This window comes from Streptomyces sp. NPDC042638 (genome assembly GCF_040647235.1).
Taxonomy (GTDB): domain Bacteria; phylum Actinomycetota; class Actinomycetes; order Streptomycetales; family Streptomycetaceae; genus Streptomyces; species Streptomyces rameus.
This window is the reverse complement of the sequence record NZ_JBEZBT010000002.1, coordinates 290438-331583: the sequence shown is the minus strand read 5'-3', so window position 1 is coordinate 331583 and position 41146 is coordinate 290438. Positions and strand designations below refer to the sequence as shown.

General features: G+C 72.8%; 40 protein-coding genes. 17 read left to right on the top strand and 23 right to left on the bottom strand.

The annotated features are described in order from the left end of the window. The first annotated feature begins 1113 nt into the window (after positions 1–1113). Complete coding sequence (serB, locus tag AB0B40_RS03140; RefSeq protein WP_345060180.1) at positions 1114–2337, top strand: phosphoserine phosphatase SerB; 1224 nt, start codon at positions 1114–1116, stop codon at positions 2335–2337. Between the two features lie 136 nt (positions 2338–2473). On the opposite strand, the gene AB0B40_RS03135 is transcribed toward serB, so the two are convergent. From AB0B40_RS03135 to AB0B40_RS03120, 4 genes are all read right to left on the bottom strand, one after another. Beyond that, complete coding sequence (locus AB0B40_RS03135) at positions 2474–2992, bottom strand: histidine phosphatase family protein (RefSeq protein WP_345060178.1); 519 nt, start codon at positions 2990–2992, stop codon at positions 2474–2476. Positions 2993–3070: 78 nt separating this feature from the next. Beyond that, the gene (locus AB0B40_RS03130) at positions 3071–3277 is read right to left on the bottom strand and encodes a hypothetical protein (RefSeq protein WP_345060176.1); all 207 of its coding nucleotides are present in this window, start codon (positions 3275–3277) and stop codon (positions 3071–3073) included. Between the two features lie 171 nt (positions 3278–3448). Continuing rightward, a complete protein-coding gene (locus AB0B40_RS03125) occupies positions 3449–3568 on the bottom strand; it encodes an SGM_5486 family transporter-associated protein (protein WP_345060175.1) in 120 nt (39 codons plus the stop codon). A gap of 57 nt (positions 3569–3625) precedes the next feature. Next, a complete protein-coding gene (locus AB0B40_RS03120; protein ID WP_345060173.1) occupies positions 3626–4951 on the bottom strand; it encodes a CynX/NimT family MFS transporter in 1326 nt (441 codons plus the stop codon). Between the two features lie 70 nt (positions 4952–5021). On the opposite strand from AB0B40_RS03120, the gene AB0B40_RS03115 reads away from it, so the two are divergent. Further along, positions 5022–5714, top strand: coding sequence for a FadR/GntR family transcriptional regulator (locus tag AB0B40_RS03115; protein ID WP_362262414.1), 693 nt, complete (start codon positions 5022–5024; stop codon positions 5712–5714). On the opposite strand, the gene AB0B40_RS03110 is transcribed toward AB0B40_RS03115, so the two are convergent. From AB0B40_RS03110 to fabG, 3 genes are all read right to left on the bottom strand, one after another. Continuing rightward, on the bottom strand, positions 5692–6045 hold the full coding sequence (locus AB0B40_RS03110; protein ID WP_362262411.1) for a hypothetical protein: 354 nt from the start codon (positions 6043–6045) through the stop codon (positions 5692–5694). The genes AB0B40_RS03115 and AB0B40_RS03110 overlap by 23 nt on opposite strands. Positions 6046–6204: 159 nt before the next feature. Further along, on the bottom strand, positions 6205–6972 hold the full coding sequence (gene fabI / locus AB0B40_RS03105; protein ID WP_345060168.1) for an enoyl-ACP reductase FabI: 768 nt from the start codon (positions 6970–6972) through the stop codon (positions 6205–6207). Between the two features lie 5 nt (positions 6973–6977). Next, positions 6978–7682, bottom strand: a complete 705-nt coding sequence (gene fabG / locus AB0B40_RS03100) for a 3-oxoacyl-[acyl-carrier-protein] reductase (protein ID WP_345060166.1) — start codon at positions 7680–7682, stop codon at positions 6978–6980. A 239-nt stretch (positions 7683–7921) separates the two neighbouring features. Between fabG and AB0B40_RS03095 the strand changes: the two genes are divergently transcribed. The 3 genes from AB0B40_RS03095 to tyrS all read left to right on the top strand — a co-directional run bounded on the left by AB0B40_RS03095 (position 7922) and on the right by tyrS (position 12170). Then, positions 7922–9445 carry a TldD/PmbA family protein gene (locus AB0B40_RS03095; protein WP_345060164.1) on the top strand — a complete coding sequence of 508 codons (1524 nt, stop codon included), beginning with the start codon at positions 7922–7924 and terminating at the stop codon, positions 9443–9445. Then, a complete protein-coding gene (locus AB0B40_RS03090; RefSeq protein ID WP_345060162.1) occupies positions 9442–10836 on the top strand; it encodes a TldD/PmbA family protein in 1395 nt (464 codons plus the stop codon). Before AB0B40_RS03095 ends, AB0B40_RS03090 begins: the two co-directional genes overlap by 4 nt. Positions 10837–10901: 65 nt before the next feature. Next, positions 10902–12170 carry a tyrosine--tRNA ligase gene (gene tyrS, locus AB0B40_RS03085; protein ID WP_345060161.1) on the top strand — a complete coding sequence of 423 codons (1269 nt, stop codon included), beginning with the start codon at positions 10902–10904 and terminating at the stop codon, positions 12168–12170. Between the two features lie 85 nt (positions 12171–12255). Here tyrS and AB0B40_RS03080 read toward each other — a convergent pair whose 3' ends face one another. Further along, on the bottom strand, positions 12256–12537 hold the full coding sequence (locus AB0B40_RS03080) for a GlsB/YeaQ/YmgE family stress response membrane protein (protein WP_103813064.1): 282 nt from the start codon (positions 12535–12537) through the stop codon (positions 12256–12258). A 242-nt stretch (positions 12538–12779) separates the two neighbouring features. Here AB0B40_RS03080 and AB0B40_RS03075 point away from each other — a divergent pair, with 242 nt between their 5' ends. Beyond that, positions 12780–13196: a DUF3099 domain-containing protein gene (locus AB0B40_RS03075; RefSeq protein ID WP_345060157.1), complete on the top strand. Its 417-nt coding sequence runs from the start codon at positions 12780–12782 to the stop codon at positions 13194–13196. Positions 13197–13421: 225 nt separating this feature from the next. Beyond that, positions 13422–13640 carry a hypothetical protein gene (locus AB0B40_RS03070; RefSeq protein ID WP_362262404.1) on the top strand — a complete coding sequence of 73 codons (219 nt, stop codon included), beginning with the start codon at positions 13422–13424 and terminating at the stop codon, positions 13638–13640. Between the two features lie 32 nt (positions 13641–13672). Here AB0B40_RS03070 and moaA read toward each other — a convergent pair whose 3' ends face one another. From moaA to AB0B40_RS03055, 3 genes are all read right to left on the bottom strand, one after another. After that, positions 13673–14662 (bottom strand): GTP 3',8-cyclase MoaA, encoded by a 990-nt coding sequence (gene moaA, locus AB0B40_RS03065; RefSeq protein WP_345055662.1) that lies wholly within the window; start codon positions 14660–14662, stop codon positions 13673–13675. 170 nt (positions 14663–14832) lie between these two features. Then, complete coding sequence (locus tag AB0B40_RS03060; protein WP_345055660.1) at positions 14833–16458, bottom strand: cation acetate symporter; 1626 nt, start codon at positions 16456–16458, stop codon at positions 14833–14835. Then, positions 16455–16811, bottom strand: coding sequence for a DUF485 domain-containing protein (locus AB0B40_RS03055; protein WP_345055658.1), 357 nt, complete (start codon positions 16809–16811; stop codon positions 16455–16457). The genes AB0B40_RS03060 and AB0B40_RS03055 overlap by 4 nt, the downstream gene beginning before the upstream one ends. Positions 16812–17093: 282 nt before the next feature. Here AB0B40_RS03055 and AB0B40_RS03050 point away from each other — a divergent pair, with 282 nt between their 5' ends. Continuing rightward, a complete protein-coding gene (locus tag AB0B40_RS03050) occupies positions 17094–18629 on the top strand; it encodes a S8 family serine peptidase (protein ID WP_362262400.1) in 1536 nt (511 codons plus the stop codon). Between the two features lie 67 nt (positions 18630–18696). Then, positions 18697–20073, top strand: coding sequence for a CoA transferase (locus AB0B40_RS03045; RefSeq protein WP_362262397.1), 1377 nt, complete (start codon positions 18697–18699; stop codon positions 20071–20073). A gap of 7 nt (positions 20074–20080) precedes the next feature. Here the strand turns inward: AB0B40_RS03045 and AB0B40_RS03040 are convergent, their stop codons facing one another. The 6 genes from AB0B40_RS03040 to AB0B40_RS03015 all read right to left on the bottom strand — a co-directional run bounded on the left by AB0B40_RS03040 (position 20081) and on the right by AB0B40_RS03015 (position 26323). Beyond that, positions 20081–21127, bottom strand: coding sequence for a zinc-dependent alcohol dehydrogenase family protein (locus tag AB0B40_RS03040; protein ID WP_362262394.1), 1047 nt, complete (start codon positions 21125–21127; stop codon positions 20081–20083). Positions 21128–21322: 195 nt separating this feature from the next. After that, positions 21323–22033 carry a VIT family protein gene (locus AB0B40_RS03035; RefSeq protein WP_345055650.1) on the bottom strand — a complete coding sequence of 237 codons (711 nt, stop codon included), beginning with the start codon at positions 22031–22033 and terminating at the stop codon, positions 21323–21325. A 49-nt stretch (positions 22034–22082) separates the two neighbouring features. After that, complete coding sequence (locus AB0B40_RS03030) at positions 22083–23309, bottom strand: amidohydrolase family protein (protein WP_345055648.1); 1227 nt, start codon at positions 23307–23309, stop codon at positions 22083–22085. Beyond that, entirely contained in the window at positions 23306–24616 is a 1311-nt protein-coding gene (locus AB0B40_RS03025; RefSeq protein WP_362262462.1) for an amidohydrolase family protein, read from the bottom strand. Before AB0B40_RS03025 ends, AB0B40_RS03030 begins: the two co-directional genes overlap by 4 nt. Before the next feature lie 25 nt (positions 24617–24641). Then, positions 24642–25526: an SDR family NAD(P)-dependent oxidoreductase gene (locus AB0B40_RS03020; RefSeq protein WP_345055646.1), complete on the bottom strand. Its 885-nt coding sequence runs from the start codon at positions 25524–25526 to the stop codon at positions 24642–24644. Beyond that, complete coding sequence (locus AB0B40_RS03015) at positions 25526–26323, bottom strand: acetoacetate decarboxylase family protein (protein ID WP_362262389.1); 798 nt, start codon at positions 26321–26323, stop codon at positions 25526–25528. The genes AB0B40_RS03020 and AB0B40_RS03015 overlap by 1 nt, the downstream gene beginning before the upstream one ends. Positions 26324–26425: 102 nt before the next feature. Between AB0B40_RS03015 and AB0B40_RS03010 the strand changes: the two genes are divergently transcribed. From AB0B40_RS03010 to AB0B40_RS02985, 6 genes are all read left to right on the top strand, one after another. Further along, the gene (locus tag AB0B40_RS03010; RefSeq protein ID WP_345055643.1) at positions 26426–27061 is read left to right on the top strand and encodes a TetR family transcriptional regulator; all 636 of its coding nucleotides are present in this window, start codon (positions 26426–26428) and stop codon (positions 27059–27061) included. A 129-nt stretch (positions 27062–27190) separates the two neighbouring features. Beyond that, on the top strand, positions 27191–28174 hold the full coding sequence (locus AB0B40_RS03005; protein WP_345055641.1) for a DEDDh family exonuclease: 984 nt from the start codon (positions 27191–27193) through the stop codon (positions 28172–28174). A gap of 79 nt (positions 28175–28253) precedes the next feature. After that, the gene (locus AB0B40_RS03000) at positions 28254–28487 is read left to right on the top strand and encodes a hypothetical protein (RefSeq protein WP_345055639.1); all 234 of its coding nucleotides are present in this window, start codon (positions 28254–28256) and stop codon (positions 28485–28487) included. A gap of 49 nt (positions 28488–28536) precedes the next feature. Continuing rightward, on the top strand, positions 28537–29334 hold the full coding sequence (locus tag AB0B40_RS02995) for an SURF1 family protein (RefSeq protein WP_345055638.1): 798 nt from the start codon (positions 28537–28539) through the stop codon (positions 29332–29334). A gap of 73 nt (positions 29335–29407) precedes the next feature. Next, positions 29408–31192, top strand: coding sequence for a glycoside hydrolase family 15 protein (locus AB0B40_RS02990; protein WP_345055636.1), 1785 nt, complete (start codon positions 29408–29410; stop codon positions 31190–31192). Between the two features lie 5 nt (positions 31193–31197). Next, positions 31198–31953, top strand: a complete 756-nt coding sequence (locus tag AB0B40_RS02985; protein ID WP_362262384.1) for an SDR family oxidoreductase — start codon at positions 31198–31200, stop codon at positions 31951–31953. Positions 31954–32294: 341 nt separating this feature from the next. Here AB0B40_RS02985 and AB0B40_RS02980 read toward each other — a convergent pair whose 3' ends face one another. From AB0B40_RS02980 to AB0B40_RS02965, 4 genes are all read right to left on the bottom strand, one after another. After that, positions 32295–33098 (bottom strand): enoyl-CoA hydratase/isomerase family protein, encoded by an 804-nt coding sequence (locus tag AB0B40_RS02980; RefSeq protein ID WP_345055633.1) that lies wholly within the window; start codon positions 33096–33098, stop codon positions 32295–32297. A 127-nt stretch (positions 33099–33225) separates the two neighbouring features. Continuing rightward, positions 33226–33447: a helix-turn-helix domain-containing protein gene (locus AB0B40_RS02975; protein ID WP_010355597.1), complete on the bottom strand. Its 222-nt coding sequence runs from the start codon at positions 33445–33447 to the stop codon at positions 33226–33228. 335 nt (positions 33448–33782) lie between these two features. Further along, positions 33783–35381 carry an ABC-F family ATP-binding cassette domain-containing protein gene (locus AB0B40_RS02970; RefSeq protein ID WP_345055631.1) on the bottom strand — a complete coding sequence of 533 codons (1599 nt, stop codon included), beginning with the start codon at positions 35379–35381 and terminating at the stop codon, positions 33783–33785. A gap of 92 nt (positions 35382–35473) precedes the next feature. Further along, positions 35474–36181 carry a hypothetical protein gene (locus tag AB0B40_RS02965; protein WP_345055629.1) on the bottom strand — a complete coding sequence of 236 codons (708 nt, stop codon included), beginning with the start codon at positions 36179–36181 and terminating at the stop codon, positions 35474–35476. Positions 36182–36731: 550 nt separating this feature from the next. Between AB0B40_RS02965 and AB0B40_RS02960 the strand changes: the two genes are divergently transcribed. Beyond that, positions 36732–37622, top strand: a complete 891-nt coding sequence (locus tag AB0B40_RS02960) for a neutral zinc metallopeptidase (protein WP_362262379.1) — start codon at positions 36732–36734, stop codon at positions 37620–37622. Between the two features lie 68 nt (positions 37623–37690). Next, the gene (locus AB0B40_RS02955; protein WP_345055625.1) at positions 37691–38104 is read left to right on the top strand and encodes a VOC family protein; all 414 of its coding nucleotides are present in this window, start codon (positions 37691–37693) and stop codon (positions 38102–38104) included. A 16-nt stretch (positions 38105–38120) separates the two neighbouring features. On the opposite strand, the gene AB0B40_RS02950 is transcribed toward AB0B40_RS02955, so the two are convergent. Continuing rightward, a complete protein-coding gene (locus AB0B40_RS02950) occupies positions 38121–39533 on the bottom strand; it encodes a hypothetical protein (RefSeq protein WP_345055623.1) in 1413 nt (470 codons plus the stop codon). Positions 39534–39706: 173 nt separating this feature from the next. After that, on the bottom strand, positions 39707–40834 hold the full coding sequence (locus AB0B40_RS02945; RefSeq protein WP_362262459.1) for an alpha/beta fold hydrolase: 1128 nt from the start codon (positions 40832–40834) through the stop codon (positions 39707–39709). Between the last annotated feature and the right edge of the window lie 312 nt (positions 40835–41146).

Below are 41146 nucleotides of genomic sequence, written 5' to 3'. Positions count from 1 at the left end.
GGCAGAGCGAGACGGCAGGCGGCTGGCCGACGGGCGCGCAGGCACCGGGGCAGAGCGAGACGGCAGGCGGCTGGCCGACGGGCGCGCAGGCACCGGGGCAGAGCACGGCTGCGGGCGGCTGGCCGTCGGAGGCACGGACACCGGGGCAGGGCACGGCTGCGGGCCGCTGGCCGACGGACGCACAGGCACCGGGAGGGGACGAGACGACCGTCCGCTGGCCTACAGAGGCACAGACACCGGGGCGAGGCACGGCTGCGGGCGCCTGGCCGACGGACGCACAGGCACCGGGACGGGACGAGACGACCGTCCGCTGGCCTACAGAGCCACAGACACCAGGGCGAGGCGAGACCACCGGCCACTGGCCGACAGAGCCACAGACACCGGGACGGGGCGAGGCGGCGGGTGTGGCGGGGGGAGCAGCGGCGGGGGTCGACGGCGTCGGACACGGGGAGCAGGGCACTCACGACGCCGGACCCCCCGGTCACGACGCCGGGCAGGGCGGTGATGCCGGGGCCTTCGGGTACGGCCCCGGGGCCGGGCCGTACACGCCGAGCAGCCCGTACCGGCCGCCGAACCCCGACACCAACCCGTATCTGCGGCTGCCGGAGGAGCAGCGGGACGTCTGGCCGCCCGCTGCCGGGCAGGACGTGTACAGCGCCCCGACCATCGCCGGACCTCTCGGTCCTCCTCCCCCGCCACCGCGCCGGCGACCGACGCCGCGGCCGGACGGCCGCCGGGCCGGGACACCGGACGACGGACCGCCGCCTCTACCGCCCCCGCCCCCGCCCCCGCCCGGGGAGCCGAAGCGGCGCGGTTGAGCGGCCCGGGTCGCGGTTCCGGTCGTCGCCGGGGCCGGGACGGGGTGGGGCCGGGACGGGGTGGGGCACCAGGCCGTGCGGGCGGGGTCCGTACGCGACCGGGGCCCTCGTGGATCGCCGTAGCCGGCCGTCCGTGGCACGCTCGTGGTGGAGCCCGGGCCGGTATCCGCCGTACGCCCGCGGCGCGATTACCGGCGGCAAGGTTCCTGACACCGCCCCGCCACCCATTGTTCCGTGTCCGTCAGGCGGACCTCGGCGGCGAGCGGCACTGGGTGCCGGATACGGTGGTGACACCATGAGCGCTTCGCAGACCTCCGCTTCGCAGACCTCCGAGGTTCCCACCCTCCTCGTCAAGATCTTCGGCAAGGATCGGCCGGGCATCACGGCGGGCCTCTTCGACACCCTTGCCGCCTACCTCGTCGACGTGGTCGACATCGAGCAGGTGGTCACCCGGGGCCGCCTGGTGCTGTGCGTGCTGGTGACGCAGCCGCCGGCCGGCCTGGAGGGTGACCTGCGGGCCACCGTGCACAGCTGGGCCGAGTCGATGAAGATGCAGGCGGAGATCCTCTCGGGGCACGGCGACAACCGTCCCCGCGGCCTGGGGCGCTCCCTGGTGACCGTCCTCGGTCATCCGCTCACCGCCGAGTCGACGGCCGCGATCGCCGCCCGGATCGCGAAGGCCGGCGGCAACATCGACCGGATCTTCCGGCTGGCCAAGTATCCGGTGACGGCGGTGGAGTTCGCGGTGTCCGGCGTCGAGACCGAGCCGCTGCGCACGGCCCTGGCCTCCGACGCCGCGGCACTGGGTGTCGACGTGGCGGTGGTGTCGGCGGGTCTGCACCGGCGTGCCCAGCGGCTGGTGGTCATGGACGTGGACTCGACCCTGATCCAGGACGAGGTCATCGAGCTGTTCGCCGCGCACGCCGGCTGTGAGGACCAGGTCGCCGAGGTGACGGCGGCGGCGATGCGCGGGGAGCTGGACTTCGAGCAGTCTCTGCACGCGCGCGTGGCACTGCTGGAGGGGCTGGACGCGTCGGTGGTGGAGAAGGTGCGGGAGCAGGTCCGGCTGACGCCGGGCGCGCGCACCCTGATCCGCACCCTGAAGCGCCTCGGCTACCAAGTGGGTGTCGTCTCCGGTGGATTCACCCAGGTCACCGACGATCTCCAGGAGCGGCTGGGCCTGGACTTCGCGCAGGCCAACACGCTGGAGATCGTCGACGGCAAGCTGACCGGCCGGGTCGTCGGCGAGATCGTGGACCGGGCGGGCAAGGCGCGGCTGCTGCGCCGGTTCGCCGCGGAGGCCGGGGTGCCGCTGGCGCAGACGGTGGCGATCGGTGACGGCGCCAACGACCTGGACATGCTGAACGCGGCGGGTCTGGGCGTGGCCTTCAACGCCAAGCCGGTGGTCCGGGAGGCGGCGCACACGGCGGTGAACTTCCCCTTCCTCGACACCGTCCTGTACCTCCTCGGCGTCACCCGGGAAGAGGTCGAGGCCGCCGACACGCACGACGAGGGCTGAGCGGGAGCGGCCCGAGCCGGCCACGGGAGGGCCCCGGCCCCCCGTGAGGGCCCGGCCCCCCGTGAGGTGGGGCGGGCCCGGCGCCACGGGGTGAGGGCGGGCCCCGCGCCGTTCGGCGTGCCGGGCCGGCACCGGGTCACTCGGAGGGCGCCCAGTACTCCGTGAGCGTGGCCACGCCGGGTTCGACGGCCTTCCAGGGGCCGTCGAAGGTCAGCACGACGAAGCCGGCGGTGGGGAAGCCGCGGCGGTTCATCCGTTCGCGGGCGTCGCCCTCGGCCGAGCCGGACAGGATGTCGGCCAGGCCGTGCACGCCCGGGTTGTGGCCGATCAGGATCACGTTGCGCACGTCGTCGGGGAGCTCGTTGAGCAGGGCGATCAGCTCACCGGGCGAGGCCTCGTAGACCCGCTCCTCGTAGACGGTTTTCGGGCGGTGCGCCAGCTCGTGGACGGCGAGCTTCCAGGTCTCACGGGTGCGGGTCGCCGTGGAGCACAGGGCCAGGTCGAAGGTGATGCCGGTGTCGGCCAGCTTGCGTCCGGCGACTGCGGCGTCCGTGCGGCCCCGCTCGGCGAGCGGGCGCTCGTGATCGGTGACCTGGGGCCAGTCGGCTTTCGCATGCCGGAAGAGGACGATCCTGCGGGGTTCTGCGACGCTCATGGGACCCAGCTTCGCATGAAACAGGCCACCCGGCGCAGGGAGTTGACATGGGGATTCACCGCGCGAAGGGGCTTGCCTTCAGCGTGCGAGGAGCTGCTGGGCGCGCTCCAGCAGACGGGCGATCGCCGGGTCGCCGCCGGCCGCGTGGGCGTCCGACGGGTTCACTATCAGCGCGAGCAGCACGATGAACGCGAGGGCGGGCAGGGTGAGCGCCCACCAGGGCAGCCGGATGTCGACGCCGCCCGTGGTAGCCGGGTGGGGCCGGGGGTGGGTGCGGGCCGGCATGGTCGCCTCCGTGGGTGCTCGAGCGGGTCCGTGACCGCCTGCCGCGGTCACCTCTCGAAGCTACGGAATCCGAGGTCGCCAACCCATCCGGTGTTCCACCCAGTTGACCCTGACCCTGGCCCCCTAGGGGATGGTGGGGCCAGCCCCACCATCGGCCGGGAGAAGCCGCCGTCAGGGGGAGGCGATGGTCGCCACCACGGCGATGATCACGAAGATGGCCAGGAACGAGCCGAAGACGAGCAGCAGCTTCTTCTGGCCGTTCTTCGGGTGCGGGTCGAGCACAGGCTGCATGCGCCCAGTCTCGCATCCCGCACCCGCCCGGCGGCGCCGGGGGCACCCGGCACCGGGTCAGCGTGTCGTCTCGTCCTCGATCGTACGGTCACGGCCCGCCAGGAAGCCCACCACCATCTGCGGCACCATCAGGGCCGCCATGAGAGCGATCGGCAGTCCCCAGCCGCCGCTCTGCTGGTAGAGCACGCCGACCAGCAGCGGGCCGGGGATGGAGATCAGATAGCCGGTGCTCTGGGCGAACGCGGACAGCTGGGCCACGCCCGGACCGCTGCGGGCCCGCATGCCGACCAGCGTGAGAGCGAGCGGGAAGGCGCAGTTGGAGACGCCGAGCAGCACGGCCCAGACCCAGGCGCCGCCGGCCGGGGCGAAGTACAGCCCGGCGTATCCGGCGAGGCCGCAGGCGCCGAGGACCAGCACGATCGGACCCTGGTGGGGCAACCGTGTGGCCACCCGCGGGATGACGAAGGCGAGCGGCACGCCCATCACCATGGTGACGGCGAGCAGCACACCCGCGGTGCCGGCCGGGACGCCGGCGTCCCGGAAGATCTGCGGCATCCAGCCCATGGTGATGTAGGCGGCCGTGGCCTGGAGGCCGAAGAAGACGGCGAGCGCCCAGGCGGTACGGCTGCGGGTCATGCGCAGCGGGGTGTGCTGCTGCGTGGCCCCGCGCGCGGGTGCCTGCGGCCGCGCGGCGGGACCCCGGTCCCGGACCAGCGGCAGCCAGGGCAGCACGGCCGCGGCGGCGACGGCCGCCCACACGGCGAGGCCGGACTGCCAGCTGCCGCCCAGGGCGTCGGTCAGGGGGACGGTCACCGCGGCGGCGAGGGAGGTGCCGAGGGCGAGGGCCATCGAGTACAGGCCGGTCATGGAACCGACCCGGTCGGGGAACCACTGCTTGACGATGACCGGCATGAGGACGTTGCTGACGGCGATGCCCATCAGCGCGAGCGCGCTGGCGGCCAGGAATCCGGCCGTGTTGCCGACGTAGGGCCGGATGAGCAGGCCGGCGGTGATGGCGGCCATGCCGGCGCACACCACCGCGGCCGGTCCGAAGCGGCGGGCCAGGCGGGGCGCGGTGACCCCGAAGACGGCGAAGCAGAGCGGGGGCACGGAGGTGAGCAGGCCGGCCACGCTGCCGCTCATGCCGAGCCCGTCGCGGACCTCCTCCAGGAGGGCGCCGAGGCTCGTGATGGCCGGGCGGAGGTTCAGCGCGGACAGCACGATGCCGACGACGACCAGCCGGGTCGCCCACGCGCGCGTGCGGCCCGCTCCGGGGGTCGTGCGGGGTGTGCTCGTCGCGGCGGTCCTCCCGCGTTCGGTCGGTGACATCTCCGTACGGGTCTCCACTGTCCGGGTTTCCTCACTAGCCATGAGGCTCATCATAGAATCATAGGATGAATGTCTGTCCATTCCCGGTGCCTTCACGCTCGGGCTTCTCGTGCGAAGGTGTGCCATGCCCTTGAGCCACCCGCGCCGTTCGGCGCTGTCCGAGCAGGTCATCGCCGAACTGCGCAACCAGATCACGTCCGGCGAGTGGCCGGTCGGCTCGCGCATCCCGACCGAGCCGGAGCTGGTCGAGCAGCTCGGTGTCGCCCGCAACACGGTCCGTGAGGCCGTCCGCGCGCTCGCCCACAACGGCCTGCTGGACATCCGCCAGGGCTCGGGCACGTATGTCGTGGCCACGAGCGAGCTGGCCGGCGTGATGCACCGCCGCTTCGCCGACGCCGACCCGCGGCACATCGCCGAGCTGCGTTCCACGCTGGAGTCGGCCGCGGCGAAGCTGGCCGCCGAGCGGCGCACCGACAAGGACCTCAAGCAGCTGGAGGCACTGCTGGCCCGGCGCGAGGAGGCATGGGCAACCGGCGAGGCCGAGCCCTTCGTGACGGCCGACGCCACCTTCCACCTGGCCGTGGTGGCCGCGTCCCACAACGACGTGATGACGGCGATGTACGCCGACCTGGGCGAGGTGCTGCGCGACTGGCTGCGCGCCGACGTCGGGGCGGAGCTGACGCCGGAGACGCACATGGACCACACCCGGCTGCTGGACGCGATCCGCGCGGGGGACGCGCAGGCGGCGGCGGAGGAGGCCGCGAGCTATCCGTTCCTGTGCGATCCGGGCCGGTTCAACGTGCCTTCTGGTGGCTGATCCAGACCGAGCGGATCTCCTTCCAGCACCGGCCTGTGAGCCGTACGGTCATGGCGGGCCCGGCGTCCACCGGAGCACTGTCGGTGTCGATGTCCCACCATCGGGCGCACTCGATGTGCAGCCGCACGCGATCGATGTCGACATAGGGGTTGTGGCAGTAGGCCACCACGTGGGAGCCGCGCACGGTCGCACGGCACGAGGCGCCGAACCTGCTCGGTGCGGGCGGCTTGCCGTCGCCCACGCGCGCGTGGGGCAGCGCGTCGTACGGCAGCGAAAGGACGAGGGCCAGGGCCACGGTCACCGGGGCCAGGCTGCGGCGGGGCAGGCGCACAAGGCAACCTCCTGGGCCGGGCTGCGGAGGGAGGTGCGGGGGAAGGCTTGTTCCAGGGTGCGCCGTCGGCGCGGCGGATGCCCGGCCGGTGGGCCGAACGGGTGACGCCCCGCTCCCCGCTCACGGCGGGAAACGGGGCGTCGGTGTCGTGCGGTGGGATCAGGCGCCGATGGCGTGCAGACCGCCGTCGACGTGGATGATCTCGCCCGTGGTCTTCGGGAACCAGTCGCTCAGCAGGGCGACGACGCCCTTGCCGGCCGGCTCCGGGTCCTTCAGGTCCCACTCCAGCGGGGAGCGGCTGTCCCAGACGGAGGCCAGGTCGGCGAAGCCGGGGATGGACTTGGCGGCCATGGAACCGATCGGGCCCGCGGAGATCAGGTTGCAGCGGATGTTCTGCTTGCCCAGGTCGCGCGCCATGTAGCGGCTGGTGGCCTCCAGGGCCGCCTTGGCCGGGCCCATCCAGTCGTACTGCGGCCAGGCGTACTGGGCGTCGAAGGTGAGGCCGACGACCGAGCCGCCGTTCTGCATCAGGGGCAGGCAGGCCATGGTCAGCGCCTTCAGGGAGAACGCCGAGACGTGCATGGCGGTGGAGACCGACTCGAACGGCGTGTTCAGGAAGTTGCCGCCGAGCGCGTCCTGCGGGGCGAAACCGATGGAGTGGACGATGCCGTCCAGGCCGCCCAGCTCCTCGCCGACGATGTCGGCCAGCCGCGCGAGGTGCTCCTCGTTCGTCACGTCCAGCTCGATGACCTTGGTCGGCTTCGGCAGCTTCTTGGCGATGCGCTCGGTCAGCGTGGGCCGCGGGAACGCCGTCAGGATGATCTCGGCGCCCTGCTCCTGGGCGAGCCTGGCGACGTGGAAGGCGATGGAGGACTCCATCAGCACACCGGTGACCAGGATGCGCTTGCCCTCGAGGATTCCACTCATGGTGATCAGTGACCCATTCCCAGTCCGCCGTCAACCGGGATGACGGCTCCAGTGATGTACGAGGCGTCGTCCGAGGCGAGGAACCGCACGGTCGCGGCGATCTCCTCAGGCTGCGCGTAACGGCCGAGCGGCACCTGGGACACGATGTTCTGGCGCTGCTCGTCGCTGAGCGCCTTGGTCATGTCGGTGTCGACGAAGCCGGGCGCGACGACGTTGAAGGTGATGTTGCGCGAGCCCAGCTCCCGGGCCAGGGAACGCGCGAAGCCGACCAGGGCGGCCTTGGAGGCGGCGTAGTTCGCCTGACCCGCCGAGCCGAGCAGGCCGACGACGGACGAGATCAGGACGACGCGGCCCTTCTTGGCGCGCAGCATGCCGCGGTTGGCGCGCTTGACCACACGGAAGGTGCCCGTGAGGTTGGTGTCGATGACCGAGGTGAAGTCCTCCTCGGACATGCGCATCAGGAGCTGGTCCTTGGTGACGCCGGCGTTGGCGATCAGAACCTCGACCGGACCGTGCTGGTCCTCGATCTCCTTGTAGGCCTGCTCCACCTGCTCCGGGTCGGTGATGTCGCACTTGACTGCCAGGAAGCCGGCCGGCGGCTCACCCGAGCGGTACGTGATCGCGACCTTGTCGCCGGCGTCGGCGAAAGCGCGGGCGATGGCGAGGCCGATGCCCCGGTTGCCTCCGGTGACGAGAACCGAGCGGCTCAACGGATCACCCTTTCCATAGCGGTCTGACACATCCGCCCGAACACCTGGATGACAGGCGGCTTCACCGAAAACCTATCGGTAGCGCCATGCGCCCGGAGAAGCGGGCACCGACAGTGGCTCGGGTGTCTCGCTGTCGGATCCCTACAGAAAGAGCCCGTCCGATACCGAAACCTGTGGTCCGCCGGCCCGGTCCCACGACATGATCGGACCCCACAGGCCACGACAGCAGGGAGACCTCCGTGCCGCATTCCATCGACGAAGCCTTCACCGCGCTTCCGCTACGGGCCCTCGCCGACGCCGCGCTCGCACGCGCGCGTGCGCTGGGGGCCGAGCACGCGGACTTCCGGTTCGAGCGGGTGCGCAGCGCGTCCTGGCGGCTGCGGGACGCCAGGCCCGCCGGGTCCTCGGACACCACCGACCTCGGATACGCGGTCCGGGTCGTGCACGGCGGTACGTGGGGCTTCGCCTCCGGGGTGGATCTGACGATGGACGCCGCGGCCCGGGTCGCCGCGCAGGCGGTGGCCATGGCCAAGCTGTCCGCACAGGTGATCAAGGCCGCGGGGTCGGACGAGAAGGTCGAGCTGGCGGACGAGCCGGTGCACGCCGACCGGACGTGGGTGTCGTCGTACGAGATCGACCCGTTCTCGGTGCCCGACGAGGAGAAGGCCGATCTGCTCGCGCAGTGGAGCGCGCGGCTGCTGGCCGCGAACGGCGTCAGCCATGTCGACGCCTCGCTGCTCACCGTGCACGAGAACAAGTTCTACGCGGATACCGCCGGCACCGTGACCACCCAGCAGCGGGTGCGGCTGCATCCGCAGCTGACGGCCGTCTCCGTCGACGAGTCGAGCGGCGAGTTCGACTCCATGCGCACCATCGCGCCGCCGGCGGGGCGCGGCTGGGAGTACCTGACCGGTACCGGCTGGGACTGGGACACCGAGCTGGAGCGGATCCCGGAGCTGCTCGCCGAGAAGATGCGGGCGCCGAGCGTGGAGCCGGGCCTGTACGACCTGGTGGTCGACCCGTCCAACCTGTGGCTGACCATCCACGAGTCCATCGGCCACGCCACCGAGCTGGACCGGGCCCTCGGTTACGAGGCCGCCTACGCCGGCACCTCCTTCGCCACCTTCGACCAGCTCGGCAAGCTGAGGTACGGCTCCGAGCTGATGAACGTCACCGGTGACCGCACCGCCGAGCACGGGCTCGCGACCATCGGCTACGACGACGAGGGCGTCGAGGCACAGTCCTGGGACCTGGTGAAGGACGGCACGCTGGTCGGCTACCAGCTGGACCGGCGCATCGCGCGGCTGACCGGGTTCGACCGGTCCAACGGGTGCGCGTACGCCGACTCCCCAGGCCACGTGCCGGTACAGCGGATGGCCAACGTCTCGCTCCGGCCGGATCCGGCCGGGCTGTCCACCGAGGACCTGATCGGCGGGGTCGACCGGGGCATCTACGTCGTCGGCGACCGGTCCTGGTCGATCGACATGCAGCGCTACAACTTCCAGTTCACCGGACAGCGCTTCTTCAAGATCGAGAACGGGCGGATCACCGGGCAGCTGAAGGACGTCGCCTACCAGGCCACGACCACGGACTTCTGGGGGTCGATGGCCGCGGTCGGCGGGCCGCAGACCTACGTCCTCGGCGGTGCCTTCAACTGCGGCAAGGCCCAGCCGGGCCAGGTGGCCGCCGTGTCCCACGGGTGCCCGTCCGCCCTCTTCAAGGGCGTCAACATCCTCAACACCACGCAGGAGGCCGGTCGATGAGCGCCCGTACCCACAAGCCGCACGAGGTCGTCGAGCAGGCCCTGGCGCTGTCCCGCGCCGACGGCTGTGTCGTGATCGCCGACGAGCACTCCACCGCCAACCTGCGCTGGGCGGGCAACGCGCTCACCACCAACGGCGTGACGCGGGGCCGCACGCTCACCGTGATCGCGACCGTGGACGGCAAGGAAGGCACCGCCTCCGGTGTCGTGTCCCGGTCCGCGGTCACCGCGCAGGAGCTGGAGCCGCTGGTGCGGGCCGCGGAGGCCGCCGCGCGCGGGGCCGCGCCCGCCGAGGACGCCCAGCCGCTGGTCAGCGGGGTGCCGCAGGCCCCGGACTTCACGGACGCGCCCGCCGAGACCTCCTCCGCCGTGTTCGCCGACTTCGCCCCGGCGCTCGGCGACGCCTTCGCACGCGCGCGTGCGGGCGGCCGGGAACTGTACGGCTTCGCCAACCACGAACTGGTGTCGACGTACCTGGGGACGTCCACCGGGCTGCGGCTGCGCCACGACCAGCCCACCGGCACGCTGGAGCTGAACGCCAAGTCACCCGACCGCACACGTTCGGCGTGGGCCGGCCGGTCCACCCGGGACTTCAAGGACGTCGACCCGGGCGCGCTGGACGCCGAGCTGGCCGTACGGCTCGGCTGGGCGGAGCGGCGCGTGGAGCTGCCCGCGGGCCGGTACGAGACGCTGCTGCCGCCCACCGCCGTGGCGGATCTGCTGATCTACCAGCTGTGGTCGGCCTCCGGCCGGGACGCGGCCGAGGGGCGCACGGTGTTCTCCAGGCCGGGCGGCGGCACCCGCGTCGGCGACAAGCTCTCCGAGCTGCCGCTGACCCTGCGCAGCGACCCGAACGAGCCGGGCCTGGAGTGCCCGCCCTTCGTGGTCGCCCACTCCTCCGGCGGCGACCAGTCCGTGTTCGACAACGGGCTGCCGACGCACGCCACCGAGTGGGTCGGCGAGGGCGTGCTCAGGCACCTGACGACCACGCGGCACAGCGCGGGCCTGACCGGGCTGCCGGTCGCCCCGGCGCCCGGGAACCTCGTCCTGGACGGCGGCGGCGACCGCTCCCTGGAGGAGATGGTCGCGGACACCGGCCGCGGGCTGCTGCTGACCTGCCTGTGGTACATCCGCGAGGTCGACCCGGCGACGCTGCTGCTGACGGGCCTGACCCGGGACGGCGTCTACCTCGTCGAGGACGGCGAGGTCACCGGGCAGGTGAACAACTTCCGGTTCAACGAGTCGCCGGTGGACCTGCTGGGCCGGGCCACGGAGGCCGGGCGGACGGAGAAGACGCTGCCGCGTGAGTGGAGCGACTGGTTCACCCGGGCCGCGATGCCCGCGCTGCGCATCCCGGATTTCAATATGAGCTCTGTCAGCCAGGGCGTATAACCTCGTAGGCGTTCGTGGTCGGGTGTCACCCGGCCGCCCGAAGATCTCAAGGAGACACGAGAACCGTGACGGACATCGTCGACGAGCTGAAGTGGCGGGGGCTCATCGCCCTCTCCACGGACGAGGACGCACTGCGCAAGGCGTTCGCGGACGGCCCCGTCACGTTCTATTGCGGCTTCGACCCGACCGCGCCCAGCCTGCACCTGGGCAATCTCGTGCAGATCCTGACGATGCGCCGCATCCAGGAGGCGGGCAACCGTCCGCTGGCGCTGGTCGGCGGGGCCACGGGGCTCATCGGCGACCCGAAGCCCACGGCCGAGCGCACGCTCAACGCGCCGGAGGTGGTGGCCGGCTGGGTGGAGCGGCTGCGCGCCCAGATCGAGCCGCTGCTCCACTTCGACGGACCGAACGCCGCGGTGATGGTCAACAACCTGGACTGGACCCAGGGACTGTCGGCCATCGAGTTCCTGCGGGACATCGGCAAGCACTTCCGGGTCAACAAGATGATCGCCAAGGAGGCCGTCTCCCGGCGGCTCAACTCGGACGCGGGCATCAGCTACACCGAGTTCAGCTACCAGATCCTGCAGGGCATGGACTTCCTGGAGCTGTACCGGCGGCACGGGTGCGCCCTGCAGACCGGCGGCAGTGACCAGTGGGGCAACCTCACCTCCGGCACGGACCTGATCCACCGGGTCGAGCCGGACGCCGTGGTGCACGCGCTGGGCACCCCGCTGATCACCAAGGCGGACGGCACCAAGTTCGGCAAGACCGAGTCCGGCACGGTGTGGCTCGACCCGGAGATGACCACGCCGTACGCCTTCTACCAGTTCTGGGTGAACGCGGACGACCGGGACGTCTCCAAGTTCCTGCGCATCTTCAGCTTCCGCTCCCGCGAGGAGATCGAGGAGCTGGAGCGCCAGACGCAGGAGCGTCCGCAGGCCCGGGCGGCGCAGCGGGCGCTCGCCGAGGAACTGACGACCCTGGTGCACGGCGCGGGCCAGACGGCCGCGGTGATCGCCGCGTCCAAGGCGCTGTTCGGCCAGGGCGAGCTGGCGGAGCTGGACGAGAAGACACTGGCCGCGGCGCTGTCCGAGGTGCCGCACGTCCGGGTCGCCGAGCTGGCTCCGGTGGTCGACCTGTTCGCCGAGGTCGGCCTGGTGGCCAGCAAGTCCGCCGCCCGGCGGACGGTGAAGGAGGGCGGGGCCTACGTGAACAACGTCAAGGTCACCGCGGAGGACTCCGTGCCGGGCGCCGGGGAGCTGCTGCACGGGCGGTGGCTGGTGCTGCGGCGCGGGAAGAAGAACCTGGCCGCCGTGGAGGTCACCGGCGGCTGAGCGTCGTGGGGGCGCGGGTGAGCCGGCGAGTTCGGCCACGGTGTGGTCACTCGCGCGGCTCCCCCGCGCCCTCCGGGGGTGAGGCTCAGGCGCGCTGTTGCTTTCTCTTGCCCAGCGTGGCCATGTACAGGGCGTCCACGGCCGCGACGATGATGATCGCGGCCACCAGCTGGAAGATGTGCCGGCTCCAGTCGATTCCCCGGGTCGCCTCCACGCCGACCGCGCGGGCCACCGCGTTGCCCACGATGGCGCCCAGCATGCCGCAGATGGTGGTCAGCCACAGCGGGCTGTGCTGCTTGCCCGGAATGATCGCCTTGGCGATGAGGCCCAGCACGAATCCCACGATGATCGCCCACAACCAGCCCATGGCTGCCTCCTCGTACGGCTCGACGTGAGCATTACGGTCAGTGTCGTGGGGTCCGCCGTACGGCGCACGTCGGGTTCGCCCGTTCGCGGCGGGCCGGCGACGTCACCGCAGGCAGAGCGCGACCCGGTCTCGTGGGCGGCGGGTGCGCGGCGTACCGTGGAGATGTCCCGGCCGGTTCCCCGCCGGGTGGGGACAAGGGTGCGGGCCGGGGAGAGTCCGATGCGGGCGGATGGTGGGATGAGATGCGGAAACAGCACGGCGGCAGCGGCCAGGTGTTCCGGATCACCGGTGCCCGGACCGGTCTCGCCGAGGACGTCCGGGGCCGGCAGCGCCGGTATGTGATCTCGATGTCGGTCCGTACCGTGTCGGTGATCCTGGCGGCCTCGCTGTGGAACGTCGAGCGGTACGTCGCCATCGTCGCGCTCGTCTTCGGTGCGCTGCTCCCCTATGTCGCCGTGGTGATCGCCAACGCGGGCCGGGAGCGGCCGCCGTCGCTTCCCTCGACGTTCGTCGTGGCGCCGCCGCGTCCGATGATCGCGCCGCCGCGGACCGACGACGAACAGCCGGAATCCGTACGGGAGTCGGTACCGGAGGACGTGCCGGAGGACGAGGCGGCGCACGAGGCGGGCGTGCGCGGTGAGCGCACCGGCCCGGCGTGAGCACGGCCGACCCGTCGGAAGCGGAACGCGGCCCCTCTCCAAGCTCAAGAAAAGCTCAGATCAATCCTGCTGTTCCGGTGCCGGGCGGTGGGGTACCCGTGACATACTGCGTACGCGCTCCGCATCCCCCGTCGGAGCGACGGACCGACGCCGGGCAGCTCCCCCCGTGGCTGCCCGGCGTCGCCTTGTTTCCGCCCATTCGTGAGACGACCCCGAGACGAATCCGTGAGTGACGAGACCCCGATCTGCTCCGCCAAGGGCTGCCGTGCCGCCGCCGTCTGGGTGCTGGCCTGGAACAATCCCAAGATCCATACGCCGGAGCGGCGCAAGACCTGGCTCGCCTGTGACGAGCACCGCGAACATCTCTCGCAGTTCCTCGGCGTGCGGGGGTTCCTGAAGGACGTCGTGAAGTTCGAGGAGTGGCGGGCGGCCGAGGAGGGCTAGGGCCGTTTGCTCCAGGGCCTGTCTGACAGGCCCTAGCCGCCGATCGCCGACATCGGGCGGTCCGGCTGGACGAACGAGGGGTCGTCCAGGCCCGCGCCCGCCTTCTTGCCCCACATCGCCAGCCGCCAGAGGCGGGCGATCTCCTCGTCCGGTGCCCCGGACCGCAGGGCGGCGCGCAGGTCGGTCTCCTCGGTGGCGAACAGGCAGGTGCGTATCTGGCCGTCGGCGGTGAGTCGGGTGCGGTCGCAGGCCGCGCAGAACGGGCGGGTGACCGAGGCGATCACGCCGACCCGGTGGGGGCCGCCGTCGACCAGCCAGCGCTCCGCCGGTGCCGAGCCGCGCTCGTCGGCGCCCTCGGCGGTGAGCTCGAACCGGGTGCGCAGGGAGGCGAGGATGTCCCCGGCGGTGACCATGCCCTCCCGCTTCCAGCCGTGCTGGGCGTCCAGGGGCATCTGCTCGATGAAGCGCAGCTCGTAGTCGTGCTCGATCGCCCAGGTGAGCAGGTCGGGGGCCTCGTCGTCGTTCAGCCCGGGCATCAGGACCGTGTTGACCTTGACGGGGGTCAGGCCCGCTTCGCGGGCGGCTGTCATACCCTCCAGCACGTCCTTGTGGCGGTCGCGGCGGGTCAGGGTCTTGAAGACGTCCGGGCGGAGGGTGTCCAGGGAGACGTTGACCCGGTCCAGGCCCGCCGTCTTCAGGGCCGCCGCGGTGCGCTTGAGGCCGATCCCGTTGGTGGTGAGGGACATCTGGGGGCGTGGGCCGAGAGCCGCGACGCGCTCGACGATGCCGACCAGGCCCGGCCGGAGCAGGGGCTCGCCGCCGGTGAAGCGGACCTCCTTGATGCCGAGTTCGCGGACCGCGATGTCGATCAGGCGGACGATCTCGTCGTCCGTCAGGAGGTCGGGCTTGGACAGCCACTGCAGCCCTTCCTCGGGCATGCAGTAGGTGCAGCGCAGATTGCACCGGTCGGTGAGCGAGACCCTCAGGTCGGTGGCCACTCGGCCGTAGGTGTCGATGAGCACGTGGGCCCCCTCCCTCTCCCGATCATCACGTTCGGTCGGCTGTGCGTCGTCCGTCACCTGTGAGCCTACGTGACCGCGCCGACATCGACAGCGGCCCGATCCCACGAGGTGGGGCACGGCCGCGTCGTAGGACCGTACAGTCCCGCACGACGCGGCCGTCCGTGCGAACCTCAGTGCGCTCCGGTGCCGGTCAGGGACCGCACCTCCAGTTCCGCGTACTTCCCGGCGTCCGGGACCTCCTTCGACAGCAGGGTGCCCACGGCACCCAGCAGGAATCCCACGGGGATGGAGATGATCCCGGGGTTCTCCAGCGGGAACCAGTGGAAGTCGACGCCGGGGAACATCGAGGTCGGCTTGCCGGAGACCACCGGGGAGAACAGCACCAGGCCGACGGCGGTGACCAGGCCGCCGTAGATCGACCACAGGGCGCCCGCGGTGGTGAACCGCTTCCAGAAGAGGCTGTAGAGGATGGTCGGCAGGTTGGCGGAGGCGGCGACCGCGAAGGCGAGGGCGACCAGGCCGGCCACGTTCAGGTCGCGGGCCAGGGCACCGAGCACGATCGAGACGGCGCCGATGCCGACGGTCGCCCAGCGGGCCGCGCCCAGCTCCTGCTTCTCGGTGGCCCGGCCCCTCTTGATGACGTTCGCGTAGATGTCGTGCGCGAACGAGGACGAGGAGGCGAGGGTGAGTCCGGCGACGACCGCGAGGATCGTGGCGAAGGCGACCGCGGAGATGGTGGCCAGCAGTACCGCTCCCCAGTTGGAGTGGACGCCGCCCAGATGCAGTGCGAGGAGCGGTGCCGCCGTGTTGCCCGCCTTGTTGGAGGCGATGATCTCGTCCGGTTTGATCAGCGCGGCGGCGCCGAAGCCGAGGGCGAGGGTCATCAGGTAGAAGACGCCGATCAGGCCGATAGCCCAGATCACGGACTTTCGGGCGGCCTTGGCGGTGGGCACCGTGTAGAAGCGGATCAGGATGTGCGGCAGACCGGCGGTGCCGAGGACCAGGGCGATGCCGAGCGAGAGGAAGTCCAGTTTGGTCGTGCCGGTGGCGCCGTACTTCAGTCCCGGCTCCAGGAAGGCGCTGCCCTTGCCGCTGTTGTCGGCGGCCTTCCCGAGCAGGTCCGAGACGTTGAAGTTGAACTTGATCAGCACCAGGAAGGTCAGCAGCAGCGCACCGATGATCAGCAGCACCGCCTTGACCATCTGGACCCAGGTGGTGCCCTTCATGCCGCCGATGGTGACGTACACGATCATCAGTACGCCGACCAGGGCGACGATGCCGATCTTGCCGGCGTCGCTGGTGATGCCGAGGAGCAGGGAGACGAGGACGCCGGCGCCGGCCATCTGGGCCAGCAGGTAGAAGATCGAGACCACGATGGTGGAGGTGCCGGCGGCCGTACGGACCGGGCGCTGGCGCATCCGGTAGGCCAGCACGTCGCCCATCGTGTAGCGGCCGGAGTTGCGCAGCGGCTCGGCGACCAGGAGCAGGGCGACGAGCCAGGCGACGAGGAAGCCGATGGAGTACAGGAAGCCGTCGTAACCGAAGAGGGCGATGGCGCCGGCGATGCCGAGGAAGGACGCGGCGGACATGTAGTCGCCGGAGACGGCGAGGCCGTTCTGGAAGCCGGTGAACTGCCGTCCGCCGGCGTAGAAGTCGGCGGCGTCCTTGGTCTGCCGGCCCGCCCAGACGGTGATGACGAGGGTCGCGGCGACGAACACCGCGAACAGGGTGATGATCAGTGTCCGGTGCTCGCTCGCCTCGCCGGCGGCCAGCAGGGTGTGCTGCGCGGGGCTCATGAGCGGCCCTCCATACGGGACTTGATGGCCTCGGCCTTCGGGTCGAGCTTCGCAGCGGCGTGCCGCGCGTACCACCAGGCGATGAGGAACGTGGTGAGGAACTGGGCGAGGCCCAGGACGAGGGCGACGTTGATGTTGCCGGCCACCTTGGTGCCCATGAAGCCGCCCGCGTAGTTGGACAGCAGCACGTAGAGCAGGTACCAGGCGATGAAGGCGATGGTCAGCGGGAAGGCGAAGGAGCGGTAGGCGCGGCGCAGTTCACCGAACTCCGCGCTCTGCTGCACCTCGGTGAACTCCTCGGTGGAGGGAAGGTGGGCTGGGGATTTCGCGGGTGGCGGTGTCTCGGTTGCCACGGAGTCTCCTCGCGTCACGGACATGCGCTTTCTGACCTCACAGAACGGGATCACATTACAGGGAGTCACCGATCCGCTCCCTGCTGTGACTCCGGCGGGGACACGATCCTGATGGGCCCCCTGTCCACGGTCACGGCGCCACGCGTGGACCGGTTCAACGCCGCCCGGCCCTTTCGGAGATCAGGCCCGGGAGATAACTTCGCTCTGCACCACCCGTCATGTACCTGCCCGAGCACCACCCGTGCCTCGGGCGGTCTCGTATCCGGACGATGTGGAGATCCCATGGCTCATCTGCGCTCCAGACGCCGACTCGCGCTCGCCGTGCCGGTCGTGCTGTCGCTGACCGCCACGCTCGGATTCCTGCCGTCGGCGGCGTCGGCGGCGACTTCGGCGGCCTCCGCGGACACGGCGGCACGGGCGGCGGACGGCCCCGGCCTCGCGTACGTGGTCAACACCAGGACGGACCATCGCACGATCGAGTCGGTGCGGCAGGAGATCATCCGCAACGGCGGTTCCGTCGTGGCGAGTTACGACCGGATCGGGGTGATCGTCGTCCACTCCGCGAACCCCGACTTCGGGGCGCGGATGCGTGCGGTGCGCGGTGTGCGGTCGGCGGGCGCCACGCGTACGGCTCCGCTGACGGCGGCGGGCACGACGGACGAGGGTGCGGTGCGGGTCCTGTCGAAGGCGGAGGCCGCCAGGGCGGCCCGGGCGGCGACGGCGGGCCAGGAGCCGCTGGAGGCCGACCAGTGGGACCTGCGGGCGATCGGCGCCGACCGGGCCGCGGCGATCGACCCGGGCAGCCGAAGCGTCACCGTCGGGGTCATCGACACGGGCGTGGACGACACCCACCCGGACATCGCCCCGAACTTCTCCGCGTCCCAGTCCGCGAGCTGCGTGAGCGGCAAGGCGGACACGACGTACGGCGCGTGGCGGCCGGCGGACGCCGACCACTACCACGGCACCCATGTGGCGGGCGAGATAGCCGCGGCCCGCAACGGCATAGGCGTGGCCGGGGTGGCGCCGGGCGTGAAGGTCGCGAGCATCACCGTGGCCCAGCCGGACTCGACCTCGCTGTTCTATCCGGAGAGCGTGGTCTGCGCCTTCGTGTTCGCCGCGGACCACGGCATCGACATCACCAACAACAGCTACTACGTTGATCCGTGGCTGTACAACTGCATGGACGATCCCGATCAACGCGCCATCGTTGACGCGGTCAACAGGGCCCAGCTGTACGCCCAGCGCAAGGGCACCCTCAACGTCGCCTCGGCGGGCAACTCCAACGACGACCTGGACGCCGACGCGATCACGGACACCTCCAGCCCCGACGACTCGACCGCCGGGACCCGCACGGTCGATCCGCACGAGTGCTTCGACGTGCCGACCCAGCTGCCCGGCGTGGTCACCGTGAGCGCGGTGGGCGCGAAGGGCGCCAAGGCGTACTACTCGAGCTACGGCCGTGGTGTGGTCGACGTCGCGGGGCCGGGCGGGGACCGGTTCCAGATCCCGGACACGCCGTCGAAGAACGGCCGCATCCTGTCGACGCTGCCGAACGGCCAGTACGGCTGGCTGCAGGGCACCTCGATGGCCTCCCCGCACGTCGCCGCGGTGGCCGCGCTGCTGAAATCGGCCCACCCGCACGCCACTCCGGAACGGCTCCAGGAGCTGCTGAAGGCGCAGGCGGACAACCCGGGCTGCCCGGCCGAGCCGTACGACGGTGACGGCGACGGGGTGGTCGACGCGACCTGTGCGGGCGGCAAGCGGGTCAACGGCTTCTACGGCTTCGGGGTGGTCAACGCACTGCGCGCGGTCGAGTAGCAGCCGACGCTTCACTCCACGACACCGGCCGACATTGTTGATTGAATCAATACTGCATAGTGAAGTAATGACTGCAATCAATGATGCTTGGTCGGCCGTGGGCGGGGCGCCCGGTCTGCTGTCGCGCGTCTCGGCCGTCGCACGCCGGGACGCCCTCGACGCGCGGCTGCCGGTACGGGACCTGGCCCGCGCGTGTGTGGGAGCGTGCGCGCTCGCAGCCGCCGAACTGGGGGCACGGCGGGCCGGGCTCGCCGAGGTGCCGGCGGTCACCGTGGACGATGGCGCGGTGGCCGCGGCCTTCCGCAGCGAGCGGCTCCTGCGGGTCGACGGCCGGGCACCGGACGCCTTCGCGCCGCTGTCCCGCTTCTGGCGGACGGCCGACGGCTGGGTGCGGACCCACGCCAACTACCCGCACCACCGGGCCCGGCTGCTGGCGGCGCTGGGCCTGCCGCAGGACGCCTCGGCGGAACAGGTCGCCGGCCGGCTCGCCGAGCGCTCCGCCCTGGAGACCGAGGAGACCGTGTACGGCGCCGGAGGCCTCGCCGTGGCCCTGCGCACACCCGGGGAGTGGCAGGCCCACGAGCAGGCGGCCGAGGTGGCGGCGCGACCGCTGGTCGAGCGGGAACGTCGGGACACGGCCCGCACGCGCGTGCTGCCTCCGCTCGATCCGGACGCCGCCGTCCTGCTGCCGGCCGCCGGACTGCGCGTGCTCGACCTGACCCGGGTCCTGGCGGGCCCGGTCGCCACCCGCACCCTCGCCCTGCTGGGCGCGGACGTGCTGCGCGTGGACGCGCCACGGCTGCCGGAACTGCCGGACCAGCACGCCGACACGGGCTTCGGCAAGCGGTCCGCCACGCTCGACCTGACAACCGGCCGGGACACCTTCGAGGAGCTGCTGAGCACGGCCGACGTCGTGGTCACCGGGTACCGGCCGGGCGCCCTCGACCGGTTCGGGCTCTCCCCCGGCGAGCTGGCCGCCCGGCGCCCCGGCCTGGTCGTGGCACAGGTGTCGGCGTGGGGCGCGTACGGGCCGTGGGGCGGGCGACGCGGCTTCGACAGCCTGGTGCAGGTCGCCACCGGCATCGCGGTGACCGAGGGCACCGCCGGGGAGCCGGGCGCGCTGCCCGCGCAGGCCCTGGACCACGGCACCGGCTACCTGCTGGCGGCGGCCGTGCTGCGGGCCCTGACCGAGCAGTCGTACGAGGGCGGCAGCCGGCTGGTGCGGCTGGCGCTGGTCCGGTCCGCCCACTGGCTGACGGCCGGTATCGGGGCCGGCCCGGCCGGGGGAACGCCCTGCCCCGACCCGGACGCCTGGCTGACCGAGACGGACAGTGCCCTCGGCCGCCTGCGGCACGCCCGCCCGCCCGTGTCCTTCGCCGGCGGCCCCACCGGCTGGCAGCGGCCTCCGGTGCCGTGGGGCTCGGATCCGGCGACGTGGCGGTGACGCCGGTTCAGCCGTTGGTCACCAGCACCTTGAGCGCCGTGCGCTCGTCCATGGCCTTGTAGCCGGCCGGAACGCCCTCGATGTCGACGGTCATGTCGAACACCGGCGAGGGGTCGATCGTGCCGTCGAGGACGTCGGGCAGCAGGTCGGGGATGTAGGCGCGGACCGGGGCGACGCCGCCGCGCAGCGCGATGTTGCGGTCGAACATCACCCCGAGGTCCAGTCCGGTGCCGCTGCCGTGGGGCACGCCGACGAAACCGATGGCGCCGCCGTCGCGGGTGACGTTGACGGCCGTCCGCATGGACTGCTCGGTGCCGACCGCCTCCACGACGGCGTGCGCGCCCTGCCCGCGGGTCAGCTCGCGGACGGCCTCGACGGCCGCGTCCCCGCGCTCGGCGACGACGTCGGTCGCGCCGAACCGGCGCGCGATCCCGGTCCGCGCCTCGTGCCGGCCGAGCGCGATGATCCGCTCGGCGCCGAGCCGCTTGGCGGCCAGCACGGCGCACAGGCCCACCGCGCCGTCACCGACGACCGCGACGGTGGCGCCGGGCCGGGCGCCCGCGCCGAGGGCGGCGTGGTGGCCGGTGCCGAGGACGTCGGAGAGGGTCAGCAGGGCGGACAGCAGGCGGTCGTCGGAGGCCGCCTCCTTGGGCAGCCGCACCAGGGTGCCGTCGGCGAACGGCACGCGGACGGCCTCGCCCTGGCCGCCGTCGTAGCCGACGGAGCCCCAGAAGCCGCCGTGCTCGCAGGACGTGTTCAGGCCCTCGCGGCAGTAGTCGCAGACGCCGTCGGACCACATGAAGGGCGCGACCACCAGGTCACCGCGCCGGACGGTGCTCACCCCGGAACCGGTCTCCTCCACGACACCGAGGAACTCGTGTCCTATCCGCTGCCCCGGCTGCCGGGCCGCCTCACCGCGGTAGGCCCACAGGTCGCTGCCGCAGATGCAGGCCCGCAGCACGCGTACGACGGCGTCGGTGGGCAACTGCACGACGGGCTCGGGAACGTCCTCCACGCGCATGTCGAAGGGGGCGTGGATGGTGGTGGCGCGCATGGCGGGGTCCTTCTCGTGCGGGATGGTGCGAGGTCGTCCGGGGCGCTCGGGGGTGTCGAGCGCACTACACGGTACGTCGCCCGCCGCGCGGGCCGCGCGGCGAGGTGAGCCACGCTCGCCGGGCCGCCCGGCTCACCCGTCCCGGCCTGTGCGGACCACCGGGTGAGCGGCCCCGTCGGACCGTGAGCGGCCCCCTCAGATCCCCGCCGCCCCCAGCAGGCTCCCCGCCCCGTAGGTGACCCCCATCGCCAGTGCCCCGCCCGCCACGGTGCGCGGTACGGCCCGCTTCGGGTCCGCCGCGCCGAGGCGGGCACTGGTCCAGCCGGTGACGACGAGGGCGGCCAGGACCGAGACGACCGTGACGGGTACACGCCAGCCGGCCGGGGGGAGGACGATGGCCAGCAGGGGGAGCAGGGCGCCCGCGGTGAAGGCCAGGAAGCTCGCCCACGCCGCGTGCCAGGGGTTGGTCAGCTCGTCCGGGTCGATGCCCAGCTCCACGCGCGCGTGGGCCCTCAGCGCGTCCCGCGCGGTGAGCTGTTCGGCGGCTTCGCGGGCCACCTCAGGGGACAGGCCGCGGTCCGCCAGCAACTCGGTCAGTTCGAGCAGCTCCTCCTCCGGCTGCTCGCGCAGTTCCCGCTTCTCCACGGCCAGCGCGGCCATCTCCGAGTCGCGCTGGGTGGAGACGGAGACGTATTCGCCGGCCGCCATGGACATCGAGCCGGCGAGCAGGCCGGCCAGTCCGGCGGTGAGCAGGGCGGCCCGGCTCCCGGTCGCGCCGGCCACGCCGACGACCAGTCCCGCGGTGGAGACGATGCCGTCGTTCGCGCCCAGCGCGGCCGCCCGGAGCCAGTTGAGCCGGGAGCCGAGCGCGCTGCCGTGGGCCTCGTCGTGCGTGGGTTCCGTCACAGCAGGGAGGATCCCACCCCGGCGGTCGTCCCCGCCGCAGGGACACCGGTCACCACACCCGGACCGACGCTCCGCGCGCGAACACCGGGCTGGTCGCACCGGCCGGCGGTTCCGCCAGAGGTTCGGCGATCTCCGCCACCGTGGGCCCGACCTTCGCCGCTACGGCGTCCAGGAGGGCGAGGTCGAAACCGTAGACCCGGGCCGCGTTGCCGCCGACCATGGCGGCGACCTCCGCGCGCGGGACGCCCGCGTAGGCGAACCGCAGGGCCTCGCGGGTGTACGGGTACGTGCCCTCGTCGTGCGGGTAGTCGCTCCCCCACATGATCTTGTCGACACCGATGCGGTCGCGCAGCGGCACCTCGTGGGGGCGCATGAAGCTGGCGCCGACGTAGCAGTTGTCGTGCCAGACGCGGGAGGGTGCCGCCCCCATGCCCGCGGCCAGGCCGGTGCCGAACTTGGCCTCCGCGGTGTCGCCCTGAGCGGCCGTGGCGACCAGGCGGCCGTGGTAGTAGTCCAGCATGTCCAGGACACCGGGGATCCAGCCGGAGCCCTGCTCGGTCAGGACCAGTCTCAGGTCCGGGTGGCGGCGGAAGGCGCCGCCGAAGACCAGGTGCCACAGGGCCCGGTGGGAGAACCAGGTCGTCTCCACCATGAACACCGCGCGGGCGGCGGGTTCCTCGCCGAGCGGCGGGGACGCGGAGCCCGCGTGGTGGTTGACGGGAAGGCCGAGCTCCGCGCAGGCGGCCCAGATCGGGTCGTACGTCCGTGAGTACAGCTCGGGCAGTCCGGATCCGGGCGGGGTGCCGGGCAGCATCAGGCCGCCCCTCAGGCCCGCCGAGGCGGCCCACCGGATCTCCTTGACGGCCTCCTCCACGTCACCGAGGAGGATCTGGAAGACGCCGGCCCGGCGGCCCGGTGCCGCCGCGCAGAAGTCCGCGAGCCACCGGTTGTGGGCACGCAGTCCCGCCCAGCGCCGCTCGAAGTCCTCGGCGTTCGGGGGCGGGGCCATGAGCGAGCCGGACGGGAAGAACGGCGGGATGGTGTTGGGGAAGATCACCTCCCCGACGATTCCGTCCGCCTCCGCCTCCGCCAGCCGCCGCTCGGAGTTCCAGTTCCGGTCGGCGGCGTCGGCGAGGAGGTCCTCGTAGGGGTTGACGTAGGTGGCGGCCCAGACGTCGAAGTCGTCGTGGTGGCGCTTGGCCAGGTACGGCTTGTAGTCCAGCAGGTCGGCACCGGCGTGGCAGTCGGCCGAGATCACCGTGTAGCGGTCCGTCACCGGGTCACCTCCGGGCGGGGGAAGTCGCGGTCGGGTCCGGTGAGCGGGAAGTCGCCGCCCGTCAGCCAGTGCCGGCCGCTCTCGCGCGAGCGTGCCCAGGACGCCTCCACGGCCGCCTGGTCGGCGCTCTGGCCGAGGTCGGCGGGTGTGGGGCCGATGCGGCGGGCCAGGGGCGCCAGTTTCGCGGCGTCGAAGCCGAACGTCTCGGCCGCGGCGAGGCCCAGGATGCGGCGGGTCTCGGCGACCGGGATGTCGTGGAAGGTACGGCGCAGCCACGCGCGCGTGTCCGGCCAGGTGCCCTCGGGGTGCGGGAAGTCGCTGCCCCACAGGATGTTGTCGACGCCGATCTCGTAGCGCTGGGCCAGTTCGCGCCGCTTGGTGTTGGTGGCGCAGACGAAGACCTGCCGGTCCAGGTACTCGTGCGGCGGGCGGGTCAGCTCCGCGAACGGGGAGAGTTTCTTGCCGCCGTGGGCGCCGAGGTAGAGGCGGTCCATGAACCACAGCACGTTCGGCAGCCACCAGCAGCCCGACTCGGCGACGCCGAAGCGCAGGCCCGGGTGGCGTTCGAAGACGCCGGACCAGAGCAGGAACCACAGCGGGCGGGCCGGCCACCAGGTGACCTCGGAGACGTAGATGCCGAGGTGCTCACCGTACTCGTGGCGGGGCGCGGCACCGGAGTGGGTGAGCACCGGCATGCCGCACTCGGCCGCCGCCGCCCAGACGGGGTCGTAGCGGCGGTCGTGGTACGGCTCGTGCCCGGCCCACATCGCGGGGATCATCAGGGCGCCGAGGCCGGACTCCCTGGCGCGGCGGATCTCCGCGACGACCCGGTCGACGGGGGCCGTGACGGGCAGCAGGGCGACTCCGCAGTGCCGTTCGGGATGTTCGGACACGAACTCCGCCAGCCAGCGGTTGTGTGCCTGCGCGCCCGCCATCCCCAGTTCGGGGTCCTGGTCGCCGGAGAGGCCGAGGCCCACGCCGAAGGGGGCGGCGGTCCGGCTGTCCACGGCGTCGGCGTCCGGGAAGACGACCTCGGCAGCCACCCCGTCGCCGTCCAGTTCCCTCAGGCGCCGCGCGGTGTCCCAGCCGCCGCGCAGGCCCTCCTCGTTCTCGCGGAACCACCGGTCGGCGAACGCCTCGTTGCGGACGCCGAGCCGGGTCATCTCCGCACGGCGCCGGTCGCGGCCCGCGAGGAACTCGTCGAAGTCCCGGTGGAAACGGGTCTCCAGGTAGGGCCGGTACCGCTCGGTGGGCAGTCCGGCATGGCAGTCGGAGGAGATGATCAGGTACGGGTCCAGGCCGGACACGACGTCGGTCACGGCAGCCTCCCGGTCAGTCGAGTACGAAGCTTTCGAGGTACGAGGGGTTCGCGCGGTCCAGCATCGACCGGGACCGCGCGCGGATCTGCGCGTCGCTGTGTCCGCCCGCCGGCAGCAGCCAGAAGCGGTCCTCCCGGATGCCGTCCACGACGAGGTCGGCGACTTCCCCGACGGGCGTGAAGCGGACCTCCTGGCCGGCCGCGCGCATCGCGGCCTCCCACTGGTCGAGGCTGCGGTAGGGGGTCCTGCGCGGGCGTTCCTTGGCGTAGCGGGCGGGGCGGTTGCGGTGCGACTCCCACAGGCCGGTGCGCAGCATGTGCGGGCCGGGGAAGAGGACGGAGGCGCCCACGCGCGCGTGTTCCGCCCTGAGGTGGGCGTAGAGGGACTCGGTCAGGGTGACGACGGCCGCCTTGGTGACCGCGTAGACGGAGGCGGTCGGGAGCGGTGCGACGCCGCCGTCGGTGGAGGATGTATTGACCACATGACCGGGTTGACCCGACTTGATCATCCTGGGCACGAACGCCTGGACGCCGTGGAAGACGCCCCATACGTTGACGGCGAAGGCCCACTTCCAGTCGTTCGGGTCGTGCTCCCACATACGGCCCTCGGCGCCGGAGCCGACACCCGCGTTGTTGCACAGGACGTGCACGGCGCCGTAGGTGTCGTACGCCGTGTCGGCCAGTGCCATGACCTGGTCGCGTTCGCCGACGTCGACCACGCGCGCGTGGACGTCGGCGCCCTCGGCGCGCAGGCCGGCGGCGGCCTTGTCCAGGGCGGCCTCCTCGACGTCCGCGAGGACGACCTTCAGGCCGTCGGCCGCGAACCGCCGGGCCATGGCCAGCCCGATCCCGCTCGCCGCTCCGGTGACGACGGCGACCTGTCCCGCCAGCAGCCGCATCACGCGCTCCCCGCGGGCGGCCCGTCGTGGGCCTGGAGCGGGTCGTCGTAGCGCTGGTGGACGTAGGGCAGCAGGGCCTGCGCGTCGACCCGTTCGGCCACCCGTCCGCTCTGGTCGCTGGTCTTCTCGCCGACCGTGATCTCCAGCAGGCGCAGCACCGGGAGGTCGGCGACGGGGTCGTACAGGGACTCGCGCAGCACCACGTCCCCCGTGACCCGTTCCAGCCGGCGCACCTTCTCGTGCCGTACGCAGTGCACGAGCACGGGCTCACCGTCGAAGCCGGAACCGTCCACGGCGGGCAGGAACTTGAAGTAGAAGTCGGTCCTGCGCGCGGGCTCGGGCAGGGGCAGCGGGCCGCTCGCCGCGCCCCTGATCTCCACGAAGGCGATGCCGTGCCGCGCCATCGACGCCCGTACGACGAGACCGTCGCGCTCGACGGTGATCTCGCCGAGCTTCTTGGGCTCCCCGAAGACCTCGCGGCCGCCGGTGAGGGCGCGCTCGTGGCTCATCGGCATCACCAGCGGGTACCACCCGTCGACCTCGCCGTGGGCGGCGGCCACCGCGAAGGAGCCCGCGCCGAGCGGATATCCGGGCAGGTCGACCCTGCTGACGGTCGCCCGCACCAGGGGCCGTCCGGTGGGCTTCAGCGGGGGCGGCAGCACCGCCGCGACCGCGTCCGGGTCGGTCTCCCAGACGGCCACCACACCGGTGGACCAGATGCCGGGGAGCCGTGCGCTCGCGGTGCGTTTGGCGGCGATCTCCCGTTCGGTGCGTGCGCCGTACCGTACACGTGCCATGGGTGTACCCACCCTTCTTCTGACGGACCGTCATCTGTAACACAGTTACAGCAGACCGGGTGCGGGGTAAATACGCGTGCACGGACGGGAGTTAGGGGGATCATGGCGAGCGGGGCGAGGGGTGCGCTGACCCGGGAGGCGGTGCTGGAGGCCGCGGCGGGACTGGTGCGGCGGCGCGGTCCGGACGCGCTGACGATGCGCGGGCTCGCCGCCGAGCTGGGCACGGCGGTCACGTCGATCTACTGGCACGTCGGGGGCCGCGAGGCGCTGCTCGACGCGCTCGTGGAGCGGACCGTGGCCGGTCTCGGCGAGATCCGCCCCTCCGGGCGCACCCCGGAGCAGCGTGTGCTGTCGGTCGCGCGCGCTCTGCGGCGCCAGCTGCGCGACCATCCGCATCTGGTGGCCCTGGTCCACGAGCGGGGTCTGACCGAGCGGATGTTCCTGCCCGCCCAGCGGGTCCTGGTGCGCGAGGCGCACGCGGCGGGGCTGCGCGGGGCCCGGGCCGCCGAGTTCGTCCGGGCCGTGCAGTTCCAGGTGGTCGGGCACGTGCTGGTCGAGCGCAACCGCGAGCGGGCCCCGGCGCAGCACCCCGGCGAGCCGGAACTGTGGCGCGCCGGGAGCGCCGGGGACGACCCCGCCCTGGCCCGGGCACTGGCCCGCCCGGTGGACACGGAACGGCTGTTCGTGACGGCGGTACGGGCGCTGGTGCGGTCCCTGCTGGCACCGCACGGAGTATGACCGGCCCGCCCGTTCCCCCTGCGCCCGTCCGAGCACCTGCGCGGTGACCGAGCACGGGGGCGAGCCCGGGTCGCCCGGACGGGACCTTGGGGACCGCGCTGTCAGTCGTGGCCCGTATCCTCATTGACCATGCTCGAAGACCGTGCGACCGCAGTGTCCTCCCCCACCCAGTGGCCGGCCGCGTATCCGAAGGGATACGCGGTCGTTGACGTGGAGACCACCGGCCTGGCCCGGGACGACCGGATCATCTCCGCGGCCGTCTACCGGCTGGACGCGTGCGGCGAGGTCGAGGACCACTGGTACACGCTGGTCAACCCGGAGCGCGATCCGGGTCCCGTGTGGATACACGGTCTGACGAGCGAGGTGCTCGAGGGCGCGCCGCTGTTCGGGGACGTCGCCGAGGAGTTCGCGGCCCGTCTGGACGGCCGGGTGCTCGTGGCGCACAACGCCGTCTTCGACTGGCAGATGATCGCGCGGGAGTACGCGCGCGTGCGGCGCGAGGCGCCGGTGCGTCAGCGGCTGTGCACCATCGCGCTGTCGAAGGAGCTGGGCCTGCCGCTGCCCAACTTCAAGCTGGAGTCGCTGGCGGCGCACTTCGGGGTCGTGCAGCAGCGGGCACACCACGCGCTGGACGACGCGCGGGTGCTGGCGGAGGCGTTCCGGCCCAGCCTGCGGGCCGCGGCGGTGGGCGGTGTCCGGCTGCCGCTGCTGGAGTGCCGGCCGCTGACGGAGTGGTCGGACCGGCCGGTGCCCCGGCAGTCGACGGGCGGCTACGGCGGCTACCGGGCGGGCAGTTGGCGCCCCTCCCGTAAAAGGCCCGCATGCCCCTATCCCAACCCCGGTCGCTACGAAGACGGCAAAGGACTCAAACAGGGCATGCGGGTGGCCTTCTCCGGCGACACGTCGACCGAGCGCGACCTGCTGGAGGACCGGGCCGTGGAGGCCGGGCTGCATATCGCCACCAGCGTCTCCCGGCTGACCAGCCTGCTGGTGACCAACGACCCCGACTCGGGCACGTCCAAGACGGTCAAGGCCCGGCAGTTCGGCACGCCGGTCGTGGACGAGGCCGCGTTCGGGCAGCTGCTCCGGGATGTCGAGCCCGCCGACGGGTGATCGTACGAATGAGTGATTGACCCACGACTCACCCGGACCCCGCTCGCGGTGACCTCTCCGACGACTCACCCTGTGGCGCATGGCGAAATGTGAAGTCTGCGGCAATGAATACGGAATGACCTTCGAGGTGCACGCGCAGGGCGCGATCCATGTGTTCGACTGCTTCTCCTGCGCGATCCACCGCATGGCCCCCATCTGCGAGCACTGCCGTGTGCAGATCATCGGCCAGGGGGTGGAGGCCGACGGCGCGTGGTACTGCGGCGCCCACTGCGCCCGGGCCGAGGGGAAGACGGGCATCGTCGACCGGGTGTGACCCGGTACCCGCCTGATTGCACCCCACGGCTCGGAGGTACCGTCGTGGGGTGCACCGCTACCGCTTCCTGTTGTCCCTCCAGTGGGTCATCCTCACACTCGTCGCGATCGCGCTGATCCCGACGATGATCAGGCTGGGTTTCTGGCAGCAGCACCGGTACGAGGAACGCACCGCCCGCAACGGCCTGGTCTCCACCGCGCTGCACGCCGAGCCGGTCCCGGTCGAGCGGCTGACCTCCCCCGGTCACACCGTGACCCGCGCCGAGAAGTACCGCACGGTCACCGCGACCGGCACCTTCGACACCGCGAAGGAGGTCGTGGTCCGCCGCCGCACCAGCTCCGACGGCCAGGTCGGCTTCCACGTCCTGACCCCGCTCGTCCTCACGGACGGCAAGGTGCTGCTGGTCAACCGGGGCTGGATCCCCGCGAACGGCGCGCAGACCGCCTTCCCGAAGATCCCCGCACCCCCGGCCGGCCCGACCACCGTCACCGGGCGGCTGATGGCCGACGAGACGACCGCGGCGAGCGGCATCAAGAACGTCGACGGCCTCCCCGACCGGCAGATCATGCTGATCAACAGCGCCGAGGAGGCGCGGCGGCTGGGCGCGCGGGTGCTCGGCGGTTACATCCAGCAGACCGCGCCCGAGCCCAAGGGCGGTTCCCCGGAGCAGATCTCCGACCCGGGCAGCGAGGACGCCCCGCTGAACTACGCGTACATGCTCCAGTGGTGGCTGTTCGCGGCGGCCGTTCCGGTCGGCTGGTGGTTCCTGGTCCGGCGGGAGATCCGGGACCGCGAGGAGGCCGCGGCGCAGCCGCAGCCGGAGGAGAGCGAGCCGGCCGCGGTCTGAGCGAGCCGCCGCCCGGTCACTCCGCCGGCGGTCCACCTGATTGGCCCTCTGGTCCGCCGGGAAACCGCATCCCGTGAACGCGCGCATCGACGACTACGCCCTCATCGGCGACGAGCAGACCGCGGGCCTGGTCGGCAAGGACGGCTCGATCGACTGGCTGTGCCTGCCGCGTTTCGACTCCGGGGCGTGCTTCGCCCGTCTGCTGGGCGACGAGGACCACGGCCACTGGCGGATCGCACCCGAGGGAGCGGACACCTGCACGCGCCGCGCCTACCGGCCCGACACCCTCGTCCTCGACACCGAGTGGGAGACCGCCGACGGCACGGTGCGCGTCACCGACCTGATGCCGCAGCGCGACCGCGCGCCCGACGTGGTGCGGATCGTGGAGGGGGTCAGCGGCCGGGTCACCGTCCGCAGCGCCCTGCGCCTCCGCTTCGACTACGGCTCGGTCACCCCGTGGGTGCGCCGCTCGGACGGCCACCGGGTGGCCGTCGCGGGACCGGACTCCGCCTGGCTGCGCGCCGAGCCGGACGTGCACACCTGGGGCGAGGACTTCTGCACCCACTCGCGGTTCACCGTCGCCGAGGGCGACCGGGTCGCGTTCGTCCTCACCTGGCACCCCTCGCACGAGAGGCGTCCGCCGCTCACCGACCCGTACGAGGCGCTGGAGAGCAGCGTGACCGACTGGCGGCGCTGGGCCCGCCAGTGCCGGTACGACGGCCCGTACCGGGACGAGGTCGTCCGCTCCCTCATCACCCTCAAGGCCCTCACCTACGCCCCGACCGGCGGGATCGTCGCCGCGGCGACCACGTCGCTGCCCGAGAAGCCGGGCGGCGTGCGCAACTGGGACTACCGGTACTGCTGGCTGCGCGACTCCACCCTCACCCTCGGCGCGCTGCTCACCGCGGGTTACCGCGAGGAGGCCGAGGCCTGGCGGGACTGGCTGCTGCGCGCGGTCGCCGGTGACCCGGCCGACCTGCAGATCATGTACGGCGTCGCGGGTGAACGGCGGCTGCCGGAGACGGAACTGCCGTGGCTGCCCGGCTTCCTCGGCTCCGCCCCCGTACGCATCGGCAACGGCGCGGTCGACCAGCTCCAGCTGGACGTGTACGGCGAGGTGATGGACTCGCTGTCGCTGGCCCGCGCGTCGGGCGTGCCGACCCGGCCGCACATGTGGGCCATGCAGCGCTCGCTGATGAGGTTCCTGGAATCGGCGTGGCGGCAGCCGGACGAGGGCCTGTGGGAGGTGCGCGGCGGCCGGCGCCAGTTCGTGTACTCCAAGGTGATGGTGTGGGTGGCCGCCGACCGGGCCGTGCGGACGCTGGAGAGGCACAAGGAGCTGGACGGCGACCTGGAGGGCTGGCGCAGACTGCGCGAGGAGGTCCACCGGGAGGTGTGCGAGAGGGGTTTCGACGCCGAGCGCAACACCTTCACCCAGTACTACGGCTCCCGCGAACTCGACGCGGCCCTGCTGCTCATCCCCCGGGTCGGGTTCCTGCCGCCGGAGGACCCGCGGGTGACCGGCACGGTCGACGCGATCCGCGAGAACCTCGGGCACAACGGCTTCCTGCGCCGCTACGACACCGAGGACTCGCTGGTCGACGGGCTGCCGAGCGGCGAGGGCGCCTTTCTGGCCTGCTCCTTCTGGCTGGCCGACGCGCTGCACCTGACCGGCCGGACGAAGGAGGCCCGCGAGCTGTTCGACCGGCTGGTGGGCCTGTGCAACGACGTGGGCCTGCTGGCCGAGGAGTACGACCCCCTCGACGACTGCCAGCTCGGCAACTTCCCGCAGGCGTTCAGTCATATCGGACTGGTGAACACCGCTCTGACGCTGTACGGGGGCGACGAGGCAGGATAGGGGCCATGGATCTTGGACTGAAGGACCGGGTGTACGTCGTCACCGGGGCGACCCGGGGACTGGGCAACGCCACCGCGCGGGAGCTGGTCGCCGACGGGGCGAAGGTGGTCATCACCGGCCGGGACGAGAAGCGGGTCGCCGACGCCGCCGCCGAGCTGGGCCCGAACGCGGTGGGCGTGGCCGTGGACAACGCCGACGCCGGGGCGCCCGAGCGGCTGATCGCGGCCGCCCGTGAGCACTTCGGCGGCTTCCACGGGGTGCTGGTGAGCGTGGGCGGCCCGCCGCCCGGGTTCGTCGCGGACAACACCGACGAGCAGTGGCGGGCCGCGTTCGAGTCGGTCTTCCTCGGCGCGGTGCGGGTCGCCCGGGCGGCGGCGGCCGAGCTGACGGAGGGCGGTGTCATCGGCTTCGTGCTGTCCGGGTCGGTGTACGAGCCGATTCCGGGGCTGACCGTGTCCAACGGGCTGCGGCCGGGGCTGGCCGGGTTCGCCAAGTCGATCGCCGACGAGCTGGGGCCGCGGGGGATCCGGGTGCTGGGGCTGCTGCCCGGACGGATCGCCACCGACCGCTTGCGTGAGCTGGACTCCCTCTCGGCCGACCCCGAGGCGACCCGGGCCGCCAACGAGTCGCGCATTCCGCTGCGCAGGTACGGCACGCCCGAGGAGTTCGGGCGGGTCGCGGCGTTCATGCTGTCTCCCGCGGCCTCCTACGTGACGGGCGTGATGGTCTCCGTCGACGGGGGGACACGGCACGGGTTCTAGGCGCGGGGCGTCAAAGCACCGTCACCGTCCCTCACGGTGCGGTGCCCGCTCCCGTCGGACCTCGGCACCCGAGGCCCGCGCGGCACCCGGGGAACGCGGAGGGGCACCGGACCCCCCTGCCCGCCCCGCGCGCGTGGGGAGCGCGACCGGCGCGGACCACCCGGCCCCGGACGGCGCGCAGGTTCCGCGGCGCCGTACGGGACACACGCGAGGGCCGGTCGACGGTGGCCGTACCGGTCACCGCGGCCGGCCGGGACCTCGGCGGGACCGGCCGGCTCCGGGCGACGGCGTCTCCTCGTGCGGGCCCGCGGGCCCGGCAGGCAGGCCCTCGCCCGCCGGGCTCATTCGCCGAGCCCGGCCAGGTCCCGCAGCCGCCGCGCCTGGGCGGCCCGCTCCGCGGCACGCTGCTCCTCGTAGGAACGGCCGGCCGCGCTGCGCAGCAACCCCTTGGTCTCCACCACGGCGTCCCGCGGCGCGGCCAGCACCGCGGCGGCCAAGTCACGCGCCGCCGCGTCGAGTTCCGGCGCGGGCACCGCGAGGTTGGCCAGGCCGCTCGACACCGCCTCCTCGGCCCCGACGAACCGCCCGGTCACGCAGATCTCCAGCGCGCGGCCGTACCCGACGAGCCCGACCAGCGGGTGGGTGCCGGTCAGGTCGGGGACGAGACCCAGGCTGGTCTCACGCATGGCGAACTGCACGTCGTCGGCGACGACCCGCAGGTCGCAGCCGAGCGCGAGCTGGAAGCCGGCCCCGATGGCATGCCCCTGTACGGCGGCGATGGACACGATGTCGGTCCGCCGCCACCAGGTGAACGCCTCCTGGTATTCGGCGATGGTCGCGTCGATCCCGGCGTCGTCACGGCGCGCGAGTTCGACGAAGGTCGGCTCGCCCGGGATGCCCTCCGGGGTGAACATCTGACGGTCCAGCCCGGCGGAGAAGGACTTGCCCTCGCCGCGCAGCACCACGACGCGGACGGAGCCCGGCAGCAGCCGCCCGGCCTCGGCCAGCGCCCGCCACAGGGCGGGGCTCTGCGCGTTGCGCTTGGCCGGGTTGGTCAGCGTCACCGTGGCGAGCGCGTCGTCGACGGTGAGCCGTACGCCGTCCTTGTCGAGTACAGGAGCGAGGTCCTGGTCGGGCGAAGCCATGGGGCGCCTCCGATGGGTGCGGTCATCACGCAGTGCCGTACGGCATGCTAAGTGACTGCACAGTAACCACCCGGCCGATCACACCGCCGACCGGGTGGCCACCATCGAAGCCGATGGCCGCCCGGAGTCAGGACGTAGCGGCCTTCTTGCCCCGGGTCGCTCCGCCACGCCCACGGAGCGTGACGCCCGACTCACTGAGCATCCGGTGTACGAAGCCATACGAGCGGCCGGTCTCCTCGGCCAGCGCCCGGATGCTCGCACCGGAGTCGTACTTCTTCTTCAGGTCTGCCGCGAGCTTGTCGCGCGCGGCGCCGGTCACCCGGCTGCCCTTCTTCAGAGTCTCGGCCACCCGTGCCTCCTCATGGGAAGTGCGCTCTGGTCTCCTCATGATCACCCCTCCCGGGCGTGATGGCCACCCATTCGGCAAGGTCGGTGGGACATCGTTGTGACGACAGGAGCGGATCCCCACAAGCGGAATGAGGGATTCCAGGGGTTGCGGTCCGTGGGTCCGCACGGGTGGTATCGCGAAGTGCCAGGTCAGGGACGCACGGCGGCCGATCCCCGGACAGTTGGGGGATCGGCCGGAAAATCCGTGTACGACACACCTCGATACGAGGAGATCTCACACAGATGATGGATCACCGATCGGCTGAATGATCCATACTCAGTGGCTCAGGTCTTCGATCACGCCAGGGCGACGAGATCCGCGTAGTCGGAGCCCCACAGGTCCTCGACGCCGTCCGGCAGCAGAATGATCCGCTCCGGCTGGAGCGCCTCGACGGCGCCCTCGTCGTGGGTGACCAGGACGACCGCGCCCTTGTAGGTCCGCAGGGCGCCGAGGATCTCCTCGCGGCTGGCCGGGTCCAGGTTGTTCGTCGGCTCGTCCAGGAGCAGCACGTTCGCCGAGGAGACGACCAGCGTGGCCAGGGCGAGACGGGTCTTCTCGCCGCCGGAGAGGACACCGGCCGGCTTGTCCACGTCGTCACCCGAGAACAGGAACGAGCCCAGCACCTTGCGGACCTCGACCAGATCCATGTCGGGGGCGGCCGAGCGCATGTTCTCCAGCACCGTGCGCTCGGGGTCCAGGGTCTCGTGCTCCTGGGCGTAGTAGCCCAGCTTGAGGCCGTGGCCGGGGACGACCTCGCCGGTGTCGGGCTGCTCCACCCCGCCGAGCAGCCGCAGCAGGGTGGTCTTGCCGGCGCCGTTGAGGCCGAGGATGACGACCCTCGACCCCTTGTCGATGGCCAGGTCGACGTCGGTGAAGATCTCCAGCGAGCCGTACGACTTCGACAGGCCCTCGGCCATCAGCGGGGTCTTGCCGCAGGGCGCGGGGTCCGGGAAGCGGAGCTTGGCGACCTTGTCGGACTGGCGGACCGCCTCCAGGCCGGAGAGCAGCTTGTCGGCACGGCGGGCCATGTTCTGCGCGGCGACCGTCTTGGTGGCCTTGGCGCGCATCTTGTCCGCCTGGGAGTGCAGGGCGGCGGCCTTCTTCTCGGCGTTGGCGCGCTCGCGCTTGCGGCGCTTCTCGTCGGCCTCGCGCTGCTGCTGGTAGAGCTTCCAGCCCATGTTGTAGACATCGATCTGGGAGCGGTTGGCGTCCAGGTAGAACACCTTGTTCACGACCGTCTCGACCAGGTCGACGTCGTGGGAGATCACGATGAAGCCGCCGCGGTAGGTCTTCAGGTAGTCGCGCAGCCAGACGATCGAGTCGGCGTCGAGGTGGTTGGTGGGCTCGTCGAGCAGCAGGGTGTCCGCGTCCGAGAACAGGATCCGGGCCAGCTCGATACGGCGGCGCTGACCGCCGGAGAGGGTGTGCAGCGGCTGGCCGAGCACCCGGTCGGGTAGGTTCAGGGCGGCGGCGATGGTGGCGGCCTCGGCCTCGGCGGCGTACCCGCCCTTGGTGAGGAACTCGGTCTCCTGGCGCTCGTACTGCCTCAGGGCCTTCTCGCGGGTGGCGCCCTGGCCGTTGGCGATGCGCTGCTCGTTCTCGCGCATCTTGCGGATCAGCACGTCGAGGCCGCGCGCGGACAGGACACGGTCGCGGGCCAGGACGTCGAGGTCGCCGGTGCGGGGGTCCTGCGGGAGGTAGCCGACCTCGCCGGAGCGGGTGATGGTGCCGGCGGCGGGGATGCCCTCGCCGGCCAGGCACTTGGTGAGGGTGGTCTTGCCTGCGCCGTTACGGCCGACGAGGCCGATGCGGTCGCCCTTGGCGACACGGAAGGTGGCGTTCTCGATGAGGACGCGCGCACCGGCGCGCAGCTCGATACCGGAGGCGGAGATCACGGACAGACTCCAGGGCAGACGGGGATTGACGGGTGGGCGGCTGAGGACGTTCCCGCCGTCTAATGCGCGAGGAGAAAGGCCATGGGCCAATTCTAACGGGGCCGGGCAAGCGGTTTTCCTGCGTCCAGGCGCCCCGGGCGCGGACCGGGCAGATCGTTGCCCAGCGGGGTGCGGTCTGGGGCGATCCGGCCCAGGTCGTCCAGGGCCACGAGCTGGCCGGTCCAGGAGGCGTCCGCGCACGGCTGGGCGAGGAGGAGGGCGGTGCCCCGCCGTACGGCACCCTCGGGCCGGAAGGCACAGCCCGGGCCGGCGGGCAGCACCCAGCGCAGATCGCCGTCGGCGGTGCGGTAGGCGGTGACGCGGCGCGGGGTGACGACCCCGAGGATGCCCCGGCCGAGGGGGCGCAGGACGCCGGTGCCGCCCTGGGCCGGGAGCCACTCGGCCGCGTCGGGCAGGGCGCGGTGCCAGCGCACGGAGCGGCCGTCCGTGTCGGTGAGCAGTCCGTCGTCCCAGAGCGTGATCGCGGCCCCGCGCGCGGGCTGCACGGCCACGGGACGATGCCCCGCGCGCGCGTACCGCCACCGCGGCGCACCGGTACGGCGGTCGTAGCCGACCACGGCGGCCCCCCGCGCCCGCGCCGCCCACTGCCCGTCCCCGCTGTGCAGGAGCCGGTCCCCGTAGGGGGCGCCCCGCAGCTGGTGCGCCCCGCCGAGAACCCCGGCGCCCACGGCGACGAACAGCAGACCGACGACGACCCGACGGCCGAAGACGACGAGAGCTGAGCCGTCCGGGACGGACACCGGGACTACGGCACGGGGGGCGGGCTCGGACACCGCGGCACGGGGGGCGGGTCCCGGGGTCGCAGCGCCGGGGGCGGCACCCGGACCTGCCGTGCCGGGGACAGGCTCCGGACCTGCCGCGCCCGGGGCGGGCTCCGCGGTGATGGTGGTGGGAACGGGGGCGGCCGAGGCGGGGCCGGCTGGTTCGGGGCGCGGGGCGGGGGTGTGGCGCGCGATGGCCGGGACGGCCGGCGGGGCCGGGCAGGGTTCCGGGTCCGGGGCGGGGACAGCGTGAGCCTCGGCCGCGCAGGGCCGGCGCGTGGCAGGTGAGGGCGGGGCGGGGTGGTCGGGGACGTGGGGTGGAAGTGCCACCTTGCCCCCTTCGGTCTCCACCGTCCCGGAATAGGGGCCGAGCGTAGTCACCGGCCTCCGGGCCGTCCGGGCGGCCGGGCGGGTGGGAAGGTGATGTCCCCCGTTCGGCGGTTTGGCCTGCGCGGGGCGGTGGAGCGGGTAAGGATGGCGCCAGGGTTCGGACGATGCGCCCGCGGCGCGGTCGGAAGGCGGTGGGCGCGTGCAGTTCGACGACGACGCGGATCTGGACACCTCCGAGGTGCAGGACGTGCGCGGCAGCTGGCTCCCGGGCGGCAGGGCGACCGTCGGTGGCGGCATCGTCGGCCTCGTCGGCCTGCTGCTGGGGCTCTTCTTCGGCGTCGGACCGGATCAGCTGGGGCTGTCCACCGGCGGTGACGAGGCCTCGCCCACCTCCTCCTCGCTCGCTCAGGTCCAGCAGACCTGCCGCACCGGCCGGGACGCGAACACCCGGTACGACTGCCGGGCGGTGGCCGTGGTGAACAGCGTGCAGGACTACTGGACCCAGGAGTTCCGGCGGCGGGGGCGGACGTACAGCCCCTCCCCGACGGTGCTCTTCAGCGGCCAGGTCGGTACGGCCTGCGGCACGGCGACCTCGGCGGTCGGGCCGTTCTACTGTCCCGGGGACCGCAAGGTCTATCTGGACCTGGGCTTCTTCGACGACCTGCGGGCGAAGTTCGGGGCGTCGGGCGGCCCCTTCGCGCAGGCGTACGTGATCGCGCACGAGTACGGGCATCACGTGCAGGACCTGCTCGGCGTGCTCGGCCGTTCCCAGGACGGGATGACCGGCGCGAACAGCGGCAGCGTGCGCACCGAGCTGCAGGCGGACTGCTACGCGGGCGTATGGGCGCGCCACGCGACGACCACGCCCGACGAGTCGACCGGGCGCCCGCTGATGACCAGCCTGACGGCCGCCGACATCAGAGACGGCCTGGACGCCGCGGCGGCCGTGGGCGACGACCGGATCCAGGAGCGGTACCAGGGCCGGGTGACGCCGGATACCTGGACGCACGGGTCGGCGCTGCAGCGGCAGCAGTGGTTCCAGCAGGGCTACCGGACCGGTGACATGACGCGGTGCGACACGTTCCGCTGACGCGTTGTCAGTGGCGCCTGCAAGACTCGAGGAGCACGGCGGAACCGAGGCACGAAGGAGTGATCGGCATGGCGGGCACGGGCGGCGCACGGCCCAGCGTCTATCCCACGCTGCTGTACGCGGACGCGAAGGCGGCGATCAGGCAGCTCACCGAGGCCCTCGGCTTCACCGAGCTGTCGCTGTACGAGACGGAGGACGGCAAGATCATGCACGCCGAGCTGGTCCAGGGCAGCGGCGCGGTGATGATCGGCTCCAAGGGCCGCGGCGGCCGTCTCGACGCGCTGATGAAGGGCGCGGGACCCGCGGGGGTGTACGTCGTGGTGGACGACGTGGACGCCCACCACCAGCGCGCCGTGGAGCACGGCGTGGAGATCCTGATGCCCCCGACGGACCAGGACTACGGCTCGCGGGACTACATGGCCCGGGACACCGAGGGCAACATCTGGAGCTTCGGGACGTACGCCCCGGAGATCGGGGCCTGACCCGCCCCCGCTCCGTTCATCCCCCGGTGTGCACCTGGAACGCGGCGCGGCGTACGGCCTTGGCCAGGGCCGGGTCGGGGTGGGCGGCGGCGAGCGCCACCAGGACCTGCACGGTGCGCGGGTGGCCGACGGCGCGGACCTCGTCGAGCAGCCGGGGCACGGTGGGCTGCACCGCGGACTCCAGGTGCCGGACCAGCATCGGCGCCTCACCGTGGTCGGCGACGGCGGCGGCGGTGTCCACCCACAGCCAGGTGGCCTCCTCCCGGGTGAGCACCTCGTGGGCGTCCTCCGGGTCTACGCCGTCGTGCTCGGCGAGCCACAGCAGGGCGTACGGCCGGAGAGCCGGCTCGTCCACGACGGCCCGTACGTCGGGCTCGGCGGGCGCGCCGACGACCCGCAGCGCCTCGAAGGCCAGACCGCGCAGCAGGGCGTCGTCGCCGCGGGCGGCATCGACCAGCTGGGTGACGGCGCTGCCGACGGGCCGGGCGGCGAGCCAGGCGCGGTACTCGGCGCGGGCCGCGTTGGGGCGGAGCTGGGCGCAGCCGCGGAGCATGTCCTCGGCGGACTGCTCGATGTTGCCGGCGGGGCTCTGCGCGGCCACGCAGATCTGCTCCAGCTTGACCCAGACCGCCCAGCTGCCCAGCGGGGTGAGCGTGGCCTGGCCGGCTCCGTAGGTGAGGGCGCCGACGGAGGCGAGGGCCCGCAGCGCCCAGTCGAGCAGGGGGGCCAGCGGGGCGTCGGCGGCGGGGGCGGCCGGAGCCGGGGGTGGGGCGGGCTCTCCGGTGCCGTGCTCGTAGGCGACCTCGCAGCGTTCGGTACGCAGTTCGGTGACCCGCTGCTGGAGCAGGTCGAGCAGTTGCTCGACCGGGACCGGGCCGGCGGACAGCTGGAGGAAGGAGAGCAGCTGCGGCATGGCCGAGACGACCTCGGCGACGGCGGCCGGCTCGTGACCGTCCGGTTCGGGGCAGGCGAGCGACCAGGCGTCGAAGAGGGCGACCCAGCCGCGCAGTACGGCGCTGTCGTCGCGGTCCCAGGCGCGCAGGCGCCAGCCGGGGCGCGCGCTGTCGCCGTGCACCTCGACGAGTCCGGCGAGGCGGGCGGTGTCCCAGTCGGCGCGGATCTGAGCGGCGCTCAGGCCGAGGTCGGCGGCGGCGCGTTCGGCGGTGGCGTCGGAGAGGGTGGCCTTGCCGTCGGCGGTGGCGCTGTCGCGGCCGGGCCCGAGGGCCGCGTCGGCCCAGCGGGCGACGCGGGCCGCGCCGGCCAGACCGGTGCGGGCCATTCCGGCCAGTTCGGCGCGGGCGGGGGTGCCCTCCGGGGGCCGGGGTGCGGGGCGGCCTGGGCGCCGCTGGTTCACAGCTCTGGGGGCGGCGGCCAGGGGTCGCGGTCGGACGAGTCGGAGCCTGGAGTCGCGCGGGATACGGGACGTCACGGGTGCAGTCTTCCGGTTGACGGTCCGAAAACCCAAACGGAATGTCACGGCGGGCGACGGAGATGGCCAACGCACAGGGTGTGGGAACGGTGACGGAGGCGTGATCAGGCCAGCCGTACGGCCTTAAACGGAATGCTTCGCACCGGGGCCGGCGGACTCTCGGCGCCCGGGCGTCACATCAGCGGGGTCAGGAACCGGCGCAGCCGCTCCTCGTACTCCTCGGGGTCCGCGTTCCACATCGCCGCGTGCGGGGCGTGCGGCACGGTGTGCAGGGCGACGAGGTCGGCGCGGCGGCGGGCGAGCCGGCGGGAGAACTCCCAGGGGGCGACCTGGTCGTCCGGGCCGTGGATGATCAGGGTGGGGACCTGGAGCAGGCCGGGATCGGCGCTCTCGGCGACCCGGTCGGGCTCCAGCCCGGCCCGGCCCTGCGCGGCCCGCACGGCGAGCGGCAGCAGCGGCTGCGGGATGTGGCGGGCCCGGGCCAGAGCCCGCAGCGTGGCCTCCCAGCTGAGCACCGGCGAGTCGAGGACGAGCCCGGCGACGCGGTCGCGGGCCGCGGAGTGCTCGGCGGCGCGCAGGGCCATGGTGGCGCCGGTGGACCAGCCGAGCAGGACGACCCGGCCGGCGCCGTGGCGGACGGCGTAGCGGATCGCCGCCTCGACGTCGCGCCACTCGGTCTCGCCGAGGTGGTTCAGTCCGTCCGGCGGGCGCGGGGCGCCGAGGTCACCGCGGTAGGCGAGGGCGAGCACCGGCAGCCGGCGGCCGTGCAGGAAGCCGAGGACGTTCAGGGCCTGCTCCCGGGTGGTGCCGAGGCCGTGCACGGCGATCACCCAGGTGTCCCGGTCGCCGGGCACGAACCAGGCGGGCAGGGCACCCAGTTCGCCGGGCACGTCGACGTCCGTGTGGTCCAGGCCGAGGGCGGTGCGGGGGTTGCCGACGTACAGGTTGGGGGTGAGCCACGCCGCGTCACCGGCCCTGAAGGTGCCGTGGGTGACGCGCTCCAGGCGCCGTACGACGGTGTCCGCGGTGTGCGCGGCCGCCTCCAGGACGGGGCCGACGACGGCGTGGGAGCCGTTGCCGGCGAGGCCGTAGGTGCCGGGGCGCAGGGCGGCCAGGTCACGGGTGAGCGTGATCTGCCCGGCGGCCGTGCCGTGCACGGTCAGCCGGGGCTCCGTGGGCAGGGGACGGCCCGCGGGCGCCTTCAGCGCGGCGTCGCTGGCGATCCGGCCGGCGGCCACGGAGGCCGTGCCGGCGGCCAGGACGGCGCTGAGTGCGGTGGCGGTCGCTTTGACGGTGCGCACGGGTCCAGTCTCATGGGGGTTGACGCCACCGGCCAGCGGAAGCGCGGAGCCGGGTGAGGGGCGTCGGGGTGCGGGCGGGACCGGCGCCGCCGGGAAGGTCCGTGGCCGCCGAGCAGCGCCGCGGAGCCCCGTGACCGCGTCCGTGAGCCGGGGGCCGAGCGCGCGGAGCAGGGCCGGAAGGCGGCGGCGGAGCGCGGAGAGCCGCACCGGAGCCCGGCGGCCGAGCGCGGAGAGCCCCACCGGAGCCCGGCGGCCGAGCGTGGAGAGCCCCACCGGAGCCGGGCGGCCGAGCGCCGCGAGCCCCACCGGAGC

Bases quoted from the DNA above. Each gene is read 5' to 3' on its own strand.
- serB (WP_345060180.1), top strand. From the start codon at position 1,114: ATGAGCGCTTCGCAGACCTCCGCTTCGCAGACCTCCGAGGTTCCCACC.
- AB0B40_RS03135 (WP_345060178.1), bottom strand. From the start codon at position 2,992: ATGAGCGTCGCAGAACCCCGCAGGATCGTCCTCTTCCGGCATGCGAAA.
- AB0B40_RS03130 (WP_345060176.1), bottom strand. From the start codon at position 3,277: ATGCCGGCCCGCACCCACCCCCGGCCCCACCCGGCTACCACGGGCGGC.
- AB0B40_RS03125 (WP_345060175.1), bottom strand. From the start codon at position 3,568: ATGCAGCCTGTGCTCGACCCGCACCCGAAGAACGGCCAGAAGAAGCTG.
- AB0B40_RS03120 (WP_345060173.1), bottom strand. From the start codon at position 4,951: ATGATGAGCCTCATGGCTAGTGAGGAAACCCGGACAGTGGAGACCCGT.
- AB0B40_RS03115 (WP_362262414.1), top strand. From the start codon at position 5,022: ATGCCCTTGAGCCACCCGCGCCGTTCGGCGCTGTCCGAGCAGGTCATC.
- fabI (WP_345060168.1), bottom strand. From the start codon at position 6,972: ATGAGTGGAATCCTCGAGGGCAAGCGCATCCTGGTCACCGGTGTGCTG.
- AB0B40_RS03090 (WP_345060162.1), top strand. From the start codon at position 9,442: ATGAGCGCCCGTACCCACAAGCCGCACGAGGTCGTCGAGCAGGCCCTG.
- AB0B40_RS03080 (WP_103813064.1), bottom strand. From the start codon at position 12,537: ATGGGCTGGTTGTGGGCGATCATCGTGGGATTCGTGCTGGGCCTCATC.
- AB0B40_RS03075 (WP_345060157.1), top strand. From the start codon at position 12,780: ATGCGGAAACAGCACGGCGGCAGCGGCCAGGTGTTCCGGATCACCGGT.
- AB0B40_RS03060 (WP_345055660.1), bottom strand. From the start codon at position 16,458: ATGAGCCCCGCGCAGCACACCCTGCTGGCCGCCGGCGAGGCGAGCGAG.
- AB0B40_RS03050 (WP_362262400.1), top strand. From the start codon at position 17,094: ATGGCTCATCTGCGCTCCAGACGCCGACTCGCGCTCGCCGTGCCGGTC.
- AB0B40_RS03045 (WP_362262397.1), top strand. From the start codon at position 18,697: ATGACTGCAATCAATGATGCTTGGTCGGCCGTGGGCGGGGCGCCCGGT.
- AB0B40_RS03040 (WP_362262394.1), bottom strand. From the start codon at position 21,127: ATGCGCGCCACCACCATCCACGCCCCCTTCGACATGCGCGTGGAGGAC.
- AB0B40_RS03020 (WP_345055646.1), bottom strand. From the start codon at position 25,526: ATGCGGCTGCTGGCGGGACAGGTCGCCGTCGTCACCGGAGCGGCGAGC.
- AB0B40_RS03015 (WP_362262389.1), bottom strand. From the start codon at position 26,323: ATGGCACGTGTACGGTACGGCGCACGCACCGAACGGGAGATCGCCGCC.
- AB0B40_RS03010 (WP_345055643.1), top strand. From the start codon at position 26,426: ATGGCGAGCGGGGCGAGGGGTGCGCTGACCCGGGAGGCGGTGCTGGAG.
- AB0B40_RS03005 (WP_345055641.1), top strand. From the start codon at position 27,191: ATGCTCGAAGACCGTGCGACCGCAGTGTCCTCCCCCACCCAGTGGCCG.
- AB0B40_RS03000 (WP_345055639.1), top strand. From the start codon at position 28,254: ATGGCGAAATGTGAAGTCTGCGGCAATGAATACGGAATGACCTTCGAG.
- AB0B40_RS02985 (WP_362262384.1), top strand. From the start codon at position 31,198: ATGGATCTTGGACTGAAGGACCGGGTGTACGTCGTCACCGGGGCGACC.
- AB0B40_RS02980 (WP_345055633.1), bottom strand. From the start codon at position 33,098: ATGGCTTCGCCCGACCAGGACCTCGCTCCTGTACTCGACAAGGACGGC.
- AB0B40_RS02955 (WP_345055625.1), top strand. From the start codon at position 37,691: ATGGCGGGCACGGGCGGCGCACGGCCCAGCGTCTATCCCACGCTGCTG.